61 protein-coding genes, 2 tRNA genes and 6 pseudogenes (1 of these 69 only partly in view) are annotated in these 55,749 nt (G+C 51.8%); 34 read left to right on the top strand and 35 right to left on the bottom strand.

The window, feature by feature from the left end; translation table 11 throughout:
* Positions 1–555 (top strand): annotated as a pseudogene (iga, locus tag ACRPFF_RS04665) (IgA-specific serine endopeptidase autotransporter); it begins 4,193 nt to the left of the window's first position.
* Between the two features lie 83 nt (positions 556–638).
* Here iga and trpB read toward each other — a convergent pair.
* The 3 genes from trpB to ACRPFF_RS04650 all read right to left on the bottom strand — a co-directional run bounded on the left by trpB (position 639) and on the right by ACRPFF_RS04650 (position 3,640).
* A complete protein-coding gene (gene trpB / locus ACRPFF_RS04660; protein ID WP_432673933.1) occupies positions 639–1,841 on the bottom strand; it encodes a tryptophan synthase subunit beta in 1,203 nt (400 codons plus the stop codon).
* A gap of 232 nt (positions 1,842–2,073) precedes the next feature.
* Positions 2,074–2,748, bottom strand: coding sequence for a uracil-DNA glycosylase family protein (locus ACRPFF_RS04655; protein WP_411712451.1), 675 nt, complete (start codon positions 2,746–2,748; stop codon positions 2,074–2,076).
* On the bottom strand, positions 2,738–3,640 hold the full coding sequence (locus ACRPFF_RS04650; protein ID WP_432673931.1) for a DMT family transporter: 903 nt from the start codon (positions 3,638–3,640) through the stop codon (positions 2,738–2,740). The genes ACRPFF_RS04655 and ACRPFF_RS04650 overlap by 11 nt, the downstream gene beginning before the upstream one ends.
* Before the next feature lie 238 nt (positions 3,641–3,878).
* Between ACRPFF_RS04650 and rsmA the strand changes: the two genes are divergently transcribed.
* The 13 genes from rsmA to ACRPFF_RS04585 all read left to right on the top strand — a co-directional run bounded on the left by rsmA (position 3,879) and on the right by ACRPFF_RS04585 (position 13,588).
* Positions 3,879–4,658: a 16S rRNA (adenine(1518)-N(6)/adenine(1519)-N(6))-dimethyltransferase RsmA gene (gene rsmA / locus ACRPFF_RS04645; protein WP_432673930.1), complete on the top strand. Its 780-nt coding sequence runs from the start codon at positions 3,879–3,881 to the stop codon at positions 4,656–4,658.
* 15 nt (positions 4,659–4,673) lie between these two features.
* A complete protein-coding gene (locus tag ACRPFF_RS04640; protein WP_432673928.1) occupies positions 4,674–5,243 on the top strand; it encodes a GTP pyrophosphokinase in 570 nt (189 codons plus the stop codon).
* A gap of 110 nt (positions 5,244–5,353) precedes the next feature.
* On the top strand, positions 5,354–5,809 hold the full coding sequence (locus ACRPFF_RS04635; RefSeq protein WP_003753238.1) for a hypothetical protein: 456 nt from the start codon (positions 5,354–5,356) through the stop codon (positions 5,807–5,809).
* A 41-nt stretch (positions 5,810–5,850) separates the two neighbouring features.
* Positions 5,851–6,579: an amino acid ABC transporter ATP-binding protein gene (locus tag ACRPFF_RS04630; RefSeq protein ID WP_432673926.1), complete on the top strand. Its 729-nt coding sequence runs from the start codon at positions 5,851–5,853 to the stop codon at positions 6,577–6,579.
* Positions 6,580–6,651: 72 nt separating this feature from the next.
* A complete protein-coding gene (locus tag ACRPFF_RS04625; RefSeq protein WP_432673925.1) occupies positions 6,652–7,011 on the top strand; it encodes a hypothetical protein in 360 nt (119 codons plus the stop codon).
* Between the two features lie 4 nt (positions 7,012–7,015).
* The gene (locus tag ACRPFF_RS04620; protein ID WP_432673923.1) at positions 7,016–7,456 is read left to right on the top strand and encodes a protein YgfX; all 441 of its coding nucleotides are present in this window, start codon (positions 7,016–7,018) and stop codon (positions 7,454–7,456) included.
* Positions 7,457–7,486: 30 nt separating this feature from the next.
* Entirely contained in the window at positions 7,487–8,761 is a 1,275-nt protein-coding gene (gene folC / locus ACRPFF_RS04615) for a bifunctional tetrahydrofolate synthase/dihydrofolate synthase (protein ID WP_432673922.1), read from the top strand.
* A gap of 12 nt (positions 8,762–8,773) precedes the next feature.
* Positions 8,774–9,841: a cell division protein FtsN gene (ftsN, locus tag ACRPFF_RS04610; protein WP_432673920.1), complete on the top strand. Its 1,068-nt coding sequence runs from the start codon at positions 8,774–8,776 to the stop codon at positions 9,839–9,841.
* The gene (locus ACRPFF_RS04605; RefSeq protein ID WP_432673919.1) at positions 9,834–10,331 is read left to right on the top strand and encodes a CvpA family protein; all 498 of its coding nucleotides are present in this window, start codon (positions 9,834–9,836) and stop codon (positions 10,329–10,331) included. Before ftsN ends, ACRPFF_RS04605 begins: the two co-directional genes overlap by 8 nt.
* A complete protein-coding gene (locus tag ACRPFF_RS04600) occupies positions 10,309–10,728 on the top strand; it encodes a hypothetical protein (protein WP_411712458.1) in 420 nt (139 codons plus the stop codon). The genes ACRPFF_RS04605 and ACRPFF_RS04600 overlap by 23 nt, the downstream gene beginning before the upstream one ends.
* A gap of 39 nt (positions 10,729–10,767) precedes the next feature.
* Positions 10,768–12,312 (top strand): amidophosphoribosyltransferase, encoded by a 1,545-nt coding sequence (gene purF, locus ACRPFF_RS04595; RefSeq protein ID WP_432673918.1) that lies wholly within the window; start codon positions 10,768–10,770, stop codon positions 12,310–12,312.
* A 99-nt stretch (positions 12,313–12,411) separates the two neighbouring features.
* Positions 12,412–12,903, top strand: coding sequence for a transcription elongation factor GreB (gene greB / locus ACRPFF_RS04590; protein ID WP_432673916.1), 492 nt, complete (start codon positions 12,412–12,414; stop codon positions 12,901–12,903).
* A 58-nt stretch (positions 12,904–12,961) separates the two neighbouring features.
* Positions 12,962–13,588 carry a phosphoribosylanthranilate isomerase gene (locus ACRPFF_RS04585; RefSeq protein WP_432673915.1) on the top strand — a complete coding sequence of 209 codons (627 nt, stop codon included), beginning with the start codon at positions 12,962–12,964 and terminating at the stop codon, positions 13,586–13,588.
* A 1,382-nt stretch (positions 13,589–14,970) separates the two neighbouring features.
* Here the strand turns inward: ACRPFF_RS04585 and ACRPFF_RS04580 are convergent.
* From ACRPFF_RS04580 to rnc, 5 genes are all read right to left on the bottom strand, one after another.
* Positions 14,971–15,111, bottom strand: coding sequence for a hypothetical protein (locus ACRPFF_RS04580; RefSeq protein WP_162817098.1), 141 nt, complete (start codon positions 15,109–15,111; stop codon positions 14,971–14,973).
* A 5-nt stretch (positions 15,112–15,116) separates the two neighbouring features.
* Complete coding sequence (locus ACRPFF_RS04575; RefSeq protein WP_432673914.1) at positions 15,117–17,954, bottom strand: lactoferrin/transferrin family TonB-dependent receptor; 2,838 nt, start codon at positions 17,952–17,954, stop codon at positions 15,117–15,119.
* Positions 17,951–20,161: a transferrin-binding protein-like solute binding protein gene (locus tag ACRPFF_RS04570; protein ID WP_432673912.1), complete on the bottom strand. Its 2,211-nt coding sequence runs from the start codon at positions 20,159–20,161 to the stop codon at positions 17,951–17,953. The genes ACRPFF_RS04575 and ACRPFF_RS04570 overlap by 4 nt, the downstream gene beginning before the upstream one ends.
* Positions 20,162–20,472: 311 nt before the next feature.
* Positions 20,473–21,396, bottom strand: coding sequence for a GTPase Era (gene era / locus ACRPFF_RS04565; protein WP_029609263.1), 924 nt, complete (start codon positions 21,394–21,396; stop codon positions 20,473–20,475).
* A gap of 46 nt (positions 21,397–21,442) precedes the next feature.
* Positions 21,443–22,162 carry a ribonuclease III gene (rnc, locus tag ACRPFF_RS04560; protein ID WP_002236811.1) on the bottom strand — a complete coding sequence of 240 codons (720 nt, stop codon included), beginning with the start codon at positions 22,160–22,162 and terminating at the stop codon, positions 21,443–21,445.
* A gap of 166 nt (positions 22,163–22,328) precedes the next feature.
* Here rnc and ACRPFF_RS04555 point away from each other — a divergent pair, with 166 nt between their 5' ends.
* The 3 genes from ACRPFF_RS04555 (at position 22,329) to nusB (ending at position 23,678) form a co-directional block, all read left to right on the top strand.
* On the top strand, positions 22,329–22,652 hold the full coding sequence (locus tag ACRPFF_RS04555; protein WP_002238889.1) for a DUF2185 domain-containing protein: 324 nt from the start codon (positions 22,329–22,331) through the stop codon (positions 22,650–22,652).
* 46 nt (positions 22,653–22,698) lie between these two features.
* Complete coding sequence (gene ribH, locus ACRPFF_RS04550; protein WP_432673910.1) at positions 22,699–23,175, top strand: 6,7-dimethyl-8-ribityllumazine synthase; 477 nt, start codon at positions 22,699–22,701, stop codon at positions 23,173–23,175.
* Positions 23,176–23,252: 77 nt separating this feature from the next.
* Positions 23,253–23,678, top strand: a complete 426-nt coding sequence (gene nusB / locus ACRPFF_RS04545) for a transcription antitermination factor NusB (protein ID WP_432673908.1) — start codon at positions 23,253–23,255, stop codon at positions 23,676–23,678.
* 170 nt (positions 23,679–23,848) lie between these two features.
* Here the strand turns inward: nusB and ACRPFF_RS04540 are convergent, their stop codons facing one another.
* Genes ACRPFF_RS04540 through ACRPFF_RS04525 form a run of 4 tightly spaced genes read right to left on the bottom strand, consistent with a single transcriptional unit; the run spans position 23,849 to position 26,275 of the window.
* The gene (locus ACRPFF_RS04540) at positions 23,849–24,331 is read right to left on the bottom strand and encodes a hypothetical protein (protein ID WP_003714722.1); all 483 of its coding nucleotides are present in this window, start codon (positions 24,329–24,331) and stop codon (positions 23,849–23,851) included.
* A gap of 18 nt (positions 24,332–24,349) precedes the next feature.
* A complete protein-coding gene (gene pyrC / locus ACRPFF_RS04535; RefSeq protein ID WP_432673907.1) occupies positions 24,350–25,384 on the bottom strand; it encodes a dihydroorotase in 1,035 nt (344 codons plus the stop codon).
* Between the two features lie 60 nt (positions 25,385–25,444).
* Positions 25,445–26,050, bottom strand: coding sequence for an NMCC_0638 family (lipo)protein (locus ACRPFF_RS04530; RefSeq protein ID WP_432673905.1), 606 nt, complete (start codon positions 26,048–26,050; stop codon positions 25,445–25,447).
* Positions 26,051–26,275 carry a sulfurtransferase TusA family protein gene (locus tag ACRPFF_RS04525; RefSeq protein WP_003675596.1) on the bottom strand — a complete coding sequence of 75 codons (225 nt, stop codon included), beginning with the start codon at positions 26,273–26,275 and terminating at the stop codon, positions 26,051–26,053.
* Positions 26,276–26,382: 107 nt separating this feature from the next.
* Between ACRPFF_RS04525 and ACRPFF_RS04520 the strand changes: the two genes are divergently transcribed.
* Positions 26,383–26,994: a CNP1-like family protein gene (locus ACRPFF_RS04520; protein ID WP_432673904.1), complete on the top strand. Its 612-nt coding sequence runs from the start codon at positions 26,383–26,385 to the stop codon at positions 26,992–26,994.
* A 58-nt stretch (positions 26,995–27,052) separates the two neighbouring features.
* Here the strand turns inward: ACRPFF_RS04520 and accD are convergent, their stop codons facing one another.
* The 13 genes and pseudogenes from accD to mltG form a co-directional block, all read right to left on the bottom strand.
* Positions 27,053–27,925, bottom strand: a complete 873-nt coding sequence (accD, locus tag ACRPFF_RS04515) for an acetyl-CoA carboxylase, carboxyltransferase subunit beta (RefSeq protein WP_107859285.1) — start codon at positions 27,923–27,925, stop codon at positions 27,053–27,055.
* Positions 27,926–27,962: 37 nt separating this feature from the next.
* Positions 27,963–28,748 carry a tryptophan synthase subunit alpha gene (gene trpA / locus ACRPFF_RS04510; RefSeq protein WP_432673902.1) on the bottom strand — a complete coding sequence of 262 codons (786 nt, stop codon included), beginning with the start codon at positions 28,746–28,748 and terminating at the stop codon, positions 27,963–27,965.
* Positions 28,749–29,018: 270 nt separating this feature from the next.
* Positions 29,019–29,111: transfer RNA gene (locus ACRPFF_RS04505), tRNA-Ser, on the bottom strand.
* Positions 29,112–29,300: 189 nt separating this feature from the next.
* Positions 29,301–29,816 (bottom strand): annotated as a pseudogene (locus ACRPFF_RS04500) (3-deoxy-manno-octulosonate cytidylyltransferase).
* 22 nt (positions 29,817–29,838) lie between these two features.
* Positions 29,839–30,600, bottom strand: a complete 762-nt coding sequence (gene kdsB / locus ACRPFF_RS04495) for a 3-deoxy-manno-octulosonate cytidylyltransferase (RefSeq protein ID WP_432673901.1) — start codon at positions 30,598–30,600, stop codon at positions 29,839–29,841.
* On the bottom strand, positions 30,597–30,779 hold the full coding sequence (locus tag ACRPFF_RS04490) for a Trm112 family protein (RefSeq protein ID WP_002221286.1): 183 nt from the start codon (positions 30,777–30,779) through the stop codon (positions 30,597–30,599). The genes kdsB and ACRPFF_RS04490 overlap by 4 nt, the downstream gene beginning before the upstream one ends.
* Positions 30,780–31,000: 221 nt before the next feature.
* A complete protein-coding gene (locus ACRPFF_RS04485) occupies positions 31,001–31,576 on the bottom strand; it encodes a DUF2059 domain-containing protein (RefSeq protein ID WP_314168871.1) in 576 nt (191 codons plus the stop codon).
* Positions 31,577–31,687: 111 nt separating this feature from the next.
* Positions 31,688–32,227 (bottom strand): hypothetical protein, encoded by a 540-nt coding sequence (locus ACRPFF_RS04480; protein WP_432673899.1) that lies wholly within the window; start codon positions 32,225–32,227, stop codon positions 31,688–31,690.
* Between the two features lie 44 nt (positions 32,228–32,271).
* Positions 32,272–33,309 (bottom strand): tetraacyldisaccharide 4'-kinase, encoded by a 1,038-nt coding sequence (gene lpxK / locus ACRPFF_RS04475; RefSeq protein WP_432673898.1) that lies wholly within the window; start codon positions 33,307–33,309, stop codon positions 32,272–32,274.
* Positions 33,310–33,347: 38 nt separating this feature from the next.
* Entirely contained in the window at positions 33,348–33,692 is a 345-nt protein-coding gene (locus ACRPFF_RS04470) for a hypothetical protein (protein ID WP_432673897.1), read from the bottom strand.
* A 16-nt stretch (positions 33,693–33,708) separates the two neighbouring features.
* Positions 33,709–34,989, bottom strand: coding sequence for a malic enzyme-like NAD(P)-binding protein (locus tag ACRPFF_RS04465; protein WP_432673896.1), 1,281 nt, complete (start codon positions 34,987–34,989; stop codon positions 33,709–33,711).
* 221 nt (positions 34,990–35,210) lie between these two features.
* Positions 35,211–35,831 carry a dTMP kinase gene (gene tmk / locus ACRPFF_RS04460; protein ID WP_432673894.1) on the bottom strand — a complete coding sequence of 207 codons (621 nt, stop codon included), beginning with the start codon at positions 35,829–35,831 and terminating at the stop codon, positions 35,211–35,213.
* Positions 35,832–35,890: 59 nt separating this feature from the next.
* Positions 35,891–36,886, bottom strand: coding sequence for an endolytic transglycosylase MltG (gene mltG / locus ACRPFF_RS04455; RefSeq protein WP_432673893.1), 996 nt, complete (start codon positions 36,884–36,886; stop codon positions 35,891–35,893).
* 84 nt (positions 36,887–36,970) lie between these two features.
* Between mltG and ampD the strand changes: the two genes are divergently transcribed.
* The 9 genes from ampD (at position 36,971) to ACRPFF_RS04410 (ending at position 47,274) form a co-directional block, all read left to right on the top strand.
* A complete protein-coding gene (gene ampD, locus ACRPFF_RS04450) occupies positions 36,971–37,543 on the top strand; it encodes a 1,6-anhydro-N-acetylmuramyl-L-alanine amidase AmpD (RefSeq protein ID WP_432673892.1) in 573 nt (190 codons plus the stop codon).
* A gap of 194 nt (positions 37,544–37,737) precedes the next feature.
* Positions 37,738–39,024: a cell division protein ZipA C-terminal FtsZ-binding domain-containing protein gene (locus tag ACRPFF_RS04445; RefSeq protein ID WP_432673890.1), complete on the top strand. Its 1,287-nt coding sequence runs from the start codon at positions 37,738–37,740 to the stop codon at positions 39,022–39,024.
* 133 nt (positions 39,025–39,157) lie between these two features.
* The gene (gene ligA / locus ACRPFF_RS04440) at positions 39,158–41,620 is read left to right on the top strand and encodes an NAD-dependent DNA ligase LigA (RefSeq protein ID WP_432673889.1); all 2,463 of its coding nucleotides are present in this window, start codon (positions 39,158–39,160) and stop codon (positions 41,618–41,620) included.
* A gap of 56 nt (positions 41,621–41,676) precedes the next feature.
* Entirely contained in the window at positions 41,677–42,852 is a 1,176-nt protein-coding gene (gene hemW, locus ACRPFF_RS04435) for a radical SAM family heme chaperone HemW (protein WP_432673887.1), read from the top strand.
* Between the two features lie 201 nt (positions 42,853–43,053).
* Complete coding sequence (locus ACRPFF_RS04430; RefSeq protein WP_432673885.1) at positions 43,054–43,632, top strand: opacity family porin; 579 nt, start codon at positions 43,054–43,056, stop codon at positions 43,630–43,632.
* A gap of 140 nt (positions 43,633–43,772) precedes the next feature.
* Positions 43,773–44,357 (top strand): opacity family porin, encoded by a 585-nt coding sequence (locus ACRPFF_RS04425; protein WP_432673883.1) that lies wholly within the window; start codon positions 43,773–43,775, stop codon positions 44,355–44,357.
* A 148-nt stretch (positions 44,358–44,505) separates the two neighbouring features.
* Entirely contained in the window at positions 44,506–44,895 is a 390-nt protein-coding gene (locus tag ACRPFF_RS04420) for a RidA family protein (protein WP_211709747.1), read from the top strand.
* Positions 44,896–44,971: 76 nt separating this feature from the next.
* Positions 44,972–45,802, top strand: a complete 831-nt coding sequence (locus ACRPFF_RS04415; RefSeq protein ID WP_432673881.1) for a symmetrical bis(5'-nucleosyl)-tetraphosphatase — start codon at positions 44,972–44,974, stop codon at positions 45,800–45,802.
* 14 nt (positions 45,803–45,816) lie between these two features.
* A complete protein-coding gene (locus tag ACRPFF_RS04410; protein WP_432673880.1) occupies positions 45,817–47,274 on the top strand; it encodes a TrkH family potassium uptake protein in 1,458 nt (485 codons plus the stop codon).
* 40 nt (positions 47,275–47,314) lie between these two features.
* Here ACRPFF_RS04410 and ACRPFF_RS04405 read toward each other — a convergent pair whose 3' ends face one another.
* The 10 genes and pseudogenes from ACRPFF_RS04405 to ACRPFF_RS04360 all read right to left on the bottom strand — a co-directional run bounded on the left by ACRPFF_RS04405 (position 47,315) and on the right by ACRPFF_RS04360 (position 51,828).
* Positions 47,315–47,701 (bottom strand): hypothetical protein, encoded by a 387-nt coding sequence (locus ACRPFF_RS04405; protein WP_432673879.1) that lies wholly within the window; start codon positions 47,699–47,701, stop codon positions 47,315–47,317.
* A gap of 2 nt (positions 47,702–47,703) precedes the next feature.
* Positions 47,704–47,793 (bottom strand): annotated as a pseudogene (locus ACRPFF_RS04400) (HNH endonuclease); the annotation flags it as partial.
* An 86-nt stretch (positions 47,794–47,879) separates the two neighbouring features.
* Positions 47,880–48,269: a hypothetical protein gene (locus ACRPFF_RS04395; RefSeq protein WP_432673878.1), complete on the bottom strand. Its 390-nt coding sequence runs from the start codon at positions 48,267–48,269 to the stop codon at positions 47,880–47,882.
* A 100-nt stretch (positions 48,270–48,369) separates the two neighbouring features.
* Positions 48,370–48,759: a hypothetical protein gene (locus ACRPFF_RS04390; RefSeq protein ID WP_432673877.1), complete on the bottom strand. Its 390-nt coding sequence runs from the start codon at positions 48,757–48,759 to the stop codon at positions 48,370–48,372.
* Positions 48,760–48,859: 100 nt separating this feature from the next.
* Positions 48,860–49,258: a hypothetical protein gene (locus tag ACRPFF_RS04385; protein WP_025458651.1), complete on the bottom strand. Its 399-nt coding sequence runs from the start codon at positions 49,256–49,258 to the stop codon at positions 48,860–48,862.
* Between the two features lie 2 nt (positions 49,259–49,260).
* A pseudogene (locus ACRPFF_RS04380) lies at positions 49,261–49,392 on the bottom strand (HNH endonuclease); the annotation flags it as partial.
* An 86-nt stretch (positions 49,393–49,478) separates the two neighbouring features.
* On the bottom strand, positions 49,479–49,868 hold the full coding sequence (locus tag ACRPFF_RS04375) for a hypothetical protein (protein ID WP_411712522.1): 390 nt from the start codon (positions 49,866–49,868) through the stop codon (positions 49,479–49,481).
* 2 nt (positions 49,869–49,870) lie between these two features.
* Entirely contained in the window at positions 49,871–50,137 is a 267-nt protein-coding gene (locus ACRPFF_RS04370; protein WP_411712552.1) for an HNH endonuclease, read from the bottom strand.
* Positions 50,123–51,439 (bottom strand): annotated as a pseudogene (mafB, locus tag ACRPFF_RS04365) (polymorphic toxin MafB class 2); the annotation flags it as partial. The gene ACRPFF_RS04370 and the pseudogene mafB, both read right to left, overlap by 15 nt.
* Before the next feature lie 312 nt (positions 51,440–51,751).
* A tRNA-Pro gene (locus ACRPFF_RS04360) sits at positions 51,752–51,828 on the bottom strand.
* Between the two features lie 208 nt (positions 51,829–52,036).
* Here ACRPFF_RS04360 and nudB point away from each other — a divergent pair.
* The 7 genes and pseudogenes from nudB to ACRPFF_RS04325 all read left to right on the top strand — a co-directional run.
* The gene (gene nudB, locus ACRPFF_RS04355; RefSeq protein WP_432673876.1) at positions 52,037–52,495 is read left to right on the top strand and encodes a dihydroneopterin triphosphate diphosphatase; all 459 of its coding nucleotides are present in this window, start codon (positions 52,037–52,039) and stop codon (positions 52,493–52,495) included.
* Positions 52,496–52,624: 129 nt separating this feature from the next.
* Positions 52,625–53,158, top strand: a complete 534-nt coding sequence (locus ACRPFF_RS04350) for an inorganic diphosphatase (protein ID WP_101131162.1) — start codon at positions 52,625–52,627, stop codon at positions 53,156–53,158.
* Positions 53,159–53,270: 112 nt separating this feature from the next.
* Complete coding sequence (locus ACRPFF_RS04345; RefSeq protein ID WP_308031288.1) at positions 53,271–53,504, top strand: NGO_0222 family membrane protein; 234 nt, start codon at positions 53,271–53,273, stop codon at positions 53,502–53,504.
* Positions 53,497–54,096 (top strand): RdgB/HAM1 family non-canonical purine NTP pyrophosphatase, encoded by a 600-nt coding sequence (gene rdgB, locus ACRPFF_RS04340; protein ID WP_432673875.1) that lies wholly within the window; start codon positions 53,497–53,499, stop codon positions 54,094–54,096. The genes ACRPFF_RS04345 and rdgB overlap by 8 nt, the downstream gene beginning before the upstream one ends.
* A gap of 27 nt (positions 54,097–54,123) precedes the next feature.
* The gene (galU, locus tag ACRPFF_RS04335) at positions 54,124–54,993 is read left to right on the top strand and encodes a UTP--glucose-1-phosphate uridylyltransferase GalU (protein ID WP_107818568.1); all 870 of its coding nucleotides are present in this window, start codon (positions 54,124–54,126) and stop codon (positions 54,991–54,993) included.
* Between the two features lie 18 nt (positions 54,994–55,011).
* A pseudogene (locus ACRPFF_RS04330) lies at positions 55,012–55,629 on the top strand (lyase family protein); the annotation flags it as partial.
* Positions 55,622–55,749: DUF2612 domain-containing protein (locus ACRPFF_RS04325; protein ID WP_432673934.1), on the top strand; the 128-nt coding region annotated here is incomplete at its 3' end. The pseudogene ACRPFF_RS04330 and the gene ACRPFF_RS04325, both read left to right, overlap by 8 nt.

The following is a 55,749-nucleotide window of genomic DNA, read 5'->3' as shown; positions in this document are numbered from 1 at the left end:
TTTTGTGCAAGCCAACCTTTATAGTAAGTATTATTTAAATGATGCTTGGTATGTGGCCGGCGATATTGGTGCGGGCAGCTTGAGAAGCCGGTTACAAACACAGCAAAAAGCAAACTTTAACCGAACAAGCATCCAAACCGGCCTTACTTTGGGCAATACGCTGAAAATCAATCAATTCGAGATTGTCCCTAGTGCGGGGATCCGTTACAGCCGCCTGTCATCGCAGATTACAAGTTGGGTGACGACAGTGTTAAAGTAAGTTCTATGGCAGCGAAAACACTAACGGCCGGACTGGATTTTGCTTATCGGTTTAAAGTCGGCAACCTTACCGTAAAACCCTTGTTATCTGCAGCTTACTTTGCCAATTATGGCAAAGGCGGCGTGAATGTGGGCGGTAATTCCTTCGCCTATAAAGCAGATAATCAACAGCAATATTCAGCAGGTGCCGCGTTACTGTACCGTAATGTTACATTAAACGTAAATGGCAGTATTACAAAAGGCAAACAATTGGAAAAACAAAAATCCGGACAAATTAAAATACAGATTCGTTTCTAAAATACTAAATTCATAGCAAAATAAAATGCCGTCTGAACTCAGGCTTCAGACGGCATTTTTATCAGACGACCTTCACATCATCCCTACAACTCAATCCCTTTGAGCTTCGCCACGGTGTTGATGTCTTTATCGCCACGACCCGACAGGTTGACCAGAATCACTTGGTCTTTGCCCATTTTCGGCGCGTTTTTCACCGCCCAAGCAACGGCGTGGCTGGATTCGAGCGCGGGGATGATACCCTCGAAGCGGCAGAGCAAATCAAAGGCTTCAAGTGCTTCATCATCTTTGGCGACGGTGTATTCGACGCGATTGATGTCGTTCAAATGGCTGTGTTCCGGACCGATGCCGGGGTAGTCGAGACCCGCGGAAACAGAGTGCGTCCCCAAGACTTGGCCGTTTTCGTCCTGCATCAGGTAGCTGCGGAAGCCGTGCAATACGCCGATGGGGGCTTTGCTGGTAATCGGCGCGGCGTGGTCGGGGGTATCCACGCCCAAACCGCCTGCTTCTACGCCGACCAAACGTACGTTTTCTTCTTCGATATAGGGATAGAACAAACCGATGGCATTGGAGCCGCCGCCCACGCAGGCAACGGCAACATCAGGTTGGCGACCGATGGCTTCCAACATTTGTTCTTTGGCTTCGTTGCCAATCACGCATTGGAAATCGCGCACCATTTCGGGATACGGTGCGGGACCGGCGGCGGTACCGATGATGTAGAACGTGTCATCCACGCGGGCGACCCATTCGCGCATCGCTTCGTTCATCGCGTCTTTCAGCGTGCGGCTGCCGCTTTCTACACCGACCACGTTCGCACCCAATAATTTCATACGGAACACGTTGGGCATTTGACGTTGGATATCGTCCGCGCCCATGTACACGTCGCAAGTCATGCCGAAACGTGCGGCGACGGTGGCACTCGCCACGCCGTGCTGCCCCGCACCGGTTTCGGCGATGACACGTTTTTTGCCCATGCGGCGGGCGAGCAATGCCTGACCGATGGTGTTGTTGACTTTGTGCGCGCCGGTGTGATTCAAATCTTCACGCTTCAGCCAGATTTGCGCGCCGCCCAGATGTTCGGACAACCGAGCGGCATGGTAAACGGGGCTGGGCCTGCCGACATAATGTTTCAAATCGCGGTGGAACTCTGCCCAAAATTCAGGATCGTTTTTCGCTGCCTTATAGGCATCCGCCAGCTCTTGCAAAGCGGGAATCAGGGTCTCGGAGACATAAAGCCCGCCGTGTTCGCCGAAAAAGCCCTTCTCGTCGGGCGCGTGGTAGTTCTTCATCGGATTCTTCCTTGTGCTTCAGGTTTTCAGACGGCAATTTATAGTGGATTAACAAAAACCAGTACGGCGTTGCCTCGCCTTAGCTCAAAGAGAACGATTCTCTAAGGTGCTGAAGCACCAAGTGAATCGGTTCCGTACTATTTGTACTGTCTGCGGCTTCGTCGCCTTGTCCTGATTTTTGTTAATCCACTATATTTTTCAAAATGCCGTCTGAACGGGAAATTGCCGACAATTATAACTGTTTTTCACACAAACCCGCCATTTCGAAAAACGCCCGATACGCCGCCGCCTTTTTCGCCAAACTCAAAGGATAAGCGCGCGAAGTCGAAGGCAGGCGCGTCAGGGTCAAATCCCGTCCGGCAAACGGAAACAGCACGGTTTCGCCCGTTTTTGGCATTTTGATGCCGCCGCCCTGAATATCGAGCAGGATTTCCGTCGCCTTGCCGCCCGTCGTACAAATATGGCGGCAGTCTGGTATTTTCGCCAACACCGCCGCCAAATCGACAGTTTCGACTACCTTTAAAAACTTGTCAGACGCATTGCCGTGTTCCCTTGCCACCTTCAACACGGTCGGACAGGACGCAATCCCCCGTTCGTGCAAAAACGTTTTGATTTTCTCCGCGTCAAACGCCTTTTCAGAGTGCGCAGCCTCCCCGTGGGACGGCATCTGAAAATGCGCCGCATCGTTAAAAAACACCAGCCCGTAAACGCGCCACATATCGTTTTGGAAATTCGGATAATGAAACTGCATCGCGCGTTTGTCTTCCTTGGGCGGAAACGTCCCCATCATCATGACCGATGCCCCGTTCGGCAAAACGGGATCGAACGGATAACTTTCAATTTCCAACCCGACCGCATTATTTTCCATTTTCACCCCATATACCCGGCCGCCCGCTTCAGGCGGCATTTTGTCCCAAATGTATCAAAATCATGCCGCCGGCTGCCGCCGCACAACCCGCCGCCAAAGAAATATGCAGCGGCTCCCCCAAAAACCAGACCGAACACAACATACCGAAAATCGGTACCAATGTTACATAAACAGACGCACCGCCTGCCCCCAATACTTTCACGCCTTCAAAATACCACGCATACGCCAAAACAGTCGCACCGACCGCCAACCACAGCAATGCAAGCCAGCCGCGCCCATCCATGACTGCTACCGCCCCAAGCGGCAAACCTTCCGCAAACCATGCCACGGCGGACAACATCAGCGCACCGGACATCGACGTAACCGCGGCAACCGTCAGCGCATCAATCCCGCGCAAAACCTTGCGCCCTATCAACGTATAAGCTGACCAGCAAACCACGCATCCAAAAATCAGCCATTCCCCGGGCTTCAACCCGTCCGCCAGCACCTCTGCCGGATTACCCTGCGTAACCGCAGTGACCGCACCGCCGACGGTCAGCAACATACCCGTCAGGATTTTCATATTCAAATATTCCCCGAACAACCACACCGCCAACAGCAGCGTCAACACCGGATTCACGCTCATGACGACCGCGGCTTTGCCGGCTGGCATCTGCTGCAGGCCCAACATGAAGAATACGGCATACCCGCACACGCCGAACAAGGCGGCAACCGCCAAACCCAGCCATTGCCGCGACGATAAAGCCGACAAAGCCGCAAACCTGCTGCGCGCAAACAACCAACCCGACAACAAAACCGAAGCCAGCAGAAACCTGACCGCCCCGCCCGTCAACGGCGGCAGAGACTGCCCCAATATCCTGCCCATAGGCCAAGACGCACCCCATAATACCGCCATACCCAAGAGCTTCACATGAATCAGATAAGTCCTCATACAGTATCCAACCGTAAAAATACCAAACCGACGGATAAGGCCGAACAAAACAGCATTATCAAGCCCCGCCGTTTTCGGTTACAATGTCCACATCAAACCGATATTGTAAACATATTCACATTTAAATGCCGAACAAGATGTCCATACGGCTTGCCGGATTCCCCCGAAACAGAAGGGACACCTTCCCAAAAATCCGGCCCGTATCCTCAAAACCGGTTGCACCGGGCAAGGAAACCCGATGAAAGAACACAAAGCCCGCAAGCGTTTCGGGCAGAACTTTTTACAAGACACGCGGATCATCAGCGATATTGTCAACGCCGTACGCCCGCAGGCGGATGATGTCGTGATTGAAATCGGCCCGGGTTTGGCGGCGATTACCGAACCTTTGGCAAAAAAACTGAACCGCCTGCACGTTATCGAAATCGACCGCGACATCGTATGCCGTCTGAAAACGCTGCCGTTTGCGGATAAACTGGTGATTCACGAAGGCGATGTATTGCAGTTTGATTTCAACGGCATCGCAGGCAAAAAGAAAATCGTCGGCAACCTGCCGTACAATATTTCCACGCCGCTTTTGTTCAAGCTGGCGGAGGTGGCGGACGATGTCGTCGATATGCACTTTATGCTGCAAAAAGAAGTGGTCGAGCGCATGGTTGCCGCGCCGAAAAGCAACGACTACGGGCGTTTGGGCGTGATGCTGCAATATTTTTTCGATATGGAAATGCTGATTGACGTGCCGCCCGAATCGTTCGATCCTGCACCGAAAGTGGATTCTGCCGTCGTCCGTATGATTCCGGTGAAACACCGCATCGGCAAGGCAGACGATTTCGAGCATTTCGCCAAACTTGTGAAACTCGCCTTCCACCAACGTCGCAAAACCATACGCAACAATCTGAAAGAGCTTGCAGGCGACGATGATTTGCAGGCAGTCGGCATCAATCCGCAAGACCGCGCCGAACATATCGCGCCGGAAAAATACGTGGCGTTGAGCAATTATTTGGCAGGCAAGGCCGTCTGAAAAGAGGTAGCGGAAATGGAAGGCAACCTGCAAAAAACCGAACGTTTAATCCGCGAAATCAACCGCCTGCATGCACAATATTCGCAGGATTATTTTGAAACCGGCAAAGTGCGGAAAATCAATTTGAGCCACACGCTCAAAAACGTTCCGACCGAACATATTTTGTCTTACCGCCTTAATTTGCACGAAGCGGTTAACGATTATTTAGCCTTTGCCGACACGCGCGGCATAGACTTTTTCTACCGCGTGAAAACCGCAGAAAGCATACATGATAAAATCAGCCGCTATCTGGCGCGCGGCAACCAATATCCGGTCAACAACATCCTGAACGATATTTTCGGCGCGCGGCTGATTTGGCCGTCTGAAACAGTCGCCGGGATTTTGAAAAAACTTGACGACTGGAAAACAGAACACGGTTTGAAAAACTGGTATTTGCGCGATGCGGGCGACTATATCGGCATACACATTTATTTCAAAAACAGCAGCAATTTCTACTATCCGTGGGAATTGCAGGTTTGGGATGAAAAAGATGCCAAAGCCAATATTGAAAACCATATGATGTGCAAACGGAATTTCGTGCGTTGAATTACCGGCAAGCCGCATTGAAACCGTTTATAACTGTTTATAAGAAAATAAACCATAAAATACACAACCGTACCCCTGACTTTTCCTTTAACCGCCCGAGTGAACAAACCATGAAATACACAGCCGCACTCCTGACTTTTCTTTTAACTGCCTGCATGAACCCGAACGATGCGTTTTTCCAAAACCGGCGTTATCAAATGCTAGAGGCACAATTGAACGGTTCAAATGCCATTTTCCATTACGGTTATTCCCAAAATCCCGATCATGATTTATTGGTCGACCAAGTCCGCGTGCCGGACGCGTACAGGGCTTCATTTGAGCGGGATTGGATAGCGAAGGAGCAAGGCTACCGCAAAAACGACTGCGTACTGGAAAAAGCGGAAAGCGGGGGTGTGACGTACTACACCTGCGATGCGGAAAAAGGACTCAACGGCATACGTTTCATCATCTATGTCGTGAATATGAAAAACGACAAAGGCTACGTCAAAGTTTACCGGAGCATGAATAAGCCGAATCAGGAAGAGTTAACCAAATTGGTTGCCGATTTGAATAAGTTTTACCCTTAATCAGTCAGACGGATTCAGACTGCCTGAAAAGAATGGACACTATGATTAAATTCAAAAACGTACACAAACATTTCAAAGACCTGCACGTCATCAACGGCGTGAACTTGGAAATCAAAAAAGGCGAAGTGGTCGTCGTCTGCGGGCCTTCGGGCAGCGGCAAATCCACACTCATCCGCACCGTCAACCAGCTTGAAAGCATCGAAAGCGGCGAGATTTGGGTGGACGGTGTCAACGTTGCCGACCCCAAAACAGATTTGAACAAAATCCGCGAAGAAGTCGGCTTCGTATTCCAAGGCTTCAACCTCTACCCCCACCTGACCGTATTGGAAAACATCGCCCTCGCACCGATGAAGGTTAAAGGTCAAAATGCGGAACAGGCAGAGAAAAAAGCGATGGAACTTTTGGAACGCGTCGGACTGGCACACAAAAAAGACGCCTTCCCTTCCCAACTTTCCGGCGGCCAGCAGCAACGCGTGGCGATTGCGCGCGGGTTGGCGATGGAACCGCGCGTGATGCTGTTTGACGAACCGACCTCCGCACTCGACCCCGAAATGGTCGGCGAGGTATTAAAAGTCATGAAAGACTTGGCAGAAAGCGGCATGACCATGATGTGCGTAACCCACGAAATGGGTTTTGCCCGCGAAGTTGCCGACCGGGTGCTTTTTGTCGATAAAGGGCAAATCCTCGAAGACGAAACGCCCGAAGCGTTTTTTACCAACCCAAAACACGAACGCGCCAAGCAGTTCCTGCAACAGGTCATGACCCATTGATGCTATGCCGTCTGAAAACCGAACGTTCAGACGGCATAGCCCGACACCGTAAGATGATTGAGAAAGAAAACCATGTATTTTGTTGACCGCACCGCCGTCGTCCTCAAGCCGACCGCGCACTTTTTGGAATGGCTCAAAAGCACCGACGAAAATATGCCCGACCTAACCATAGAGCAGCTTCGTGCCAACTGTTCCGTCTTCCTCGTTCCGCAGTTCGACGAACCGGAAGCCGTCGTTTCCTACTTCGACGAACGCTACCGCCAGATTTTTGAAGCGGAGCTGGCAGGTTGGGACATCGATAAAGACAAATGGCCGCAAGACATGAGCCTGAAGACGTTTTGGGAATTTTTCGACATCGAAATCCACGATATGGTTTTGGATATGGAAGAAGCGGATTTGAACATCACGCCCGTGTTCGACAACATGATGTAAGGCTGTGCGCGCCTTTCAGACGGCATTAAAGCCGTCCCGCATCCTGAACATCCTGACCGTATCACTCCACTCGGCTTCCATTGCCGTCTGCCTGACTTGGTTTTACGGCTGGATGATGTGGTTCGGTTTGGCGGCTTTGGTGGCAAGTTACGCATACTCGCTCAGGATAACGAACCTGAAACACCGCCATGCCGTAACCTCCGTCATTATCGACCGCGACGGACAAGCGGAAATCGTATCCGGCAAAGACAAAACAGCGGCAACACTTGCGGGCGGCAGTATGGTTACGCCTTATGCCTTATTCTTACAATGGGACACAGGCGGCACAACCGTCAGCCAATGCATCATGCCCGACATGACGGACAAAGAATCCTACCGGCGGCTGAAAGTCTGGGTGCTTTGGCGGCAGCCGAAAAAAACCGCCGAAACCGATGCATCAGACTGATTTCAGACGGCATTTGAAAACGAAACACTCATGAAAACACTACAAGACTGGCTCTCGCATTTGGAAACCGCCCACAGCGGCGGCTTGATCGATATGGGCTTGAAACGCGTAGGCGAAGTGAAAAAACGGATGAAGCTCGAGCCGCAATGCCCCGTCGTCGTCGTCGCGGGAACTAACGGCAAAGGTTCGGTCTGCGCCTACCTGACACAGATTTACAAACAGGCAGGCTTCAAAGTCGGTACGCTGACCAGCCCGCATTTATTGCGTTACAACGAACGCATCGCCGTCAACGCCGAACCCGTTTCGGACGATACAATCACCGCTTCCTTCGAACGCATTGAAACCGCGCGCGGTGAAATATCACTGACTTATTTTGAATTCAATGCCTTGGCGGCCGTCGACATCTTCATGCGCGAACAAGTCGATGTAATGATATTGGAAGTCGGCTTGGGCGGACGTTTGGACGCGGTCAACGCATTTGACGGCGATTGCGCGGTGGTTACTAGTGTAGATTTGGACCATCAGGCGTTTTTGGGCGATACGGTCGAGCAGGTCGGCTTTGAAAAAGCAGGCGTGTTCCGCAGCGGCAAACCCGCCATCTGCGGTCAAAACCCCGCGCCCGAATCGTTGGTCGCACACGCCGAAGCCATAGGCGCGAAACTGCTGATGGTGCAGCGCGATTTCGATTTCTCCTCATTGGAAAACATCCAATGGAACTACCGCTTCCATCCGCAGCATTCAGACGACCCCGCACGCAACCGTAATGCCCTGCCTTTCCCCGCATTGCGCGGCGCATACCAGCTTTCCAACGCCGCCTGCGCGTTGACCGTATTGGAATGCTTGAACGACAAACTGCCGGCGGACATTGGCGCCATCAAGCGCGGTTTGTTGCTGGTTGAAAATCCCGGACGCTTCCAAGTCCTGCCCGGCCGGCCGCTGACCGTTTTGGACGTCGGACACAATCCCCACGCCGCCCGCGCCCTGCGCCGCAGCCTGATTAATTTGGCGTTTGCGCAGAAACGCACCGCCGTGTTCAGCATGTTGTCCGACAAAGACATAGACGGCGTGTTGGAAATCGTTAAAGACCAGTTTGACGAATGGTATATCGCGCCTTTGGACGTGCCGCGCGGCATGACGCTCGAGGGCCTGCAAAACAAACTGCACGAACACAGCATCGAAAACATACAGACATTTGCCACCGTCCGCGACGCATATCGGGCGGCAGCCTCAAAAGCGGGCGAAAACGACAGAATCGTCGTATTCGGCTCATTTCATACCGTTGCCGATGTCATGTCGGTACTTTAAAAGGAATCTTCCATGTCCGAAAACAAACAAAACGAAGTCCTGAGCGGTTACGAACAACTCAAACGGCGCAACCGCCGCCGCCTCGTAACGGCAAGCTGCCTGGTTGCCGCCTCCTGCCTGCTGCTGGCGGCCACCCTCAGTTCCGATCCTGCCGAAAATCCCCCTGCCGCACCGACTGACGAAACAGGCAGCATGGAAAACCAAGCGGCAAGCACGGTACAAACCCCGACCTTAAAATCCGCCTCAGAAGGTGTTGAACCCGCCGCCGACAAACCTCAAGACCTGGCCGGTGAAGAACAAGCACCTGCCGCCGACAACGGAATCAGCGAACCTGAAGACGTAGGCGCACCATTGGTCATCATCAACGACCGACTCGACGACAGCAATATCAAAGGCTTGGAGTCATCCGCAAAACCGAAACAGGAAGAAGCTGCCGAGAAACTGCAACAGGCAGAAACCGCCAAAACCGAACCGAAGCAGGCAAAACAACGCGCTGCCGAAAAAGTGTCGGCAACTGCCGACAGTACGGATACGGTAGCGGTTGAAAAACCGAAACGCACTGCCGAACCCAAACCGCAAAAAGCGGAACGCACTGCCGAAGCCAAGCCCAAAGCCAAAGAAACCAAAACCGCCGAAAAAGTTGCCGACAAACCGAAAACTGCCGCCGAAAAAACCAAACCGGATACGGCAAAATCCGACAGCGCGGTAAAAGAAGCGAAAAAAGCCGACAAGGCTGAAGGCAAAAAAACAGCCGAAAAAGACCATTCGGACGGCAAAAAACACGAAACGGCACAAAAAAGCGACAAAGCGGACAAGACCAAAACCGCCGAAAAAGAAAAATCCGAAAAATCCGGCAAAAAAGCCGCCATTCAGGCAGGTTATGCCGAAAAAGAACGCGCCTTGAGCCTCCAGCGCAAAATGAAGGCGGCGGGTATCGATTCGACCATTACTGAAATCATGACCGACAACGGCAAAGTTTACCGCGTCAAATCAAGCAACTATAAAAACGCAAGGGATGCCGAGCGCGATTTGAACAAATTGCGCGTACACGGCATCGCCGGTCAGGTAACGAATGAATAACCTCCCCGTTGCTGACATCCTCATCTTCGCCATCATCGCCGCCTGCATCGTCATTTCCACGATGCGCGGCGTGATTGCGGAGGCAGGCTCAATGGCGGCATGGGTGGTTTCCTTTTTTTTCGCCAAACTCTTTGCCGCACCCTTCGCCGACATCGCCTTTGCATCGTTCCAACCTCGCCTGTTTGCATTGGCTCTGTCGTTCATTTCCCTATTCGTCATTGCCTGTCTGATCCAGAAAATACTCCGCTCGCTGCTGACCGGCGCAGTTTCGGCGGTCGGTTTGGGCTTTGCCAACCGCATTTTGGGCGGCGTATTCGGTGCATTGAAAGGCGTTTTGATTGTTACCCTGCTGATCATGCTTGCTTCAAAAACCGACCTGCCCGATACCGAAGAATGGCGGCAATCTTACACACTGCCGTTTTTCGTATCGCTTTCCGAAGCCGTGTTAAACCATGCGGACGACAGGGATGGGGCTTTGGAAGACGATTGATTGCCCTGCTGGCGTTTCAGACGGCATCAAGCCGATTCTAATTTCAGAGGACATCGCCAAAAACGGGGTTTTAAACATCAAAAACGCAACCACCCAAAATATGCCCACGGTGCGCCGCGTACCGCCCGCCCTGATAGGGGTAGTGCCGACGGCGGCAGGCGGTTTGGGCGATGCTCACACGGCGGCGGAAGTCTCCGCTTCAAGCCCCGCGCGGCGGCGGAAACCGAGTAAAAAATGCCGTCTGAAGCCTTCAGACGGCATTTTTGCGAGAAATATTTCCCCTGCCGCACACGCCGCCCCTCATAACCGGCCCGGCTTTATCCGCCATACCGCGCCTGCCCGCCCCTCATCGGGCATTGTCAACAATTCAGGCAAAAAACCGCCGTTTGCTTTATAATTCCGTTTTACCCTTAAACCTCGAATCGGAGAAGACGATATGTGCGGCGTATTAGGTTTGGTCAGTCATGAACCCGTGAACCAGCTTCTGTACGACGGCTTGCAGATGTTGCAGCACAGGGGACAGGATGCGGCGGGCATTGTAACGGCCGAAGGCGGTACCTTCCATATGCACAAAGGCAAAGGGATGGTGCGCGAAGTCTTCCGCACACGCAATATGCGCGATTTGGTCGGCAACGCCGGCATCGCCCACGTCCGTTATCCTACTGCGGGCAACGCCGGCAGCAGCGCGGAGGCGCAGCCTTTCTACGTCAGCTCGCCTTTCGGCATCGTTTTGGCGCATAACGGCAACCTCACCAACACGGCCGAACTGTATGAAAACGTGTGCAACAAACACCTGCGCCACGTCAACACCAGCTCCNATTCCGAAGTTTTGCTCAACGTATTCGCGCACGAATTGCGCCGCGAAGTCTCTAAAAACGCCGACCCTCACCGGCTCAATGCCGACAATATTTTCAACGCCGTTGCCGAAGTCCACCGCCTGGTGCGCGGCGCATACGGCGTGGTTGCCATGATTGCGGGCTACGGTATGCTTGCCTTCCGCGACCCTTACGGCATCCGCCCGCTGGTATTGGGTTCGCAAACCGACAGCGAAGGCAGGAAATCCTATGCCGTCGCCTCCGAATCCGTTGCCTTCAACGCGCTTGCCTACGATTTGGAACGCGATATCCGGCCGGGCGAAGCGGTATTTGTCGGCTTTGACGGCACAATCATCGCCCGACAATGCAGCGATAAGGCCAAACTCAGCCCCTGCCTTTTTGAATATGTTTATTTTGCCCGCCCCGACTCTGTGATTGACGGCGTATCGGTTTACCAGTCGCGCTTGGATATGGGCGTGTCCTTGGCGGAAAAAATCAAACGCGAGCTGCCCGTGGACGGCATCGACGTCGTGATGCCCATTCCCGATACCAGCCGCCCCAGTGCAATGGAGCTTGCCGTCCACCTCAACAAACCCTACCGCGAGGGTTTGATTAAAAACCGCTATATCGGCCGCACCTTTATTATGCCCGGCCAGGCGACGCGTAAAAAATCCGTGCGCCAAAAACTCAGCCCGATGGAAACCGAATTTGCAGGCAAAAGCGTGTTGCTGGTGGACGACTCCATCGTGCGCGGTACGACCAGCCGTGAAATCGTCGAAATGGTACGCGCGGCTGGCGCGCGCAAAGTCTATATCGCCTCCGCCGCGCCCGAAGTGCGCTATCCCAATGTGTACGGCATCGATATGCCCACGCGCGAAGAGTTGATTGCCAATGGGCGCAGCGCGGCGGAAATCGCCGCCGAAATCGGCGCGGACGGCATCGTTTTCCAAAATTTGAGCGATTTGGAAGCCGTCGTCAAAGCACTCAACCCGAAAATCGAATCCTTCGATTCGTCCTGTTTCAACGGCATTTATCAGACCGGCGACATCGATGATGCCTACCTCGACCGCCTGTCCGCCGAGAAATCCGGCTGCGGCGGCCTGAAAATCCACCCGAGCAGGATGGAACACAGCATCAGCATCAGCGATGCGGGCGACGAAGAATAAGGCTTCCCAAACCGCGATGCCGTCTGAAATCCGAACGTTGGGTTTTCAGACGGCATTTCCCATATCGGCATCACATTTCCCATTTCATCCGCACGCAATATGAGTACCGAAACCAAAAACTACATCACGCCCGCCGGATGGCAGGCATTGAAAGACGAACTTTACCGGCTGGTCAACAAAGAACGCCCCGAAATCGTCCAAATCGTTAACTGGGCGGCAGGCAACGGCGACCGCAGCGAAAACGGCGACTATCTTTACGGCAAACGCCGTATGCGCGAAATCGACCGCCGCATCCGTTTCCTGACCAAACGTTTGGAGGCTGCCGTCGTCGTTGATCCCGAATTGCGCGAAGCGACCGACCAAGTGTTTTTCGGCGCGACGGTCGGGCTGTTGCACGGCGACGGGCGCGAGCAAACCGTCAAAATCGTCGGCATCGATGAAATCGATACCGCGCAAAACAAAATTTCTTGGATTTCGCCGCTGGCTCGTTGCCTGATTAAAGCGCGCGAAGGCGACGAAGTGGTTTTAAACACGCCGGAAGGCCGTGAGGAAATTGAAATCCTTTCTGTCGAATACATTAAAATCGACTGATCGGGAATGCCGTCTGAAACGGCACAAACGCGCCGTTTCCCAAATAAAGGAATACCGAATGAGGAAAATCCGCACCAAAATCTGCGGCATCACCACACCGGAAGACGCAGCGACCGCCGCAGCGGCAGGTGCGGATGCCGTCGGGCTGGTCTTTTTCCAAGGCAGCAGCCGGGCCGTCGATATTGCCCGCGCCAAAAAAATCACCGCCGCACTGCCGCCGTTTGTCAGCGTTGTCGCCCTTTTCGTCAACGAAAGCGCGCAAAACATCCGCCGCATCCTTGCCGAAGTGCCGATACACTTAATCCAATTCCACGGCGACGAAGACGATGCATTCTGCCGGCAGTTCGACCGCCCCTATATTAAAGCCATTCGTGTTCAGACGGCATCAGACATCCAAAACGCCGCCCACTGCTTTCCCAACGCTCAGGCACTGCTGTTCGATGCCTATCACCCTTCGGAATACGGCGGCACCGGACACCGCTTCGACTGGACGCTGTTGGCGGAATATTCGGGCAAACCGTGGGTGCTTGCCGGTGGGCTGACCCCTGAAAACGTCGACGAAGCCGTCCGCATCACCGGAGCTGAATCTGTCGACGTATCCGGCGGCGTAGAAGCGTCTAAAGGCAAAAAAGACCCCGCCAAAGTTGCCGCCTTTATCGCAACCGCCAACCGCCTATCCCGTTAAAGCAACAAAAATTGCCGCCGGAATGACTTATAGTGGATTAACAAAAACCAGTACGGCGTTGCCTCGCCTTAGCTCAAAGAGAACGATTCTCTAAGGTGCTGAAGCACCAAGTGAATCGGTTCCGTACTATTTGTACTGTCTGCGGCTTCGTCGCCTTGTCCTGATTTTTGTTAATCCACTATAATCTAAAAAATTTATGTTATTAAATCAGTAATTTCTGATGAATTTTGAAAACCTAATCCCGTCATTCCCGCGCAAGCGGGAATCCGGCTCGTTCGGTTTCGCTTGTTTTAAGTTTCGAGTAACTTCCACTTCGTCATTCCCGCGCAGGCGGGAACCCGGTTCATTGAGCTTCAGCTATTTAGAATAAATTTTGAAACTCTAATCGCGTCATTCCCACGAAAGTGGGAATCCAGGACGTAAAATCTCAAGAAACCGTTTTATCCGATAAGTTTCCGCACCGACAACTCTGGATTCCCGCCTTCGCGGGAATGACGGCGGAGCGGTTTCTGTTTTTTCCGGTAAATACCCACAAGCTAAAATCCTGTTATTTTCACAAAAACAAAAAACCAAAAACAGCAACCTGAAATTCGTCATTCCCACGAAAGTGGGAATCCAGTTTTTTGAGTTTCAGTCATTTCCGATAAATTGCCTTAGCATTGAATGTCTAGATTCCCGCCTGCGCGGGAATGACGAATCCATCCGTACGGAAACCTGTACCACGTCATTCCCACGAAAGTGGGAATCCAGTTTTTTGAGTTTCAGTCATTCCCGATAAATTGCCTTAGCATTGAATGTCTAGATTCCCGCCTACGCGGGAATGACGGCGGAGCGGTTTCTGTTTTTTCCGGTAAATACCCACAAGCTAAAATCCTGTTATTTTCACAAAAACAGAAAACCAAAACAGCAACCTGAAATTCGTCATTCCCGCGAAAGTGGGAATCCAGTTTTTTGAGTTTCAGTCATTCCCGATAAATTGCCTTAGCATTGAATGTCTAGATTCCCGCCTGCGCGGGAATGACGGCGGAGCGGTTTCTGTTTTTTCCGGTAAATACCCACAAGCTAAAATCCTGTTATTTTCACAAAAACAAAAAACCAAAAACAGCAACCTGAAATTCGTCATTCCCGCGCAGGCGGGAATCTGGTTCGTTCGGTTTCGCTTGTTTTAAGTTTCGGGGAACTTCCACTTCATCATTCCCACGAAAGTGGGAATCCAGTTTTTTGAGTTTCAGTCATTTCCGATAAATTGCCTTAACATTGAATGTCTAGATTCCCGCCTGCGCGGGAATGACGAATCCATCCATACGGAAACCTGCATCCCGTCATTCCCACGAAAGTGGGAATCCAGTTTTTTGAGTTTCAGTCATTCCCGATAAATTGCCTTAGCATTGAATGTCTAGATTCCCGCCTGCGCGGGAATGACGGCGGAAATCTTGTTTATATTGAATCAAAAAAACCTGCACCTTAATCAGTTGGCGGTTTAGTCCGACTTTTGGGGTGCAGATCAAGCTTTCAGACGGCATTTCCTTTAAAACTTCATTTCAAGCGCGAGGCTGAAGTTCCTGCCCGGTGCGGCATACCTTCCATAGTTGCTGTCTTCGCTGCGTCGGTTTGCCGTGCTTTCCGCAGTCTGACGCAAGGATTCCCAAGTAACGTAGCGGTAGTTGCCGATATTGTAGATAGCCGCCCTCAAGGTCAGCCGTTTTTTCAGATTCAGATAGGCGGAAACATCTGCCGTTTTCCAAGAAGACGTAACCCTTCCTGCCGAATATCGTTTTTGATCGCCTGCCAGATAAGCAAGCTCGTCAGGGTTTTTCCCTTTGGAATAGGTCAGCATAATGTTTGCGCCCCATTTCCCCTCGGGCTGGTCGTATCCGAACCCCAAAACATAACGCGACGGCTGTACCGCATCCAAAGCATAGCTGCGGAGAGACAAGTCCGGCCGGTTGGATACCGATTTCGGTTTGATACGGTTGTACGCCAAAGTCGTGTACAAACCTTCGGGCAGTTTGCCGTACACACCGTTCCAGTCGATTTTTCCCAATATATTAATGCCTTGGAGCGACATATTTTGGGCATTGTAATAATCGCGTATATCAATCTCTGTCAATCGTCCTGTTGAATCCGGCAATTTGGTTTTTTGATCGGCAACGGCAATCATATCGGTATAGCGGTTGCGGAAGCTGCTGATTTCCAAAAAGCCGAAATCACCCTTCCACTGCAAACCGATTTCTCGGTTGGCTGCCTTTTCCGATTTCAGGGCGGGACGCTGCCAGCCTTTCGGATAATCGTGATAAATATCTATCCCGAAAAGTTCTTGGAATGAGGGCGTTCTGAAGCCGCTGGAGGCGCGGTAAGACAAAGAAAAATGCCGGTTCGGTTTGAACACGATACCGCTGTTCCACGAACGGTCAACATACCGCCCGCTGCGGACGAGTTCTTCCGACGTGGTGAAGTTTTGCCGGTCATACCTGCCGCCCAAGCTGAAATCAAAATATTTGCCGATTGAAAAACGGTCGTTCAAAGAAATGTGGATATTGCTGCCGTTGATTTTTCTTGGCACGCATTTGCGGGAACGCAGGGTTTCGATATAGCCGCAGACCGACCCTTCGACGACTTCGGGCTTACCCAAACGGTACTTATCTTTGCCGTCGTCGGTGTACTCCCCCGTGTGTTCCGAAATCCTTGCCGCATTGTGGGAAAGCTGTTCGGGGCGGGAAACTGCTTTGGAAGCATCGTAACCGAAGCCCAAAGTCAGATGATGTTTCGTCCATTTGTTTTTCAGCGATTTCTCAAACGAGGCATTCAAAACATTGTGCTGTTCGCGGTAGTGGAAACGGTCGCTGCTGTCGTAGGAATACGGTTTGTCCGCCGACGCGCGGCAAGATTTGTCCACGGCAGGATACACGGCGCAATTCAGCTTCAGCGTGTTGTTGTCGGTTGCCACGCCCTGTTTGTCAAACGACAACACCGTCTTGTCCGCCCAGTTGTCAGAATACGCTTCGTTTTCATAACGGTACAGCAAACCCATACGGCGGCGGCGGTGATGTTCGTCAATAAATTTGGTGCGGGAATATTTCAAACCTATGCCCTTGACCAAATTTGTATCGACCTTCCACTCTTCTATATTCGGCCTAAAATACAAGCCGTCGCGGAAATCGTTGCCGTCGTACACCCCGCTCTTGTCGCTAAACTTTTTCGCCTCGTTCGTACCGTAATACTGTTTTTCCGTCATATCGCGGATATCGTAACGCTGTTTGGTATCCTCAAACACGCCGCCGACATAATGCCTGCCGCCGAAGCGGTAGCCCAGCTTGGCAAGCCACGAACCGCTGCGGTAATCCATCGGATCGGGCAATATCCTGCCGCCGCCCGTGTAAGCTTGGGCGGACAGGTTTTCGTGGCGCGCCTGCGCCTCCCGCACCATCGCTTCTTCTTCAGCACTTAAAGGCTGATTTTTTTCAATACGTTCTTTTACCCAGCGGTTGAGCTGGTTTTTCAAATAGTTTCCGTTGCCCGCCAATTTTGCCACGGGCTTGGGTTCACGCTCGCCCTCCGCCAGGAAATATTCCGCCTTTTTATTCTGCTTCTGAATATCGTATGTCTGGCGGAACGCGTCCAAACGGTCTATGCCGTATTCCACCCCGTCCGCAATATCGCCGTGCGGGCGCGTTTCCCGCCCTTGGCGTTCGGTTCGGATTANCAGCCCTTCCCAACCGTCTTTGCTGAACCCCGCGCCGAGCGACTTCATAAATTGGCGGTTTTTACTGCCGTAGGCGGTTTTTGCCTGTATCCCCCAGCTTTTGCCGTCTGAAATCAGGTCTGCCGCTTCTTTGGTGCGGAAAGCGACCGCGCCGCCGAGTGCGCCGCTGCCGTGATCGGACGAACCGGCACCTTTGTCGATTTCCACCGTGCTGATGTTTTCATATTCGATTTCGTTGATTGCACCGCTGCCGCCGCGTCCGCCGTATCCGCTCAACGATCCCTGCACGGTAAACGCCTGTATTTGGGCAACGCCGTCAACCGAAACCGCCACACGGTTTTTATCCACGCCGCGTATCGAGTAGCCGCCGCTCGCGCCGTTGCCCTGTTCGACAACCGCCACGCCCGGATCGTAGCGCGTCAGGTCGCGGATACCGAGTACCTGTTCTTTGTTCAACGTTTCCGACGTTTTGACGATTTTGCCCAAACCGGTCGCCTCTTTCGATCGCCGTTCCACTTTGGCGGCACGGACGGTAACCTCTTTCAGGGATTGGGTCTGCGCGGCATCAGGTGTCGCCCCCCCCGCTTGGGCGGCATAAGCCGGAAAAGCGGTTGCAATGGCCAAGGCAGTCAGAGTCAGCGGAAAACCGTGTTTCTTCTTCATTTTTCCACCTCTTTATTATCTTTCTTCGCGCCGAATACCACGCCGAATTGGGGTTTAACTTCAGGTTTTAACTGTTCGCCAACATCAGCTTCAGCTTCAGCTTCATTTTCAGTATCTTCAGTTATATCAAGAGATTTCCCATCATTATTGAAAATAGTACCGCCCAATTCCTCCGCCTGCGGGCCGTAAAAGCCTCCTTCTACACGAAGATCATTAGCTTGGAAGGTTTTGGGGTTGGTCGAATCATTTCCCGAAAGATTGATGCCGTTATCCCGAGTGCGCGCTGTCGCATGGAAACCATTGCCCTCAATCTTGCCGTTTTCAATATGGAAAGCAGGTTGTACGCCGTTTTTCTCCGTCAGCGTTCCGGAAATCGATTTCCCGCCGAAATCAACGGTAAATTCTGCTTTTGCCGCTTTATCCGCATGATTGTCCCATTGAATGGGTTTGCTGATACGCGCTTCCCAAGTGCCCGTATAATGCGCCGTTCCGGTTTTTGGAATGTCGGCTTCTGCCGTGCGGATACCTTTCAGGAAAAGGTCGATGTCCCTGCCTTTAGGGGCTTCCGGAGCGGGCAGGATGCCGTCTGAACCGCCACCGCCGCCTTCTTCCGGCGATTCTTCTTCGGGGTCTTCAGCTTCTTCACCTTCGTCTTCTTCGCTGCCTTCGTTTTCTGCGGCTTCGTCTTCCGCACTTCCTCCTTCATCGCCGATTTCGTCTTCGCCTCCTTCGCTGCCTTCTGCGGCTTCATCTTCCGTGCCTTCTTCGCCGTTACCAACGCCTGTATCCTCTTCCTCCTCCCTTTTATCTTCCGCCTTTGGTTTACTTGCCGGGCGGTCGGTTTTTATCCGTCCGAGTTTCACATAGGTCAAAAAGTCGCAACAAGCACTGACGGTCATTTTCCTGCCGTCGGCAAGATTGATGGTTTGTTCTTGGTTTACCAAAGGAATTTCACGCCCTTCGACAAGAAGTTTGTCGGGATGACCAAGATCGGGCATAGAGGAAATGGCAAACTGGCGGGCATTTTTATCACTTGCCTCGTCAACGGAAATTTTTAGAGAATCCAAGATTTTGGTGTGTTTTTCAGACGGCATAGCAGGATTTGTGCCTGATGCGTTTGTTTTTTTGCCTGCGAATACGCCGAATACGCTGTTGTCGTTGCTGATAAACCGTCCGGCAAGCTCTTCTCCGTTATCGCCGAAAAAACCGCCCTCAAGCCGCTGATCGGCATTGGTATGGAAAAACAAATGCTCCTTCTTGGCATGGCTTTTCGCTAAATCAGGATTGACACTGGCACTGCCGGTAAAGCGGTTGCCGTTTAAATCGGCAGTGATGTTGTAAATGGTCAGCGGTTTTTTAGGTTCATCTGGATTATTCTTATTTTGCACATACTGATTTTTAATTAATTGACCTGTCAAAGTTTTCTTATCGAAATCAACCGTATATTCGGCAGGATGCCTTTCTCGGTCATCGGCAGTCGCAGCATAAGAAGTCGCTCCGACATTTTGACCATAATAAGTGAGATAACCCAAATCTTCGCTAGGATCTCCTGCTTTTCCTGTGCGATGACGTATGGCATCGGTCATATATTGCCAGTTACCGGAATATTGCACCGTTCCCGCGCTCGGTAAAGATTGGGAAGGATGTTCTCCGGAATAATATACAAAACCGTCATGACCAAACCGGTAGGTAAACTGCTTGCGATTTGAAGTCCACTCAATTTCATCTGTTCCGTTTTTAGTATATACATAACCGACATCCACAAATTTATAACCATATTTTTTATTTTCCTTTTCCGATGTGGTAATGCCTGCCGTAGGATTTCGTTGATGAATTTTATCTTCAAGCTGCTGACGTTGATCTTTTTTGGAACCGTATAAAAACAGGATATCTTCCTCTTTAAACGACAGCTTTTCTTCTGCTTGTTTGCTATTTGGAAAATCATTGCCATCCTTATCAGAAGTTGCAATATTCCGTCTCAACAGCCGCATTGCCGCACCGACGGCGGGCTGGTTGACCGGCGTGATTTCTATAGAAGGTTTGGCAGGGGGCGGAGTGGGAACGTCCTCAGGTTTGGACGGTTTGGAATCTGACGGGGTTTGCGCGGTCGGCGTTGGTTTGGCAACAGGCTGTACGCCGAAATTGCCGCCACAGGCTGCCAGCATCAACGGCAGCAAGGCAATGCTGAAATAATTCAGTTTACGCATCTCTACTTCACTTATGAGTTGATAATAAGTGTCATTATACTTATATATGGATATAATATAAATTATTTTTTAGACTGTGTTTTAATATAGTGTTGATAGGCGTACTTGGCTTTAAGGTATTCAATAGGATAGGTTTATTCCTAACCGGAAAATAATTGTCTTTTCCCTTGCAAAGAATTGAAATCAACAGATTACTAAAACACAGCCTTTTTTTATTAAAAAATGCCGTCTGAAACCAAGTTCAGACGGCATTTTTGCCCAGCTCCGACAGGGTTTGAAACCGCCGGCGAATCAGATTGTCCTTTAAGGGTTTACAAACCCAGCTCGCGCAGGAAGCGGATGTCGTCCGCCCAACCGGATTTGACTTTAACCCATACCTTCAAAAATACTTTGGTATCAAACAGTTTCTCCATATCTAACCGTGCTTCGGTGGAAATTTTCTTCAAACGCTCCCCGCCTTTGCCGATTAAAATCGCCTTTTGGCTTTCCTTATCGACCAAAACGGCGATATAGATGCGGTTCAAACCGTCTTCCTCTTCAAACTGCTCCACTTCGACGTTCATCGCATAAGGCAGCTCCTCGCCCAAATAGCGGAACAATTTTTCACGCACGATTTCCATCGCTAAAAAACGCGCCGATTTGTCCGTAACCATGTCTTCGGGATACATCGGCACGCTTTCGGGCAGATACGGCTTAATCAGCTCCAACAAATTGGCAATCCGCAATCCGTGTTTCGCACTGACTGCCTCCGCCGCCGCAAATTCAAATTCGGCGCGCACTTGGGCAACAAACGCCTCCAGCGCGTAACGGTCTTTCGCCTTGTCCTTATCGATTTTGTTGACCACCAAAACCACAGGCGTGTGCTTGGGCAGTTGTTTCAACACGACGCGGTCGGCATCGGTAAAACGCATCGCTTCCACGACGAAAACCACCACATCCACGCCGCCGAGCGCCTCGGTAACATTTTGGTTCAAACGGTCGTTGAGCGCGTTGCGGTGGTCAGTTTGAAAGCCTGGCGTATCGACAAACACAAACTGCGCGGTATCGTCGGTATAAATCCCCGTTACGCGGTTGCGCGTCGTCTGCGCCTTTTTGCTGGTAATACTGATTTTCTGACCGATCAGATGATTCATCAGCGTTGATTTGCCGACATTCGGACGGCCGACAATCGCTACGAAGCCGCAACGGTATCCGTCGGCGGCACGTTCCCCTGCAAGGAAGGTTTCAATATCCATATTTGCTTTCGTATCCATATTTCAGACGGCATATTCACGCGCCGCCTCATTTCTTTTTCTTCTTCAGCGGCAGCTTCTCTTCCAGCCATTTCAAAGCCTCTTTCGCCGCTTCCTGCTCCGCCGCCTTGCGGCTCGTCCCTTTGGCACGGCACACGAAACCCAGTTCGCCCAAATCGCAGGAAATGACAAACATACTGTCGTTGGCATGGCCGATTTGCTCTTCGATACGGTATTTCGGCAAGGCGAAACGGCGCGCCTGCAACGCCTCCTGCAAAGCAGTTTTGCCGTCTTTTGCCTGATTTTGGAAATCGACTCGCCGGACGCGTTCTGCAAACAAATGGCGCACCACCTTTTCCGCCGTGTTGAAATCGGCATCGAAGCTGACGGCGGCAAACATCGCCTCCATCGCGTCCGCCAGTATCGAAGGCCGTCTGAAGCCGCCGCTCTTCAACTCGCCCGCCCCCAAATACAGACCGTCGCCGACATTCATTTCCGCCGCCATTTCCGCCAGCACGCCCTCATTGACCAGACTCGCCCTCAACCGCGACAACTCGCCCTCGGTCAACTTCGGAAACGCGTCAAACAGCATCCGCGCCACCGTATAATTCAAAATCGAATCGCCGACAAACTCGAACCGCTCGTTGTGCTTCGCATGATGGCTCCTGTGCGTCAAAGCCTGCCGCAAAAGCGAAATATCGCGGAACGCGTAGCCCAGTTTCTTCTGTATCGCCGCGTGTGCCTGCTGTTTCAAAACATCGTCTTTCATTACCGTCTTCCGCAAAAAACAGCCCGAATGCGTTTCCATACTCCAAAAATACAGAAACACCTTAAGGCTGCAAACGGCGCACATTGTACCACCAAACCGCCGCCGTCTGCCGACAACGCACGAATCGTGGTAAAATCCGTAAGTTTTCCCCCAACGTATTCCCGTAATGAACGCATTTGCACAAGCACTTTCCTCGGCACTCGACCGCTGTATCGCCACCAACACCGTCGCCAAACAAAACCGGCCCGTCGGCTTCCTCTACCGCGAAGCCCCCGTTTTTGAAAACGACAGCGGCTGGCGTTTCTTCAGCGGCGACGAGACCGACGAATACACCGACGACCCGGACAACTTCAGCATCGTCAGCCTCGCCGATATCACCAAAACCAACCCTGAAACCGCCGCACTGCTCTCCCAACCTGAAGGCAGCGCGTGGGAATTGGCAGAAGACGGCACATTCCAAACCGTTGCCGACTGGCAGCCGCAAGACTGAAACCTTCAGACGGCATTCCGAAACCCCGAATACCAAAGGACACCCAATGAATACCATCGCCCCCAACCTCGACGGCAAACACCTCCGCATCGGCATCGTACAGGCACGTTTCACCAACGAAATCGGCAGCGAAATGCTCAAAGTCTGCTGCCGCACCCTCCAAGAATTGGGCGTGGCAGACGAAAACATTACCGTCGCCACCGTACCCGGCGCGCTTGAAATCCCCATCGCGCTGATGAACCTTGCCTCTTCCGAAAAGTTTGACGCACTGATTGCCATCGGCGTCGTCATCCGTGGCGAAACCTACCATTTCGAGCTGGTTTCCAACGAATCCGGCGCAGGGATCGGCCGCGTCGCACTCGACTACAACATCCCGATTGCCAACGCCGTCCTGACCACCGAAAACGACGCGCAGGCAATTGAACGGATTGGAGAAAAAGCCTCGGATGCCGCCAAAGTCGCCGTAGAATGCGCCAACCTCGTCAACCTTCTGCTCGAAGAACAGTTTGAAGACGAAGAATAACAAACAGGGCGTACACCAATACGCCCTTTCCGTTTCAGACGGCATACCGTGCCGCCCAACCGTTTCAAGGAAACATCATGAAAACAGCCCGCCGCCGTTCCCGCGAGCTTGCCGTACAAGCCGTTTACCAATCCCTTATCAACCGCACCGCCGCGCCCGAGATTGCTAAAAACATCCGCGAAATGCCCGACTTTGCCAAGGCAGACGAAGAATTGTTCAACAAACTTTTCTTCGGCACGCAAACCAACGCAGCGGACTACATCCAAAAAATCCGCCCGCTGCTCGACAGGGACGAAAAAGACCTCAACCCCATCGAACGCGCCGTCCTGCTGACCGCCTGCCACGAGCTGTCCGCCATGCCCGAAACACCCTACCCCGTCATCATCAACGAAGCCATCGAAGTTACCAAAACCTTCGGCGGCACGGACGGGCACAAATTCGTCAACGGTATCCTCGACAAACTCGCCGCTCAACTCCGCCCNGACGAGCCCAAACGCCGTTGATACTCCGGAAAATCCGAATCGGAAAATACACAAATGCCGTCTGAAAAACCTTTCAGACGGCATTTTGCTTGACCGTTCAATCAATGTTGGCCTGTTTGGTTTTTGACCGCATCGGCCACTTTGCCGACGCCATCGGCCAGTTGGTAGGCTTGGGCGCCGGCGGCATCTGATTATTTTGAAATTGCCATTTCAATGACTTGCTCAACATAGTTGTTTTCCAAATCAATTACGTCTCCTTTTTTTTGTTTTGATATTTTTAATTCGTCATACGCGTAAAAAATAGCAATTTTTTTCCCTTCACAAAATAAATGTCTGTCGGATTTATTCATCATATACATACTTTCATTCCTTACGATGCCTTTACCATCTATAAAACTAAAACTATTCGGTATGTTTCTTCTTTCCATTCCTGCCTCATATATTGACGATATTACTCCGGAAACGCTTCTGGTGATAATCTGTCCGGAATCAATATTAGCCCACCATTCATCCGACGCAAACAATCCTTTGTCTTTTTTGATGCCAAAGATACTTTCGTCATTCAATGACAGTAATCTTGTATTTTCAATATATTCCTTCGTTCTTCTGTTTGTCATATCTTGCTTAAAATCATAAACCAAATACATATCATCATCTAAATTTAAATAGCTCATTTTATATCTCCAATTTTTTCAAAACTGCACCGTCCAGCCGATTTCGCCGCCCGCGCGCATCGGGACAAGTTCGCCATCGCCGTAGGGAACACTTGCGGGGACGGTTTGGCTTTGTTTGACGAGGGTGATTGTGTCGGTATTTTCGGGAATGCCGTAGAACCTTGCGCCGTTTTTCGAGGCAAAGGCTTCGAGTTTGTCCAACGCGCCTGCTTTTTCAAATACTTCGGCGTAAAGCTCGATGGCGGTCATCGCGCTGAACATACCGGCGCAACCGCAGGCGTTTTCTTTAGCGGATTTGGCATGCGGTGCGGAGTCGGTGCCGAGGAAGAATTTGTGCGCCTTATCGCTGGTAACGGCGGCGACCAATGCCTGACGGTGGGTTTCGCGTTTGAGTACGGGCAGGCAGAAATGATGGGGGCGCACGCCGCCGACCAAGAGATCGTTGCGGTTGAGCAGGAGATGTTGCGGGGTCACGGAGGCGGCAACGTTGTCGCCCGCTTCCAAAACAAGGCGGGCGGCTTCGGCGGTGGTGATGTGTTCGAACACGACTTTAAGATTCGGCACTCGCGCCAAAACGGGTTTCATCACGCGCTCGATAAAGGCGGCTTCGCGGTCGAAAATGTCGATTTCGGGGTCGGTTACTTCGCCGTGAACGAGGAACAGGATGTCCTGTTTCGCCATTTCTTCCAAAACGGGGATGAGTTTGAACAGGTCGGTTACGCCGGAATCGGAATTGGTCGTCGCGCCTGCGGGGTAGAGTTTGAAGGCGACGATGCCGGCGGCTTTGGCTTCGCGTACAAGTTCGGGCGTGGCGTTATCAGTCAAATAAAGCGTCATCAACGGCTCAAACGCGCTGCCTTCGGGCAACGCCGCCATGATGCGCGCTTTGTAGGCAAGCGCGTCGGCTACGCTGACGACGGGCGGTTTGAGGTTGGGCATGATGACGGCGCGCCCCATCTGGCGGGCGGTATAGGGTGCAACGGCTTTGAGCGCGTCGCCGTCGCGCAGGTGCAGGTGCATATCGTCGGGGCGGATGATGGTCAGGATTTGCATGGTTGTTCCTTTTTAGATTTTTGGTTTCCAAACGGCATGCCGACTTTATGCCGTCTGAAGTTAGGGGAGAATTAGGGATTTCCCATTATGGGAACGGTGCGTCAGGTTCAAAACTGCCTGTACAGGTAAATCCGGGGAATCGGCGGTTTGTGCGGTCAATACGGTTTCTTCGGAGCTGCCCGCTTCCCGCCAGGCATAGCTGACTTGGCGGATTTCAAATGATGCCTGCACCGACTGTTCCGCCCTCAATTCTATATTGGCATTTTTCGGCGGCTGTCGGACAAGTCCGTCAAAATGTTCCAAAAGCACGGCACTGTCTGCCCACTCGGCTTTCACACTGCAACTGTCGCGCGTCAGGCTCAAATAATAAATGCCGCCATCGCGTTCAAGCGTCCACAACACCTGTACATCGGGCTCTGCAACAGCGGGCGGCAGACGGGACAGGTCTTCCTTTCCGACAGGGACAAAATGTCCGACAGCGGCAAACTTGGAAACCGATTCAAAACTGCCTTGAGTCAGGACGCAGGCATTCCGGAACAAATCAACGGCAATGCGCGCAAAGCTTTGTCGATCCTCGTCGGAAGGTTGATTTTTGGCACTGCATGCAGCAAAAATAAAAGTTACAAACAACACAATCGGGCGGATTATCTGCATTTCAGACGGCATTTATTTGTGTTGGACGACCAGCCTGAATACGCCGTCCTGCTCCGAAGCATCCAGCAGCACATGACCGGTTTGGCGGCAGAACGCCTCAAAGTCCCCCGGCGCGCCGCCGTCGGTTGCCAGAACGGTCAACACGTCGCCCTGCTGCATTTGCGCCAAAGCCTTTTTGGCACGCAAAATAGGCAAAGGGCATTTCAGCCCGATAACGTCCAAAGTTTCGCTGTTCATGTTCCGATACCGGTTAAAAGTTTAAATAAAGCCGAATTATACCCCACTTGCTTGCAGCCCTCCCTACCAACCCATAAAATAAAGCCGTTTTCAACTTGGAGAAATCTATGCGCCGCGCCATCCTTCTGATTTTGGCCCTGACTGCCGGCACGTCCCTTGCCACCAGCTTCAGCCAAAAAGACACGCCGATCAACACCCGCTACCGCGAAACGCCCGAAGAAGCCGCCGCCCGCGAATTTAAAGAACATACCGCCGAACTGCCGCCGCTGCCCGATACGCACTCGGACGGCTGGTTCGACATTTATGTGGATGAAAATTACGGCAAACAGCCGAAAATCCTGCTCGACAGCCTGCAAATTATGCCCGCACCCGACGGCAGCATCCGCTACATTCTCAATATCCGCTCCGACAAAGGCTACGACAACCTGACTGCCGAAGGCATATTCTGCGCCCGCTCATCCATCCGTTTCGGCAACGACAAACTTTCCTCCTACAAAGTGTTCGGCTACGGCGACACGGTCAACCGCCGTTGGATACAGCCCCGAAACGCCGAATGGAAACCGATAGGCGGGGCATTAAGCCGCAACGACGCATTACGCGCCGTGCTGTATGCGGCATTCTGCGAAGACGGCATACCGACCGACACGCACGGCCTGATACAACGTTTGAAAGAACGTGCCGGACATTATGCGCCATCGATGAAACAACTCTCCAAATAAACCGGATATAAAAATGCCGTCTGAAACAATTTTCAGACGGCATTCGCATTATCAGGCATCATGCGGCGGCAACTTTGTCCTGACGGAGCAACAACGTAATCAAACTGCTGATTCGCTGCTTCATCTCACGCCGGTCGACAATCTGGTCGATTGCGCCTTTTTCCAGTAAAAACTCAGCACGCTGGAAGCCTTCCGGCAAGGTTTCCCGTACAGTCTGTTCAATAACGCGCGGTCCCGCAAAACCGATTAGGGCATTGGGTTCGGCCAATACGACATCGCCGAGGAAAGCAAAGCTGGCGGATACGCCGCCCATGGTCGGATCGGTCAATACTGATATAAACGGCAGGCGTTTTTCCGTCAACAAGTGCAGCGCGGCACTGGTTTTCGTCATCTGCATCAATGAGTTCACACCCTCCTGCATACGCGCACCGCCGGAAGCCGCCACACAGACGAACGGACAATTGTCGGCAACCGCCCGACGGATACCTTGTACGAATCGTTCGCCCACAACCGAACCCATCGAACCGCCGATAAAGCGGAATTCAAACGCAGCAACCACAACGGGCAGGCCGTTCATCTTGCCTTTCATCACCACCAAAGCATCATCTTCCCCGGTCAGCTTGCGTGCCGCACTCAAACGATCCGGATATTTTTTGCTGTCTTTAAACTTCAAAGGATCGGTCGGTTTGACATTTCCGGCAACCTCCTCTCTGCCATCCTCATCCAAAAGCAGATTCAGGCGTTGTCGTGCCGACAACGGATTGTGGTGGTTGCATTTCGGACAAACCTGATTGTTCTGCTGCAACTCGGTAGAATAAACGGTTGCCGAACAAGACGGGCATTTGTGCCATAGACCCTCGGGAACATTGGAAGAACCGTCTTTTCCGCGATTCTTGATTTTGGGTGGCAGGATTTTATCTAACCAGCTCATGGACAACTCCTAAAATATTCAGGATAAGGAACCGCCGTCAGCGCACGGCATCCTTCAACTCTTTGACCAAAGCACCGACGGCGGCAGCCTCGTTGCCTGTATTGTTTTCGATTTCTTTCACAATCCGGCTGCCAACAATAACTGCGTCGGCAACCCGACCGATTTTGCGTGCACTTTCCGCATTGCTGATACCGAAACCGACACCGATGGGAATATCTATATACTGACGCAAATACTCTATTCTACTCGAAACTTCATCCGTATCCAAACTTGCCGCACCCGTGACCCCTTTGAGCGATACATAATAGACGAAACCACCTGCAAATTGTGCAATGGTCTTAATGCGCCCTTCAGTCGTTGTAGGTGCAATCAGGAAAATACAGTCAACCCCGTTGCCTTTCAGCTCGCGATATAAAGAATCAATGGTTTCAATGGGGGAATCCACTGTCAACACCCCGTCCACACCCGCCTTTGCGGCCTCTTGTGCAAACTCCCGATAACCCATCTTATGTATAGGATTCAAATACCCCATCAAAACAACCGGCGTTTGAGTATCGGTCTCACGAAACTTTCTGACAACATCCAAGACCTCACGCAGAGAAACACCGTTTACCAACGCCCGTTCCGCCGCACGCTGAATAGTCGGACCGTCCGCCATCGGGTCGGAAAAAGGCACACCCAACTCTAAAATATCCGCACCATTTTCCACCATACTGTGCATTATTGCCAAAGTTGTCCGAATATCGGGATCGCCCACCGCAATATAGGGAATCAATGCCTTTCCGCCATCCAAAGCGGCAAAAGCCTGCCGGATTCTGCTCATTTGTCTCTTCCATCCTATCGGCAAATACGCCGTAAAATACAATCAGTAAATTTTTCCCAGTATAACATTTGCGGTACGGATAGGCGAATACGGCAATCAGAAACCGCGTAGATCAGAGCCGCCGTTTGAACGAGGCAGAAATAAACGGCAAGCATCTCGGATTAACAAAATTCAAAATCAAGACAGGGCAATACCATACCAGTTTTGTCAACCCGCTATAAAATTGCATAAAAAATAGACGCTGTAAAACACAGCGTCTATTTTTTTATCTGGCGGAGTAAGAGGGATTCGAACCCTCGATGCAGGTTGATCCCACATGCTTCCTTAGCAGGGAAGTGCCTTCAGCCTCTCAGCCATTACTCCTAAGGAAAGTAGAATTGTAATTAACTTTGTTGATACCGTCAAGAAGAAACAGGAAGTATAAATATCAGCATCTTGAAATTAAATAATATTTACCTCATTAATACTAGCAATCGGCGTTTCTCAAAACAAAATATCCTTATATATTACGTCCCATCAGGGGGCGCATTACTTTTCTTATCAATCAAATCCTCATAAAAAATGCTTTTGGGCATCTTGCTTAGCTTCCTGAAACCACGCATCTTCAGGAAAACGTGCAAGTGCCGCATCCAATGTTGACAGCAGGTTTTGCGACAGGGCTTTGGTCAGGTATTCCTCCTCGTTGGCTTCTGCCGCTTTATCGGGCTGTTGTGCCAAACCGTCGGCACGAGCTTTGTGTCCGTGTGCCAAATAATTGAGGGCGGTAATTTTTTACGCCCAAAGCTGCGGTATGTCGGGATTGTCTTCAATCATGACGGAAAGGATGGATACGGCGGTCGACAGCCTGCCGCCGTTCATTCTAAGGTCGAGGGACCGGTTGGGCGGCAGGGTGCTGAGTGTTTCTGCCATTCTGAACCAAAATTCGCCGCTAGCTTCGTCGGGTGCGTTCAATTTGAGCATTTCATAGTGAACCTCCTGATCATCGTTTTGCACGAGACCCCATACTTCGGCAAGGATTTTCTGTTCTTCACGACTCAAGTGTTGCCATTTTTCAATATGTTGCTGCATATCTTTTCCCTTTGAACCTGTTTTATACGGTCTGAAATACAGCACGAACCCTATCCAAATCTTCCTGCGTATCCACACCGGCGGCGGGGGCTTCTTTGGCGGTTTCGACGGCGATGGGGTAGCCGTGCCACAGGACGCGCAGTTGCTCCAGCGATTCAATGGTTTCCAGCGGCGAAACGCTCATTTCGGCATAGCGTTGCAGGAAGCCGACGCGGTAGGCGTAGATGCCGATATGGCGCAGGACGGCGGTTTCAGACGGCATTTCGCGTTTTCCGGCACGCATTACATCGCGCGGATAGGGAATCGGGGCGCGGCTGAAGTAGATGGCGTTGTGGTTTTTGTCGAGGACAACTTTGACGGCGTTAGGATTCATCAATTCGTCGAAATCGTGCAATTCGTGGGCAGCGGTCGCCATTTGGACGTTGTTTTCCACCAAGACTTCGGCAGTGCGGTCGATGAGTTCGGGGGCAATCAGCGGCTCGTCGCCCTGTACGTTGACAACCACCAGATGTTGCGGCAGTTTCAGCGCGGCAGCAGCTTCGGCAAGGCGCGTCGTGCCGCTTTCGTGCCGGTTTGAAGTCATGACGACTTCGACGCCGTGCGCCTGACAGGCCGTCTGAATATCGGGATGGTCGGTAGCAACGACGACGCGCGCGGCTTTACTTTTTGCCGCCTGTTCGGCAACGCGCACGACCATCGGTTTGCCGTGGATGTCCGCCAAGGCTTTTCCGGGCAGGCGCGACGAATCCAGCCGCGCCGGAATCAATACGACAAATTCGGTCATGCTTTGAGTTCCTCTTCGCTCAACGCTCGCGCTTCGTTTTCCAGCATATAGGGAATGCCGTCTTTAATCGGATAAGCCAGCTTCGCCTGACGGCTCCACAATTCCTGTTTGTCCTGATGATATTCCAGCCTGCCTTTGGTAACGGGGCAGACGAGAATGTCTAAGAATTTTTTTTCCATAGGGTCTCTTTCGAGTTTATAGTGGATTAACAAAAATCAGGACAAGGCGACGAAGCCGCAGACAGTACAAATAGTACGGAACCGATTCACTTGGTGCTTCAGCACCTTAGAGAATCGTTCTCTTTGAGCCAAGGCGAGGCAACACCGTACTGGTTTTTGTTAATCCACTATAATAGTTTAATCAATCGGATGCCCTCCGCAATATTTCAGACGGCTATTATTTATTTCTGATGCCTTTTCCCAAGCTGTCCGGCTTGTTTACAGCCCGCATCGGGATTTTTACCGCCGCAGATGATGCGTCGCAACTCTTCCGTAAACTCGGGCAGATGATGTCGCGCAATTTTCCCTGACAATGCAGTCCAAGATACCGCTATTTCACTCATCGATTTCTTGATTAAGCGCGGATTTTTGGCAATAACGGACTGACCGACAGGTGAACCGTAAAAGGCAATCATGCCGTCAATTTCTTCTTGCGTGTATATCTCACGGGCATTCTTCAATAAAGTATTGCGGACAGCCTGTTTCACTTCGGGCGTAATCAAATCTTTCAAAACATTCTCACGATAGCGGTTAAAGGCTTTTGCCGCCTGATCTTTTTTCTCTTCCGGCATTTCGGCAAGGGCTTTGTCCGCATACGGTTTAAATCCGGCATTAAAGCCCTCAATCATATTTTTTTCTATATCTCGGTCAAAATTCTGCGTATCCAGCCAACGCTCCAGCGACGCGTCGCTGGGCGGGGCGGCAAAAGCATTGGTGCATACGAATGCGGCGGCAAGCAGTAAGGTTTTCAGTTTCATCAAAGACTCCTCCGGACTGGAAATTTCGTTTTTAAAACATCAATCACCGCGTGACACAAGACAACGCCTGATGCGCGGTCGAGTGTGGGCATATTTTCCACAATCAAACCATTATTTCTGCAACTCAATCAATTGGATACCGCATTGATGGGTTGACGGTGCAGGAACGGCTTCATAATCCTTGCCTGCTTCGGGTTTAAACGTCAAAGTACCGGCATCACAGCTGAGATACCGTTTATAAACTGTGTTTCCCTGTGCATTTTTCATGACATGGGCGGGCGCGTTAATCGTATTTTTCAAAGCAATTTCCACATTTGCCGGAACGATAAACTCTTTGAAAAATGCGTTTGAACCGATATTGTTGAATTGTGAAGGATTTTTACTGAATTCAGATTCAGGCATACCGATGCTTTCATTCCCTTTCAGATGGAAAAGAGATGCCATGCTCTGTCCCATACCGCCGCCTACGACGACTTTTTCCGCTTTGCCTTTGGGATCGATGGTTAAAACAGTGGGTCTGCCGTTTTGTCCGTACAGGCGGATGCGCGCATCGCTCGACGGATTATATGGCTTGTTTGCCGATGACAATTCGGTGCTGACACACGCCGAAACAGACAAGGCAACAGCACATAACATCATTATTTTTTTCATTTTTTTCTCCAAAAATCAAAATAAGGGTACACAGGATAAAACACTTAGCTTTCAGACGGCATCTTGTTTTTTTTCAAACGTGCCAACACAAACGCCGCCAAATCAGGTTCGATTATCGCACAAACCGGCAGCACCCAAACATTATCGGTGCAAATGCCGTCTGAAAATTTGACCGCATCTTTTTCAGTTACCAGCACCACATCGGCAGGCGGCAAATCCCGATTGGAAATATCGGCATGGTCGGGCAGAGCAACCGTTTGGTCAAGGAGGATGCCCATGTGTGTCAGAGTATCGAAGAAACGCTGCGGTCTGGCGATACCGGCAACCGCTGCGACGCGCTTCCCTGACAATGTCGAAATATCCAGTTTTTCAGACGGCCGGTTCAAACGGTAAACCGCACCCGCCTCAATACGGCTGCCGAACAAATGTTCAGACGGCATAAAACCATCCGCCGCCCTGCCGCCGACCACCACCGCATCCACGCTTTCCAATCTCGACAAAGGTTCGCGCAAACTGCCGTTGGGCAGCAAATCTAAATCCGTACGCCCTGTATCCGCCGCCGGAAACACCGCAATTTCCACATCCCGCCGCAGGGCGTAATGCTGCAAACCGTCGTCCGCCACAATCAGCCCGATGTCGGGATGCGCCGCCAGCAACGCCCTACCTGCCTCCGCACGGCTGCTGCCCACTGCCGTCGGCGCACCTGTTTTACGGAACAGCAGCAAAGGCTCGTCGCCCGCATCTTCCGCACGGCTCGCGGCATTCAATACATAAACCGCCTTGCTCTTGCGCCCGTAGCCTCGGCTGATGATGCCGACCTTGACGCCCTTTTCCTGCAAACCCGACACCAGCGCGGCAACAATCGGCGTTTTCCCCGTCCCACCCGCGTGAATATTGCCGACCACGACCACAGGCACGGACAGCTTTTCGCTTTGCCGTTTTCCCAATAAAAAATCCCCCCGCCGTTTTGCCGCAATTTTGGCAAACAGCCCGGAGAGCGGCTTAAGCAGAAAAGACAAAACCGGATAAGGTTTTTGCCAATGCCGTTCGATAACGGTATGAAATTTAAAAAAATTTGGCATATTCGATACAAATCTTCGAAGCAGAATCAGCCGGCACATTAATAATGCGTACCCGATGCAGATCCACCTATAAGCAATATGAAAATCAAACCGATAAGCGAACCAACAAGGTAAATAAGCAATAGCGCTTTACAGAAATTGGCACGGTTGGGGTTGCCTCTGCCGAACGCCCAAACAAAAAACATAATGATGTTGACCAAAGGAATCATGAAAACAATCATCGTCAACACCCATTGTCCTGTCGTCATGACGGGGGCGTTGTCGTTTTGGATTTCAGGCGTGTTGTTGATGTTGTAACGGACGGGTTCCATATTTTTCCTTTTTGGGACAGGTTTCAAATCGTCGGACAGCAAAATGCCGTCTGAAAACAGTTCAGACGGCATTTTAACCACAAACGGCTTACAGCTTCCATTCGCTCAGCTTGGCGGCGTAGGCTTCCAAGTCTGCAATCGGACGGGTTGCCACGCCGCTTTCCATCGCTGCTTTGGCGGCAGCCGTAGCAACGCGAGGCAGCAGGCGGGAGTCGAACGGGGTCGGAATCAGGTATTCCGCGCCGAATTCGAATTTCTTACCGTAAGCGGCAACCACTTCTTCAGTTACCTCTTCCATTGCCAAATCTGCCAAGGCGTACACGCAGGCGCGTTTCATTTCTTCGTTGATGGTGGTCGCGCCGACATCCAACGCGCCGCGGAAGATGAACGGGAAGCACAATACGTTGTTGACTTGGTTCGGAAAGTCGGAGCGGCCGGTACCGATGACCACGTCCGGACGGGTTTCTTTCGCCAGCGGCGGCAGGATTTCCGGATTCGGGTTGGCCATAGCGAACACGATGGGTTTGGCATTCATGGTGTTCAACATTTCGGGGGGCAGCAGGTTCGCGCCGGAGAGTCCCAAGAAGATGTCTTTGCCTTTAACCGCATCGGCCAATACGCGCTGGCCGTTGTCTTCAACGGCGTAGAATTTTTTGGATTCGTCCATACGGTCTTTGTCTTCGCGGGTTTTATAAATGACACCTTTGGAGTCGCAGACGGTTACGTTTTCACGTTTCAGACCCAAATCCAGCAATTGGTTCAAGCAAGCAATCGCTGCGGCACCTGCGCCGGAGCACACCAAAGTCGCTTCTTCGATTTTGCGGCCGGTAAAACGCAGGGCGTTCAATACGGCGGCAGCGGTAATGATGGCGGTACCGTGTTGGTCGTCGTGGAATACAGGGATTTTGCAACGTTTGCGCAATTCGCGTTCGATGTAGAAACACTCGGGTGCTTTGATGTCTTCGAGGTTGATGCCACCGAAAGTCGGCTCTAAAGCAGCGATGATGTCCACCAGTTTTTGCGGGTCTTTTTCATCGATTTCGATATCGAACACATCCACACCGGCGAATTTTTTGAATAATACGCCTTTGCCTTCCATCACGGGTTTGCCCGCCAGCGCGCCGATGTCGCCCAAGCCCAAAACGGCGGTACCGTTGGAAATCACGGCAACCAAATTGCCTTTGGCAGTGTATTTGTAGGCAGTTTGCGGATCGGCATGGATTTCCATACAAGGAGCGGCTACGCCAGGAGAGTACGCCAACGCCAAATCTTTAGAAGTGGCCAGAGATTTGGTTGGGGTAACGGAGATTTTGCCCGGCACGGGGAATTCGTGGAACTGCAGGGCGGCTTCTTTTAATGAGTTTTCCATGTGTCAATCCTGTTGCGAGAAAAAGATTTGAATCGGACTGTCCGAAACGCTTTCGGGTCATCATGTTACGGGCGGTTCGTTAATATTGCCGACGCATCCTGCCTTGTAACGGAGCGTAATTCTATCATGCCGAAAGTTTGGCGCATACCGCCATTTTCATCTGCGGCACTGCCGTTTGATTTTCGGCGCGGGCGGATGCGCTTGTTTCAATATTTGCCGCATCAACAGCCGAAATGTCTGTCCAACACTTTTTCTATGGTATTTCTGACTTCATCCAAGCTGCGGTTACTGTCGATAACGGCGTAACGTTCCGGACAGGCGGCGGCTCGGTCGAGATAAACGCTGCGCACACGCATGAAGAAATCCGCCTGCTCCTGCTCGAAACGGTCTTTCTCGCGCGACTGTCCGATACGTGCCATCGATACTTCCAGCGGCACATCCAACAGCAGGGTCAAATCGGGGCGCAAACCGCCCTGCACCCAATGTTCCAATATTTCAATGTCTTCAGACGGCATCCCCCGCCCGCCGCCCTGATAGGCGAAGGTCGCATCGGTAAAACGATCGGACACGACATGGATGCCGTCTGAAAGCGCGGGCAATATCACGTCTTCAATATGCTGCATTCTGGCGGCGAACATCATCAGTGTTTCCGCACGCAAACCGGCTTTGGTTTCAGGGTTGAGCAGGATTTCGCGCAAGGCCTCACCGACCGGCGTTCCGCCCGGCTCGCGCGTGAACAGTACGGGCAGCCCCCTCCGTTCAAACCATGCTTTGATGACGGCAAGGTTGGTGGATTTTCCGGCTCCGTCTATGCCGTCCAAAGTGATGAATTGCGGTTTCATATTAGTTTTCCCGACAAGGATATGCCGTCTGAAAACACAAACTTTTCAGACGGCATGGTTTATTTTTTCAAAATATATTTGCGGACGGCGGCGTTATGTTCGGTCAAATCATGGCTGAACTGGCTCAAGCCCGTGCCGTCCATTTTGGACACGAAATACAGGTATTTTTCGCCGGACGGATGGGCGGCGGCATCAAGCGCGGCCTTGCCGGGCAGGGCTATCGGTGTCGGTGTCAGACCGCCGCGCGTGTAGGTGTTGTATGGCGTGTCGCGGCGCAGGTCGGCTTTACGGATTTTGCCCTTGTATGCCGCACCCATGCCGTAAATGACAGACGGATCGGTTTGCAGGCGCATACCGATTTTCAGCCGGTTGACGAAAACGGAAGCAATATGAGCCCTGTCGGCTTCGTGCCCGGTTTCCTTCTCAATCAGGCTTGCCAGAATCAGCATTTCATAAGGGTTTTTATAAGGTAGCCCGTCCTGCCTGCCTGCCCATGCCTCATTCAGGCGGCGTTGCATCGCCTTGTAGGCGGTTTGGTAAATCTGCAAATCGCTGCCGCCCGCATCAATTTCGTAGCTGTCGGGAAAAAACTGCCCTTCAGGATTGCCGCTGAAGGCATCGGGCGCAACTTCCGCCATCAGTTTTTCATTGCTCCAGCCTTTGGTGTCGTGTCCGATGTCGGGCGTTGCGTCGATGACTTTCCTCATATGCGAAAAACGCGACCCTTCGATAATCTGTACAGTAACCAAATCCGGTCTGCCGCCGCGCATTTTCTGCAAAATATCCCAAGCCGACACTTCCGAAGGAAGCCTATACGTCCCCGTATGCAGTCTGTTGTGCACACCCAAAACGTAGGCTGCCGCCGTCAAAACATGTCTGCTGAACACGATGCGGTCTTCGGCAAGTTTCCTGCCGACCGACGAAATACCCTGATTTTTGGCAATTTTGATTCGGTATGCCCTGCCGTTGTCTTTAGGGACAAAAAGCAGCGCGGCGAAAACGGCTGCCGACACGGTCAAAAAAACGGCAGACCATTTCAACAATTTTCTCAACATGGTAGGATTCCCAGCATTCGGAATACGTCTTAAAATTCGGGCGACAGTATAACCCAAATTACCCCATAAGACAGGAAGGACATCATGGACAATCCCGCTACGGCACCCTGGCAGGACGGTTGGCTGCAAAGCGTGCGCCACATTCCGTCGCCGAATTTCGGCCCAAGGGAGTCCAAAGAAGAGGTTTCCCTTGTCGTATTGCACAATATCTCGCTGCCGCCGTTCGAATACGGCACGGATGCGGTTGAGAAGCTTTTTGCCAACCGCCTAGACCCGAACGACCACCCGTTTTTCGGATTGATACACACTTTGCGCGTATCCAGCCATTTCTTAATCAAACGCGACGGAGAAACGGCACAGTTCGTTTCCTGCGACAATATGGCATACCATGCCGGCGTATCTTCATTCGGCGGCAGGGAAAAATGCAACGCTTTTTCTATCGGCATCGAAATGGAAGGCTGCGATTTCGAACCTTTTGCCGAAGCACAATACCGTTCGCTCGAAACATTGTTGGAAGCACTCTGCCGCCGCTACCCCGTTACCGCAGTAACCGGACATCAGGACATCGCACCCGGCCGCAAAACCGACCCCGGCCATTTTTTCGACTGGCGGCGGATACGTGAGAAAGGGTTTCCCGTGGACAGAAATGCCGTCTGAAGACCGCATATTTCATACAGTGTTGCAGAAAATCCCCCTTTATTTCGACACACTGCTGCCAGACACTTCGATTTTCGTTATAATTCAAACATTATGACAGACCGTTCAGGCACAATGCCGAAAACGCAAGCCCGATTTAACCGCAGTGCCGCACTTTGCGTATCCTGCATCCCGAAATTTAACAAGTGATTGCCATGATTTACATCGTACTGTTTCTAGCCGTCGTCCTCGCCGTTGTCGCCTACAACATGTATCAGGAAAACCAATACCGCAAAAAAGTACGCGACCAGTTCGGACACTCCGACAAAGATGCCCTGCTCAACAGCAAAACCAGCCACGTCCGCGACGGCAAACCGTCCGGAAGTTCGGGCATGATGCAGAAACCGCACACCGAGGTTAAAAAACCGGCCAAACCCCAAGACCCTGCCCTGAGGAACCTCCAAGAACAGGATGCCGTCTACGTCGCCAAACAGAAACAGGCAAAAGCATCCCCGTTCAAAACCGAAATCGAAACCGTCCTGGAGGAAAACGGCATTATCGGCACGCCCGTCCAACCCGTTTCAAAATCCCCGGCCGAACCTTCTGCCCCGCAACCCGTCCGTGCGGCCGCAAACCCTGCACCCGTTCCGCAAACACCTGCAAAACCGCTGATTACGCTCAAAGAACTGTCTAAAGTTGAATTACCCTGGTTTGATGTGCGCTTCGATTTCATTTCCTATATCGCGCTGACAGAAGCCAAAGAGCTTCATGCGCTGCCACGCCTCTCCAACCGCCACCGCTACCAAATCATCGGTTGCACCATGGACGACCATTTCCAAGTCGCCGAACCCATCCCCGGCATCCGCTACCAAGCCTTCATCGTCGGCATCCAAGCGGTCAGCCGCAATGGGCTCGCCTCGCAAGAAGAGCTCTCCGCCTTCAACCGCCAGGTGGACGCATTCGCACAAAGCATGGGTGGTCAGACACTGCATACCGACCTTGCCGCCTTTACCGAAGTGGCTTCCGCGCTGGATGCGTTCTGCGCCCGTGTCGACCAGACCATCGCCATCCATTTGGTTTCCCCTACCAGCATCAGCGGCGTAGAACTGCGTTCCGCCGTATCGGGCGTAGGATTCACACTCGGAGAAGATGGTGTATTCCACTATACCGACACGTCGGGCTCGACCATGTTCTCCATCTGCTCGCTCAACAACGAGCCGTTTACCAATGCCCTTTTGGACAACCAGTCCTACAAAGGCTTCAGTATGCTGCTCGATATCCCGCACTCTCCGGCAGGCGAAAAAACCTTCGACGATTTGTTTATGGATTTGGCGGTACGCCTGTCCGGCCAGTTGAACCTGAATCTGGTCAACGACAAAATGGAAGAAGTTTCGACCCAATGGCTCAAAGACGTACGCACTTATGTATTGGCTCGTCAGTCCGAGATGCTCAAAGTCGGTATCGAACCGGGCGGCAAAACCGCATTGCGCCTGTTCTCATAAATCCGAAACCTCAAAAGCGGATGCATCGGCAACGGTGTATCCGCCTTTTGTTTTCCTGTAAAATCCGACCATTTCCAACACGTTTTACCGTTCAGACGGCATTTGTCCATGCCGTCCGAACCTGGACGAATCCATGAACTCGACCGCACAACACATTCGCCGCCTCACCGACCTCCTCAACCGCTACGCCTACGAATACTACACCCTCGACGCACCCAGCGTACCCGATGCCGAATACGACAAATTATTCCGCGAACTCGAAGCGTTGGAGTTAAACCATCCCGAGCTCAAACTGCCCGACAGTCCAACCCAGCGCGTCGGCGGCGAGCCTCTGGCGGGATTTGCCGAAGTGCGCCACGAAGTGCCGATGCTGTCGCTGACCAACGCCTTTTCCCCGCAAGATGAAAACGGCGTGTTCGACCATGCCGAAATGTACGCCTTCGACCAACGCGTGCGCGACGGCTTGAACGGCGGCAATCCCGAATACGTTATCGAACCCAAATTCGACGGCCTCGCCATTAGCCTGCTCTACCGCGACGGCGTATTGGTGCAGGCGGCAACGCGCGGCGACGGCACGACGGGCGAAGACGTTACCCAAAACGTCAAAACCGTCGCCAACATCCCCCTGCGGCTGCATGGTGAAAATACGCCCGAACTCATCGAAGTGCGCGGCGAAGTGCTGATGCAAAAAGCCGATTTCGCCGCCCTCAATAAAAGACAAGCCGAAAACGGGCAAAAACCCTTTGCCAATCCGCGCAACGCCGCCGCCGGCAGCCTGCGCCAACTCGATTCGCGCATCACCGCGCAACGCAAACTGCACTTTTTCCCCTACTCGATTGCCCGCCAGCAAGGCGGTTTCGAAGCTGAAGAACACATCCAAGAACTCGCCTATTTTCAAGAACTCGGCTTCAGTCTGCCCAATGGNAATTTCGGCTGTTTCAAAAATATCGTCGAAGTATTGGCGTTTTACGAACAAATGCAGCAAAATCGCCCCGAACTGCCCTACGAAATCGACGGCATGGTGGTCAAAGTCAACAGCTTGGCGCAACAGCGCGAACTCGGCTTCATCTCCCGCGCGCCGCGTTGGGCGATTGCCCACAAATTCCCCGCCGAAGAAGCCCTGACCATTGTCGAAGCCATAGACGTACAAATCGGGCGCACCGGCGCCGTTACCCCCGTCGCCCGCCTGCAACCCGTATTCGTCGGCGGCGTCACCGTAACCAACGCCACCCTGCACAATCAGGACGAAGTATCGCGCAAAGACGTGCGCGTCGGCGATACCGTCGTCGTGCGCCGCGCCGGAGACGTGATTCCCGAGGTCGTGCGCGTAATTTTTGAACGCCGCCCGATGCAGGAAACCGACGTTACGGGACTTTCAGACGGCATCAAATACCAACAAGACGACCTGTTTGCCGAAACACCGTCCGCCAATCAAACCCAATCCGTTCCGCTCCACAAGCCCTACCGCCTGCCGACTCACTGTCCCATCTGCCGCAGCGAAATCGAACGCGAAGAAGGCGAAGCCGTCGCCCGATGCAGCGGCGGCATGCTTTGTCAGGCCCAACGCGCGCAAGGCTTAATCCACTTCGCCTCGCGCAAAGCGATGGACATCGACGGCTTGGGTGAAAAACAAATCGAACAGCTGGTCGCCCAAGACCTCGTCCGCCATTTCGCCGACCTCTACCGCATCGATATTCCGACCCTGCAAAAAATGAAGGAAACGGCGGACAAAACCGTTGCCGAATCGGATCAAATGCCGTCTGAAGGCAGTTCGGTCGGCGCGTCGGGCAAACATAAAAAACCACCGGTCAAGTGGGCGGAAAACATCCTCGCAGGCATAGAAGCCGGCAAAACGCCCGAACTCGCCCGCTTCCTGTTCGCGCTCGGCATCCGCCACGTCGGCGAACGCACCGCCAAAACACTGGCGCAGGCATTCGGCACGTTGGAACACGTCCGCCGCGCCCCCGAACCCGTCCTCGCCTGCCTGCCCGACATCGGCACGGTAGTGGCGCATTCCATTGCCCACTTCTTCGCCCAAGCCGAACAGCAGGCGATGATAGACGAGCTGCTCGCCGCAGGCGTTGCCCCGCAAGCCCAAGCCGTCAGCCTGCCTGCCGCACAATATGCCGGGCCGCAACGCTGGATCGCCCGCCTGCCCGGTTTCAAAATCAGCGAAAACAAAGCCCAAGCCTTATGGGAACTCGCTGGTCAAAGTATAGAAGGGCTGCAAACCGACAAAGCCCTTCCTGCCGACTGGCAGGCGTGGCGCAGCGAACCACAAAACGCCGCCCTGCTCGAAAACCTGAAAACCTTCTTCGCGCAAATGCCGTCTGAAGACGAGGCGGCGCAAGGTTCAGACGGCATCAATGAAGCCGTAGCAGGCAAAACCTTTGTATTAACCGGCACCCTGCCCACCCTCAAACGCGACCAAGCCCAAGCCCTAATCGAAGCAGCAGGCGGCAAAGTTTCCGGCAGCGTGTCCAAAAAAACCGACTACGTCGTCGCCGGAGAAGCCGCGGGCAGCAAGCTGGAAAAAGCCAATGCCTTGGGCGTTTCCGTCCTCAGCGAAGCCGAACTGCTTACCCTGCTCGGCTGAACCTATGCCGTCTGAACCGCCTTCAGACGGCATTGTCCACTTTTCCGAACCACACCATGCACACTATTTCCTTCCCAAACCGTACCCGACTCACCGCCCTGCCGCCCCTGTCGCTCTATATCCACATCCCGTGGTGCATCAAAAAATGCCCGTATTGCGACTTCAATTCCCACAGCCTGAAAAACGGATTGCCCGAAGCCGCCTATATCGACGCGCTGCTGACCGATTTGCAGCTCGAATTGCCCAATATTTGGGGCAGACCGGTGGAAACGATATTTTTCGGCGGCGGTACGCCCAGCCTGTTTCAGGCGGAATCGATTGACCGTTTGTTAAGCGGCGTGCGTTCGCTGTTGCGCTTGCAGCCGGAAGCGGAAATTACCTTGGAAGCCAATCCGGGGACATTTGAAATCGAGAAGTTTCAAGGATTTAAAGACGCAGGCATTACGCGGCTTTCTATTGGTGTACAAAGCTTCAACGACGATATGCTCTCAAGGCTGGGGCGCGTCCACAACGGCAAAGAAGCCTTAACCGCCATAACTACTGCATTGAAATTATTTGATAAAGTCAATATCGACTTGATGTATGCCCTACCGAACCAAACCGTTCAGGCGGCATTGGACGACGTACAAACCGCTATCGCTACGGGCGCGACACACATCAGCGCGTATCATCTGACGATGGAGCCGAACACGCCGTTCGGTCATACGCCGCCGAAAGGTTTGCCACAAGACGAAGCGGCGCTCGACATCGAAGACGCGGTACACGGCGCGCTGGAAGGCGCGGGTTTTATCCACTACGAAACATCGGCTTTTGCGAAACCCGCCATGCAGTGCCGCCACAATTTGAACTACTGGCAGTTCGGAGATTATTTAGGCATAGGCGCGGGCGCGCACGGCAAAATCTCCTATCCCGACCGCATCGAACGCACCGTCCGCCGCCGCCATCCCAACGACTACCTCGCCTTAATGCAAAGCCAACCGAGTGAAGCCGTCGAACGCAAAACCGTCGCCGCCGAAGATTTGCCGTTCGAATTCATGATGAACGCCCTGCGCCTGACCGACGGCGTACCCGCCGCGATGTTGCAGGAACGCACGGGCGTACCCGCCGCCAAAATCATGGCGCAAATCGAAACGGCAAGACAAAAAGGCCTGCTGGAAACCGACCCGACCGTATTTCGCCCAACCGAAAAAGGACGTTTGTTTTTAAACGATTTATTGCAATGCTTTTTATAAACCTTTGTGTTGCTGCGGCAGATGGTTTTCAGACGGCCTCCAAGACGTTTTGCGCCTTTTATTGCGGTATTGAGGTTCCTCAGTCATGCCAAACCATCCAAACATTGTTTAAACCGTCATAACACAATACAATCAGCCCGTCGGCGGTTGCAAGCCGTTTGACTACTAATCATTTTCTATCCAATTATTGAGGATGACATCATGAAAAAAGTTTTGGCTACCTTAGTTGCCCTTTCCCTTCCCGCTATCGCATTGGCAGATGACAACCGTGGTTTCTACGTTCAAGGCGATATTGGCCACTCAACTCTTAAAACCAATGACGAAGGCGGCAAGACCAGTAGCAAAGGCTTCAGCCCGCGCCTGTCTGCCGGATACGATTTCGGCGATTTCCGTGTCGCTGCCGATTACACCCACTATAAAACTTGGAAAGACCATGAACAGGATTCGTCTTACACACTTGACTCAAAAATCAAACTCCAAAGCGTCGGCGTTTCCGCCATTTATGATTTCGACTTAAATTCCCCGGTTAAACCTTATGTCGGCGCACGCGTAGGCATCAACCGCTTTTCTTATGACGATGATTACCGACGTGAGAACTACCATGCGACAGAAACATTCCGTAAAACCAAAACCGGCTTGGGCGTATTGACCGGCGTTGGCTACGACATCACCCAAAATGTTGCCTTGGATGCAGGCTACCGCTACAACCACTGGGGCAATTTTGACGGCATGAAAGTACACACTCACGAAGTATCCGCCGGTGTGCGTGTAAAATTCTAATTTTTCAAACCATCTGTATTCACGCATTTCAATGAAAAATGTGATTGTTGTAACAGACGAAACACAATACAATCCAAACAGCCAACAGTTGCAAAGAGCCTGATGGCCATCAGTAATTTTTACCTACGAGGAACAACATCATGAAAAAAATTCTGGCTACACTGGTTGCCCTTTCCCTTCCCGCTGTCGCACTGGCAGACGAACACCGTGGATTTTATATCCAAGGCGATGTCGGCCATACTTCGGTAAAAGGCAAGATTTACGACGAAAGCAAGACGGCAAAAAGCTTCAGCCCGCGCCTGTCTGCCGGATATGATTTCGGCGATTTCCGTGTAGCAGCCGACTACACCCACTACAAATCCCACAAAGAAAGCGGCAGAATCAGCGACTCCACCACTTATAACGCGAAAGCCAAATTCCAAAGCGTCGGCGTTTCCGCCATTTATGATTTCGACTTAAACTCCCCGGTTAAACCTTATGTCGGCGCACGCGTAGGCCTCAACCACGTATCGTTTGATACAAAGGAATACGGCAGTTCAGACTCCATCGAACATTATGAAACCCGCAAAACCAAAACCGGCTTGGGCGTGATGACAGGCATCGGTTACGACATCAATCAAAACATCGCCCTGGATGCAGGCTACCGCTACAACTACTGGGGCAAATTTGACGACGTGAAAGTACACTCTCACGAAGTGTCCGCCGGCGTACGCGTCAAATTCTAATATACGTGTTATTCCGCAAACCGCCGAGCCTTTCGGCGGTTTTGTTTTCAACATCCATGCCGTCTGAAACTACACAAGCAGACGGTTTTGTACGATAATCCGCAACACCGCGTTTCCCTTTCACACGCATCCGTTTCAGGAGAAAATCATGGCCAAAACCATCATTCACACCGACAAAGCCCCTGCCGCCATCGGCGCATACAGCCAAGCCGTGCGCGCGGGCGACACCGTTTACATGAGCGGTCAGATTCCGCTCGATCCCGCCACCATGACCGTTGTCGGCAACGGAGACTTCCGCGCCGAAGCGCGCCAAGTGTTCCAAAACCTGCAAGCCGTCGCCGAAGCGGCAGGCGGTTCGCTGGACGACATCGTCAAACTCAACGCCTACCTGACCGACTTGGGCAACTTCGCCGTTTTCAACGAAGTGATGGCGGAATTTATTGCCGAGCCCTTCCCCGCCCGCGCCGCCGTCGGCGTTGCCTCCCTGCCAAAAGGCGTGCAGGTCGAAGCCGAAGCCGTCCTCGTTTTGAACGCATAATTCCACGTTCGGACGGCATAAGATTTCCAACCGTGCCGTCTGAACCGCAACACTTTCCCACTTCACAACACCCGCAATGGCACATTACGCAATCGGCGACATCCAAGGCTGCTTCGACGAACTGACCGCACTGCTCGGCAAAATCGGCTTCAACCACGGCACGGATACCCTCTGGCTGACGGGCGACATCGTCAACCGCGGCCCGAAATCCCTCGAAGCGCTGCAATTCTGCATCCGGCACGAAAACAGTGTGCAAATCGTCCTCGGCAACCACGACCTGCACCTGCTCGCCGTCGGCTGCGGCGAAGGCGCGCCCAAACGCAGCGACACAATCGAACCCATACTCAAACACCCCGACGGCAGAAAAATGCTCGACTGGCTGCGCGCGCAACCGCTGTTGATACGCGAGGGCAGCCGCGTGATGGTACACGCCGGCATCCTGCCGCAATGGCGCATAGCCAAAGCCGAATCGCTCGCTAGAGAAGCCGAAGCCGAACTGCGCGGCAAAAAATACGTCAAATTCTTCTCCAAAATGTACGGCAACAAACCGGCCGCNTGGGACGAAGGTTTGGAAGGCTATGCCCGCCTGCGCTTCATCGTCAACGCCTTCACGCGGATGCGCGCCCTGACCTTTAAAAACGAACTGGATTTCGACTACAAATCCACAGTGAAAAAAATGCCGCTTTACCTGCGCCCGTGGTTCAAAGCCCCCGACCGGCAAAACCTCGACCACACCATCATCTTCGGACACTGGTCTTCCTTGGGCTACACGAATGCCGACAACGTCATCTCGCTGGACACCGGCGCGCTGTGGGGCGGACAGCTGACCGCCGTCAATCTCGAAACGGAAGAAATTACCCAAGTCCAAGCCGCCGGCGGCATAGACTGGAAAAGCTTCACAAAATAACGGACCGCCCCACTATGCACAAAATCCTGCCCATCGCCCATGTCCTCTCCCGACTGGGTATGCTGTTTTCCTTTATCCTGCTGATACCCGCCGCCCTCTCCTACGCCTTTTCGGACGGCGCGTACACCGCCTTCGCCACCACCGCGACCGTTACCCTTTCCGGCTCGTGCATCGTCCGGCTCGCCACCCTCCGGTTCAGGCGCGAACTGCGCCCGCGCGACGGCTTCACCCTCGTCCTGATGCTGTGGCTGGCGTTTGCCGCTATGGCGGCGATGCCGATGTACCTGTATTTCCCGAATATGGGCTTTACCGACGCATTTTTTGAATCGATGTCGGGACTGACCACCACCGGCGCGACCGTCATCCCCCACGTCGACGGGCTCGCCCCCTCCGTCAACTTTTGGCGGCATATGCTCAACTGGCTGGGCGGGATGGGCATCATCGTCCTTGCCGTCGCCATCCTGCCTATGCTCGGCGTAGGCGGCACGCAGTTATTCAAAGCCGAAATCCCCGGCATTGACAAAGAAAGCAAAATGTCGCCGCGCATTTCCCAAGTGGCGAAAAAACTCTGGTTCGGCTACACCCTGATCACCATCCTCGCGGCAGCCTGCCTGCATTTTGCCGGGATGGGTTGGTTCGATGCCGTCTGTCACGCGCTGGCAACCCTCTCGCTGGGCGGGTTTTCCACCCACGATGCCAGCATAGCTTATTACAACTCCCCCCTCATCGAAGCAGTCATCATCGTTGTCACTATTTTCGGCGGCATCAATTTTGCCAGCCATTTCGCCGCCCTCAACAGCCGCAGCCTCAAAACCTATTGGAAAGACGAAGAATGCCGGACAATGCTGCTGCTGCTCTCCGGCAGCATCCTTGCCGCCGCCCTGTACCTGTGGCACACCGGCCATTACGCCGGCTTCATCGAATCCCTGCGCTACACCGCCTTCAACTTCGTCTCCATCGGATTGGCAAACGGGCTGTCCAACACCGACTTCGCACAATGGCCGCTCCTGATTTCCCTGTGGATGTTTTTTCTCGCCAACATCCTCGCCAGCTCCGGCTCGACCGGCGGCGGCATCAAAACCATACGCGCCCTCGTCCTGTTCAAATTCAGCCTGCGCGAAATGATGGTGCTGCTGCACCCCAAAGCCGTCCGCACCGTCAAAATCAGCGGCAAGGCCATACCCGACCGCCTCGCGCTGACCGTTATGTCCTTCATCTTCATCTACTTTATGACCGTCGTCCTCTTCAGCTTCCTGCTGATGGCGAGCGGTATGGAATTTACCACCGCCTTTACCGCCGTCATCGCCTGCATTACCAATTCCGGCCCCGGCCTGGGCGAAGTCGGGCCCGCCGGCAATTACGCCGGTTTGGACGTGATGCAGAAATGGATCTGCGTTACCGCCATGCTCTTGGGCAGGCTGGAAATCTTCACCGTCTTCATCCTCTTCACCCCTGCCTACTGGAAGAAATAAAAAATGCCGTCTGAAAACTTTTCAGACGGCATATTGTCCTTTAAAGAAGCGGAAGCTCTACAAAAGGAAAGAACTGTTTAAATTTATGATAAATCTCAGGATGTTTCTCTAAGGCTTTTAATGCTTTTTCTTTTGAAACGGGAGGGTCATAGACATCTATCCCCCTTAAGAAGGCAATGCCTGTTAATGCATTATCCTGATTTTTTGATAAGTTATTTTCGGGAACAAATCCTATAATATCAATTAGCTGGAATAGTGATTGAAGATCTATTAGATCAAAAAAATAATTTGGAATTTCATCTAAGTCCATTTCCCTTATGATTTTTTCGACCCACATTTTAAATTCGGTAATATTGATTGCTTGGCAATATATACTACCTAGGGCAAAATTTAAGTCAGTACTATTTTCTTTATAAATTTTCCACATAATTATCTTCTTTTGTTCATCGCTTTCCAACCGATACATCCTGTATCTTGATGATGATGCCAAGTGTAATTTGGTATTCTAGATTTTCCTTTACCGTCAAACATTTCTTTGGTTATCCGCTTTATATCAAAAATGCCGTCTGAAAGCCGAATATCGTTTCAGACGGCATTTTGACTGTTTAAAGTGGGGGCAGCTCTACAAACGGAAAGAAATGCTGAAACCTCTGATAAATTTCAGGATGTTTCTTTAAGGCTTTTAATGCTTTTTCTTTTGAAACGGGAGGGTCATAGACATCTATCCCCCTTAAGAAGGCAATGCCTGTTAATGCGTCATCTTGGTCTTTAGATAAGTCTGAATTCGGAACAAAATCCAAAATATTATAAATATCTCCTACTCCTTCTTTAAGATCAATTAAATCAAAAATATAAAAAGGTATATTATCAATAGGCATATCTAAGACAACCTTCTCCAACCATAATTTAAATTCTTGCCAATTAATTGCTGCCAATAATAAGCAATATGTTGCAAAACTTAAATCTTGACCTTGCTCTTTCGTAATTTTCCACATAATTATCTTCCTTTGCCGTCAAACGCTCTTTTAGTTATCCGCTTTATATCAAAAATGCCGTCTGAACAGCGAACGGTCTTTCAGACGGCATTTTGACTGTTTAAAGTGGGGGCAGCTCTACAAATGGAAAGAAATGCTGAAACTTCTGATAAATTTCAGGATGTTTCTTTAAGGCTTTTAATGCTTTTTCTTTTGAAACGGGAGGGTCATAGACATCTATCCCCCTTAAGAAGGCAATGCCTGTTAAGGCATTTCTTCTCAATTTTGATAAGCTGTAACTCGAAACAAAACCTATGATATTGTAAATATTATCAATTTCTTCATCCAAATCCGCCAAATCAAAAATATAAAAAGGGATGTCCTCAATGGGCATATCTCGGATTACTTGTTCAATCCATAACTTGAATTCATTTAAATCAATAGATTGAGAGAATAAGCATTTAATTGCAAATCCTAAATCATCACTATCCTCTTTTATGATTTTCCACATAATTATCTTCCTTTGCCGTCAAACGCTCTTTTAGTTACCCGCTTTATATCAAAAATACCGTCTGAAAGCCGAATATCGTTTCAGACGGCATTTTGACTGTTTAAAGCGGGGGCAGTTCTACAAACGGAAAGAAATGCCGAAACTTCTGATAAATTTCAGGATGTTTTTTTAAGGCTTTTAACGCCTTCTCCCTAGTAATCGGAATATCGTAAAACTCTTGATTCCGTATATAGGTAATGCCATATACGGCATCTTTTTCCTTTTTCGTCATACCGGTAGTTGGAACAAAGCCAATGATATTATATATATATAAAGAAGAATCTTCTGACTCCAAATAATCTATTAAATCTATCAAATACTTTGGGAAACTTTCGACAGGAACAGTTTTAACAATTCCATACAACCAGTCTAAAAATTCATCTTTATTGACTGCGTTGCATTCGTAACACAATATAGCAAATCCCAAATCATAACAATTGTCTCGTGTAAGCCCCAACATAATCATTTTCCTTTATCCATTGCTTCACCACCTATATGCCCTGTTTGCGTATGCTTTCTTTCGGATATTAACTGCATTCGTCCCGTATCCTGATGATGATGCCAAGTGTAATTTGGTATTTTAGATTCTCCTTTGCCGTCAAACGCTCTTTTAGTTATCCGCTTTATATCAAAAATGCCGTCTGAAAGCCGAATATCGTTTCAGACGGCATTTTGACTGTTTAAAGCGGGGGCAGTTCTACAAACGGAAAGAAATGCTGAAACTTCTGATAAATTTCAGGATATTTCTCTAAGGCTTTTAATGCTTTTTCTTTTGAGACGGGAGGGTCATAGACATCTATCCCCCTTAAGAAGGCAATGCCTGTTAAGGCATTTTTTTTCGATTTTGATAGGCTGGAACTCGGAGCAAAACCTACAATATTGCCAATATCGCCAATTCCTACATCGAAGTCCGCCAAGTCAAAAATATAAAAAGGGATGTCCTCGATGGGCATATCGCGTATTACTTGTTCAATCCATAACTTGAATTCATTTAAATCAATAGACTGAGAAAATAAGCATTTAATTGCAAATCCTAAATCATCACTATCCTCTTTTATGATTTTCCACATAGTTACTTTCCTTTACTCATCGCTCTCCAACCAATATGGCCGGTATCATGATGCAAGTCTTCATTAATCAATTGCATCCTTCCAGTGTCTTGATGATGATGCCAAGTGTAATCCGGTATTTTAGATTCTCCTTTTTCGATTGCCTTTAGTTGCTTTGTTGTAAAAGCAGAACTACGTACTTCTCCTCGTTTAATGGCTTCCGCCAAATCCTTGGTCGCCAGCCTCATTTGCCCTGTAGAATCCTTCAATCTGAACTCCTTGGTATTAATTCTCGTATCGTATTTTACGTCTTTTTCAAAATTCGGAAACCCTTTGCTGTCAAACGGCACTTTGGTCTTCGGATGGCGTTGGTCTGCCAGTTTGACATTTTTGCCGTTTGACGGCGGCACGGTTGAGGAGGTGATGTTTTCTTTGCCGTAACGCTGCTCCAAGTTTGAACGGATATTTCGGGAATGGTAAGGGGACGGGTATTTGGCGTATGCCGCATCGGCAAAATTGTTGCTGACGGCGGATTTCCCTTTCGACAATGCGATCGCGCCCATCTGCGACCGCTTGACAGGATGTGCCGTGATGTCGCCCAAGCCGTATTTTCCCCGAACAGCTCCAATCCCTTTGACGGGGATGACTGCCGTAAAGATATTGCTGACGGCTTCTATGCCTTGTGCGGCATTGGGGTTTTGGACTGCCCAATCGCGGATGGCTACTGCGGCATAGTCTTTGAGTTGCGCCATATCTGCCAAATCGTTGATGCGCGCCATCTTGTTTTCGGTGGAAAGCAGACCCAAGCCGTGCATAACAGCAATGTTTGAGCCTTCGCTTATACCCTGCACGGCATCGCCTGCGCCGACAATTTCTCCTGCCGCGCTGATGATGTTTTTGACGATATCTGCAGTGCCGTTGAAGGCTTCGGCGGCATTACCTGATCTGTCCAGCTCGGGGCTGTATCGGGTGGCGCGTTTGAATCCGTCGCCTACTCCTTGCGTCAGCATACCGCCGGCATTGTGCAAACGGTCGGCAAGCCGTTGTCCGGTGCTGCGGTTGTCGGTCAGGTTGAGGCGGATATTTTGGGCAACGCCTTTTATGTCGTAGCTGTATATATCCCTCGCGCCTTTGGGAGCGGGATAGCCGCCGCCCTGTGGCCCGTCATAGCCGTCGGCGGGATGGTGTTCGTATCCGTCCCAATGGATGCGGTAAAGGCTGAATCCGTCAACGGGACTACCGGCTTCATCAGAATCGGAATGTGAGGCATGGTTGTCGAAGGGGGAATGGACTTCGTGCCCGTGATCGGAAAAGCGGACGGTGTAGCCGATATTTCCTTTAATGGCCGCCTGTTGAATCATCAGGTTGCCCAACTGATGGCTTTGTATGTTTCCCAATCCGATATGGCCGCTGCGCTCGGCAAGCTCCCCCCTGCTGCCGAATAGGTGGTATTTCCCGTCGGGTTCGAAATGCTGACGGTCGAGAAGCTGCCGGATAAAAGGATCGTGTGCCAAATCTGAGGCGTGTGCATGCATCGGCAGGCACACTGCCAGTATGGACAGAATAAGGGATATTTTGCGGGAAATGCCCAATTTGATGTTCCTTAAGATGGTACGGAATGAAACTATAGTGGATTAAATTTAAACCAGTACGGCGTTGCCTCGCCTTAGCTCAAAGAGAACGATTCTCTAAGGTGCTGAAGCACCAAGTGAATCGGTTCCGTACTATTTGTACTGTCTGCGGCTTCGTCGCCTTGTCCTGATTTTTGTTAATCCACTATTAAGATAAAGAGATGCCGTCTGAACGGTTTTCAGACGGCATTTGAATGTCTGTCGCCGCGTACTCTACATCATAATCATACGGACGGCAAAAAAGCCGCTTTTGAAAGCGGCTTTCGAAATTTTTGGTCGGAGTGAAAGGATTCGAACCTTCGACCCCTTGCACCCCATGCAAGTGCGCTACCAGACTGCGCCACACTCCGACTCGATAAGTTTCGGATTATAGTTTCCGCCCGATGCTTTGGCAAGCATTAAAATCACAACCGCCCTTATCTTTTTGACATAACGGAAAATTTACCGGCAAACGCCGGCGCGTCCCGCCCGGGCAGAAAAGGATGCGGAAAAGGATAAACGCCATAACGTGCGGCGTTTGCTATAATCCGCCCCTTCATTACCTCAGCCCGCCGAAAGATGCCGATGGCAAAACCGCTCAAATATCCCGTCTCCGCACTGGTCGTACTCCATGACGGGGACGGCAGTATCCTCCTCATCGAACGCACGCATCCGAAAGGATTTTGGCAGTCGGTAACCGGCAGCCTCGAACCCGGGGAAACCGTTGCCCAAACGGCAAGGCGCGAAGTTTGGGAAGAAACCGGCATCCTGCTGGCGGAAGGACAGCTTCAAGACTGGCACGACAGCACGGTTTACGAAATCTACCACCACTGGCGGCACCGCTATCCAAAAGGCGTGTTTGAAAACCGCGAACACCTCTTCTCTGCCGAAATTCAGCGTGATACGCCCATCGTCCTGCAACCCGAAGAACATGTCTCCTACGGTTGGTTCGATATGGAAGAAGCGGCGGAAAAAGTGTTTTCCCCGTCCAATAGGCGCGCGATTTTGGAATTAGGCAGACGCTTGGGCAGGCTTTGAAAAATGCCGTCTGAAAAATGCCGTCTGAAAATATCCGGAACCCTTTTCAGACGGCATGACGGCGTTTCCATCAAACTTTTTGTTTGCTATACTCCTGCCGTTCAAATCCTCAGAAACAAAGGAAACCAAATGGCAGACTTCAACCAAATCCTGACCCCGGGCGACGTGGACGGCGGCATCATCAACGTTGTCAACGAAATCCCCGCCGGCAGCAACCACAAAATCGAATGGAACCGCAAACTGGCCGCATTCCAACTCGACCGCGTCGAACCCGCCATCTTCGCCAAACCGACCAACTACGGCTTTATTCCCCAAACATTAGACGAAGACGGCGACGAATTGGACGTGCTGCTCGTTACCGAACAACCTTTGGCAACCGGCGTATTCTTGGAAGCGCGCGTTATCGGCGTGATGAAATTCGTTGACGACGGCGAAGTAGACGACAAAATCGTCTGCGTCCCTGCCGACGACCGCAACAACGGCAACGCCTACAAAACTTTGGCAGATTTGCCGCAACAGCTCATCAAACAAATCGAGTTCCACTTCAACCACTACAAAGACCTGAAAAAAGCGGGTACGACCAAAGTCGAATCCTGGGGCGATGTGGAAGAAGCAAAAAAAGTCATCAAAGAATCCATCGAACGCTGGAACAAACAGGCATAACATCCGCCTTCCCATGCCGTCTGAACGCCGTTTCAGACGGCATTTTTCCAAGCTCTAGGGAATACCGTCCCAATCGGCTATAATCCGAACATACCGTTTCCGACCAAACGCCATGAACCGCCGAAAAATCTATCTGTTGTCTGTTGCCCTGTTCACACTGGCATTTATGCTGCTCGTTCTCTTGGGTGCTTATCTGCTGACCGTCGGCAGCAAAGCCTTCGCCGTCGCCTCCTTCCTTTTCGCATTCGGCGCGCTGTTCGGGCAAATCGGCGCACTCGCCCTCTACCTGCGGCACAAATCCCTACGCGCCGCCCAATCCGCCGCACAGGAAAACCGCTATGTCTGAAAAACCAGAAAAAATCGTTTTGGCAAGCGGCAATGTCGGCAAGCTCGAAGAATTCGGCAACTTATTCAAACCATACAGCATTACCGTATTGCCGCAATCCGAATTCGGCATACCCGAATGTCCCGAACCCTATCCCACCTTTGTCGAAAACGCGCTGGCAAAAGCACGCCATGCCGCCAAATACAGCGGGCTGCCCGCACTCGCCGACGACAGCGGCATCTGTGCCGCCGCCCTAAACGGCGCGCCGGGCATCCATTCCGCACGCTACGCCGGCGACAATCCCAAATCCGATACCGCCAACAACCTGAAACTTGCCGCCGAACTTGCCGGCAAAGCCGACAAAAGCTGTTCTTATGTCTGCGTATTGGTTTTTGTCCGCCATAAAGACGACCCGCGCCCGATTATCGCCGAAGGTGTGTGGCACGGACAATGGCACGGCACGCCGCTCGGGCAAAACGGTTTCGGTTACGACCCGTATTTTTATCTGCCCGAACACGGCAAAACCGCCGCCGAATTGGATTCGGAGGTCAAAAACCGCGAAAGCCACCGCGCGCAGGCACTCGCCGATTTAATTCGCAAACTCGCCCTTTAAACATCAAAACAATACAAAGGAAAAAGAATGAAACCGATAAAAAAAGCAGTCTTCCCCGTCGCAGGGATGGGAACCCGCTTCCTGCCCGCCACCAAGGCCAGCCCGAAAGAAATGCTGCCCATCGTCGACAAGCCGCTGATCCAATACGCCGTGGAAGAAGCCGTGGAAGCCGGCTGTACGGAAATGGTGTTTGTAACCGGACGCAACAAACGCAGCATCGAAGACCATTTCGACAAGGCATACGAACTCGAAACCGAGTTGGAAATGCGCCATAAAGACAAACTTCTGGAACACGTCCGCAACATCCTGCCGCCAAACATTACCTGCCTCTACATCCGTCAGGCGGAAGCACTGGGATTGGGACACGCCGTCTTGTGCGCCCGCGCCGCCATCGGCGACGAACCCTTCGCCGTGATTTTGGCTGACGACTTAATCGATGCGCCCAAAGGCGCGCTCAAACAAATGGTCGAAGTGTACGGGCGCAGCGGTAACAGCATTTTGGGCGTAGAAACCGTCGAACCGTCGCAAACCGGCTCATACGGCATCGTCGAAACCGAACAGCTCAAACAGTTCCAACGCATTACCGGCATTGTCGAAAAACCCAAGCCCGAAGACGCGCCCTCCAACCTTGCCGTCGTCGGACGCTACATCCTCACCCCGCGCATTTTCGACTTACTGACCGGACTGCCTCGCGGCGCGGGCAACGAAATCCAGCTTACAGACGGCATCGCCAAGCTGCTCGATCACGAATTTGTCCTGGCGCACCCCTTTGAAGGCACACGCTACGACTGCGGCAGCAAACTGGGCTACCTCGAAGCCACCGTCGCCTACGGCCTGAAACACCCCGAAACCGGCGAACCCTTCCGCCGCCTTTTGGAAAAATACCGTACCGAATAACCACATCAAGGAATCCTTATGCACGACAAAACCTGGTCCGGACGCTTCAACGAACCCGTTTCCGAACTCGTCAAACAATACACCGCCTCCATCGGTTTCGACCAACGCCTTGCCGAATGGGACATCCAAGGCTCGCTCGCCCACGCGCAGATGCTGAAAGAAACCGGCGTGTTGGACGAAGGCGATTTGGCGGACATCCGCCGGGGTATGGCGGAAATCCTCGAAGAAATCCGCAGCGGCAAAATCGAATGGTCGTCCGATTTGGAAGATGTCCATATGAACATCGAACGCCGCCTGACCGACAAAATCGGCGACGCGGGCAAACGCCTGCACACCGGCCGCAGCCGCAACGACCAAGTCGCCACCGACATCCGCCTGTGGCTGCGCGACCAGATTACCGTTATCCAAAACCTGATTCAAAGCCTTCAGACGGCATTGCTGGATTTGGCGGAACAAAACGCCGAAACCGTTATGCCCGGCTTTACCCACCTGCAAGTCGCCCAGCCTGTCAGCTTCGGACACCACATGCTCGCCTACGTCGAAATGCTCGGACGCGATTTCGAACGCATGACCGACTGTCGCAAACGCGTCAACCGTATGCCCCTCGGTGCTGCCGCACTGGCGGGGCATGATTATGCTCAAAGCGATGAGCAACATCATCTATGCAACCGCCCCGCATATCAACCGCCTCCTGCGCGAGATGTTCGGCACGCGCGGACGAGCGTATTTTGTGAAAAACGGCACGATGGCGGCGCG

The organism is Neisseria sp. SLRRB23 (assembly GCF_050896295.1).
In the GTDB taxonomy this organism is placed as follows: Bacteria; Pseudomonadota; Gammaproteobacteria; order Burkholderiales; family Neisseriaceae; genus Neisseria.
The sequence above is the reverse complement of the archived record's forward strand: the minus strand, read 5'-3'. Positions and strand labels throughout refer to the sequence as shown.

Excerpts from the sequence above, each read along its gene's own strand:
- trpB (WP_432673933.1), bottom strand. The coding sequence starts at position 1,841 with ATGAAGAACTACCACGCGCCCGACGAGAAGGGCTTTTTCGGCGAACAC.
- ACRPFF_RS04655 (WP_411712451.1), bottom strand. The coding sequence starts at position 2,748 with ATGCCGCCTGAAGCGGGCGGCCGGGTATATGGGGTGAAAATGGAAAAT.
- ACRPFF_RS04650 (WP_432673931.1), bottom strand. The coding sequence starts at position 3,640 with ATGAGGACTTATCTGATTCATGTGAAGCTCTTGGGTATGGCGGTATTA.
- rsmA (WP_432673930.1), top strand. The coding sequence starts at position 3,879 with ATGAAAGAACACAAAGCCCGCAAGCGTTTCGGGCAGAACTTTTTACAA.
- ACRPFF_RS04640 (WP_432673928.1), top strand. The coding sequence starts at position 4,674 with ATGGAAGGCAACCTGCAAAAAACCGAACGTTTAATCCGCGAAATCAAC.
- ACRPFF_RS04635 (WP_003753238.1), top strand. The coding sequence starts at position 5,354 with ATGAAATACACAGCCGCACTCCTGACTTTTCTTTTAACTGCCTGCATG.
- ACRPFF_RS04630 (WP_432673926.1), top strand. The coding sequence starts at position 5,851 with ATGATTAAATTCAAAAACGTACACAAACATTTCAAAGACCTGCACGTC.
- ACRPFF_RS04625 (WP_432673925.1), top strand. The coding sequence starts at position 6,652 with ATGTATTTTGTTGACCGCACCGCCGTCGTCCTCAAGCCGACCGCGCAC.
- folC (WP_432673922.1), top strand. The coding sequence starts at position 7,487 with ATGAAAACACTACAAGACTGGCTCTCGCATTTGGAAACCGCCCACAGC.
- ftsN (WP_432673920.1), top strand. The coding sequence starts at position 8,774 with ATGTCCGAAAACAAACAAAACGAAGTCCTGAGCGGTTACGAACAACTC.
- ACRPFF_RS04605 (WP_432673919.1), top strand. The coding sequence starts at position 9,834 with ATGAATAACCTCCCCGTTGCTGACATCCTCATCTTCGCCATCATCGCC.
- ACRPFF_RS04600 (WP_411712458.1), top strand. The coding sequence starts at position 10,309 with ATGGGGCTTTGGAAGACGATTGATTGCCCTGCTGGCGTTTCAGACGGC.
- greB (WP_432673916.1), top strand. The coding sequence starts at position 12,412 with ATGAGTACCGAAACCAAAAACTACATCACGCCCGCCGGATGGCAGGCA.
- ACRPFF_RS04585 (WP_432673915.1), top strand. The coding sequence starts at position 12,962 with ATGAGGAAAATCCGCACCAAAATCTGCGGCATCACCACACCGGAAGAC.
- ACRPFF_RS04580 (WP_162817098.1), bottom strand. The coding sequence starts at position 15,111 with ATGCCGTCTGAAAGCTTGATCTGCACCCCAAAAGTCGGACTAAACCGC.
- ACRPFF_RS04570 (WP_432673912.1), bottom strand. The coding sequence starts at position 20,161 with ATGCGTAAACTGAATTATTTCAGCATTGCCTTGCTGCCGTTGATGCTG.
- era (WP_029609263.1), bottom strand. The coding sequence starts at position 21,396 with ATGGATATTGAAACCTTCCTTGCAGGGGAACGTGCCGCCGACGGATAC.
- rnc (WP_002236811.1), bottom strand. The coding sequence starts at position 22,162 with ATGAAAGACGATGTTTTGAAACAGCAGGCACACGCGGCGATACAGAAG.
- ACRPFF_RS04555 (WP_002238889.1), top strand. The coding sequence starts at position 22,329 with ATGAACGCATTTGCACAAGCACTTTCCTCGGCACTCGACCGCTGTATC.
- ribH (WP_432673910.1), top strand. The coding sequence starts at position 22,699 with ATGAATACCATCGCCCCCAACCTCGACGGCAAACACCTCCGCATCGGC.
- ACRPFF_RS04540 (WP_003714722.1), bottom strand. The coding sequence starts at position 24,331 with ATGAGCTATTTAAATTTAGATGATGATATGTATTTGGTTTATGATTTT.
- pyrC (WP_432673907.1), bottom strand. The coding sequence starts at position 25,384 with ATGCAAATCCTGACCATCATCCGCCCCGACGATATGCACCTGCACCTG.
- ACRPFF_RS04530 (WP_432673905.1), bottom strand. The coding sequence starts at position 26,050 with ATGCCGTCTGAAATGCAGATAATCCGCCCGATTGTGTTGTTTGTAACT.
- ACRPFF_RS04525 (WP_003675596.1), bottom strand. The coding sequence starts at position 26,275 with ATGAACAGCGAAACTTTGGACGTTATCGGGCTGAAATGCCCTTTGCCT.
- ACRPFF_RS04520 (WP_432673904.1), top strand. The coding sequence starts at position 26,383 with ATGCGCCGCGCCATCCTTCTGATTTTGGCCCTGACTGCCGGCACGTCC.
- accD (WP_107859285.1), bottom strand. The coding sequence starts at position 27,925 with ATGAGCTGGTTAGATAAAATCCTGCCACCCAAAATCAAGAATCGCGGA.
- trpA (WP_432673902.1), bottom strand. The coding sequence starts at position 28,748 with ATGAGCAGAATCCGGCAGGCTTTTGCCGCTTTGGATGGCGGAAAGGCA.
- kdsB (WP_432673901.1), bottom strand. The coding sequence starts at position 30,600 with ATGACCGAATTTGTCGTATTGATTCCGGCGCGGCTGGATTCGTCGCGC.
- ACRPFF_RS04490 (WP_002221286.1), bottom strand. The coding sequence starts at position 30,779 with ATGGAAAAAAAATTCTTAGACATTCTCGTCTGCCCCGTTACCAAAGGC.
- ACRPFF_RS04485 (WP_314168871.1), bottom strand. The coding sequence starts at position 31,576 with ATGAAACTGAAAACCTTACTGCTTGCCGCCGCATTCGTATGCACCAAT.
- ACRPFF_RS04480 (WP_432673899.1), bottom strand. The coding sequence starts at position 32,227 with ATGAAAAAAATAATGATGTTATGTGCTGTTGCCTTGTCTGTTTCGGCG.
- lpxK (WP_432673898.1), bottom strand. The coding sequence starts at position 33,309 with ATGCCAAATTTTTTTAAATTTCATACCGTTATCGAACGGCATTGGCAA.
- ACRPFF_RS04470 (WP_432673897.1), bottom strand. The coding sequence starts at position 33,692 with ATGCCGTCTGAACTGTTTTCAGACGGCATTTTGCTGTCCGACGATTTG.
- ACRPFF_RS04465 (WP_432673896.1), bottom strand. The coding sequence starts at position 34,989 with ATGGAAAACTCATTAAAAGAAGCCGCCCTGCAGTTCCACGAATTCCCC.
- tmk (WP_432673894.1), bottom strand. The coding sequence starts at position 35,831 with ATGAAACCGCAATTCATCACTTTGGACGGCATAGACGGAGCCGGAAAA.
- mltG (WP_432673893.1), bottom strand. The coding sequence starts at position 36,886 with ATGTTGAGAAAATTGTTGAAATGGTCTGCCGTTTTTTTGACCGTGTCG.
- ampD (WP_432673892.1), top strand. The coding sequence starts at position 36,971 with ATGGACAATCCCGCTACGGCACCCTGGCAGGACGGTTGGCTGCAAAGC.
- ACRPFF_RS04445 (WP_432673890.1), top strand. The coding sequence starts at position 37,738 with ATGATTTACATCGTACTGTTTCTAGCCGTCGTCCTCGCCGTTGTCGCC.
- hemW (WP_432673887.1), top strand. The coding sequence starts at position 41,677 with ATGCACACTATTTCCTTCCCAAACCGTACCCGACTCACCGCCCTGCCG.
- ACRPFF_RS04430 (WP_432673885.1), top strand. The coding sequence starts at position 43,054 with ATGAAAAAAGTTTTGGCTACCTTAGTTGCCCTTTCCCTTCCCGCTATC.
- ACRPFF_RS04425 (WP_432673883.1), top strand. The coding sequence starts at position 43,773 with ATGAAAAAAATTCTGGCTACACTGGTTGCCCTTTCCCTTCCCGCTGTC.
- ACRPFF_RS04420 (WP_211709747.1), top strand. The coding sequence starts at position 44,506 with ATGGCCAAAACCATCATTCACACCGACAAAGCCCCTGCCGCCATCGGC.
- ACRPFF_RS04410 (WP_432673880.1), top strand. The coding sequence starts at position 45,817 with ATGCACAAAATCCTGCCCATCGCCCATGTCCTCTCCCGACTGGGTATG.
- ACRPFF_RS04405 (WP_432673879.1), bottom strand. The coding sequence starts at position 47,701 with ATGTGGAAAATTTATAAAGAAAATAGTACTGACTTAAATTTTGCCCTA.
- ACRPFF_RS04395 (WP_432673878.1), bottom strand. The coding sequence starts at position 48,269 with ATGTGGAAAATTACGAAAGAGCAAGGTCAAGATTTAAGTTTTGCAACA.
- ACRPFF_RS04390 (WP_432673877.1), bottom strand. The coding sequence starts at position 48,759 with ATGTGGAAAATCATAAAAGAGGATAGTGATGATTTAGGATTTGCAATT.
- ACRPFF_RS04385 (WP_025458651.1), bottom strand. The coding sequence starts at position 49,258 with ATGTTGGGGCTTACACGAGACAATTGTTATGATTTGGGATTTGCTATA.
- ACRPFF_RS04375 (WP_411712522.1), bottom strand. The coding sequence starts at position 49,868 with ATGTGGAAAATCATAAAAGAGGATAGTGATGATTTAGGATTTGCAATT.
- nudB (WP_432673876.1), top strand. The coding sequence starts at position 52,037 with ATGCCGATGGCAAAACCGCTCAAATATCCCGTCTCCGCACTGGTCGTA.
- ACRPFF_RS04350 (WP_101131162.1), top strand. The coding sequence starts at position 52,625 with ATGGCAGACTTCAACCAAATCCTGACCCCGGGCGACGTGGACGGCGGC.
- ACRPFF_RS04345 (WP_308031288.1), top strand. The coding sequence starts at position 53,271 with ATGAACCGCCGAAAAATCTATCTGTTGTCTGTTGCCCTGTTCACACTG.
- rdgB (WP_432673875.1), top strand. The coding sequence starts at position 53,497 with ATGTCTGAAAAACCAGAAAAAATCGTTTTGGCAAGCGGCAATGTCGGC.
- galU (WP_107818568.1), top strand. The coding sequence starts at position 54,124 with ATGAAACCGATAAAAAAAGCAGTCTTCCCCGTCGCAGGGATGGGAACC.